Here is a 52,603-nt window from a genome sequence, read left to right on the forward strand (position 1 = left end):
CTGGCAAGTGCTTGCCAGCGGGTCTGCCGAGCCAGACTGCCATGCTGAGCTAACCGATGGGAGCTCGGCTTATTCCCCTGACCCGCCACACGGCAACAGCATCTCCACCACCCCCTCTTCCAGCTGCATATCGATGTGAAAACCGAGCTGATTGGCTAATAAATACTCGCCAGACCCGCTATCTCTCACTCCATGATGCTGTTCTCTGTTGCTGAATGCCTGTCTTGATCCGAATGAGGGGGCCGAAGTCTGCCGTTGCCGCAGGCTGGCTGCCTCAACACCATCAAGGTCTGCATCAAGATCTGCGCCTAAATTAATCACTCACTCACCCTGGTGTCGATCTCGGCTGGTCAGGGGATTTCTTTGCGTTAGAATGCGCCCCCTCAGCGGCAGATGATGCGCTACACTTCAGGTTAAACGCTATATATTGTGTTTTAAATTAAAGTTAACACAATGGGTAGTATGTTGACCGCTGTTCTTGGCTGCATGACAGAAGGTTGATTCTTGATGACAAAATCCAATTCAGTACGCGAGCCCGCACGGCTCAGCCCTCTTATTCCCCTGCAGGAGACGTCCCTGGAGATCTGGGACAGCAAGTATCGCCTCAAGCGCAAGGAGGGGGATCCAGTCGATGGCTCCATTGATGAGACCTATCAGCGGGTGGCTCGTGCCCTGGCGGCTCAAGAGCAGGATGGCGATGCCTGGTATGAGCGTTTCTTGTGGGCACTGCGCCAGGGCGCCATTCCGGCCGGTCGTATTATCTCCAATGCTAGCGCCTTCGAGCACAAGCCTGCCACCTCAACCATCAACTGCACCGTGTCCGGCACCATAGAAGATTCGATGGATGACATACTGGCCAAGGTACATGAGGCTGGGCTGACCCTGAAGGCGGGTTGCGGCATCGGTTATGACTTCTCGACCCTGAGGCCGCGTGGAGCCTTCGTCTCCGGTGCGGGTGCCTATACCTCGGGGCCGCTTTCCTTCATGGATATCTACGACAAGATGTGTTTCACCGTCTCGTCAGCCGGCGGTCGCCGTGGTGCCCAGATGGGCACCATGGATATTCGTCACCCCGACGTGACCGATTTCATTCAGGCCAAGCGTGAAGATGGCCGCCTGCGCCAGTTCAACCTCTCCTTGCTCATCACCGAAGAGTTCGTGGCGGCGGTGAAGGCTGATGCGCCCTGGCAGTTTATCTTCCCCTACACCCGGCAGGAGATCAGCCAGGATGGCATCGCGCTGGATGATCCCAAGCTGGTCGTGTGGGCCGACTGGCCAAACCGGCAGGGAGTGCAGCTCAACGAGCTGGGTCAGGTGGCCTGCAAGGTCTACAAGAACATGCCGGCCCGCAAGCTGTGGAATCTCATCATGGCCTCCACCTATGACTATGCCGAACCTGGCTTCATCTTGATCGACAAGGTCAACGAGATGAACAACAACTGGTTCTGCGAGGAGATCCGCGCCACCAACCCCTGTGGCGAGCAGCCGCTGCCTCCCTATGGCGCCTGTCTGCTCGGCTCGGTCAACCTGACCAGGTTTGTGCGCGATCCCTTCACGGCCAGTGCCCAGTTTGACTGGCAGGCCTTCCGTGAAGTGGTGGCCATCTTCACGCGCATGCTGGACAACGTGGTGGAGATCAATCAGTTGCCGCTCGCCAAACAGCGGGAAGAGATCATCAACAAGCGCCGCCACGGCATGGGCTTTCTCGGGTTGGGATCGGCACTGACCATGCTGCAACTGCGCTACGGCTCGGCGGCATCGGTCGCCTTCACCGAGCAGGTCGCCCAGGAGCTGGCCATGACCGGCTGGCGGGAATCCCTGGCGCTGGCCAGGGAGAAGGGTCCGGCGCCCATCATGGCGCAGGAGTTTGAGGTGACGGGCAAGATGCTGCGGCTGCGCCCCGAAATGGCGGCAGATGGCATCAAGCTGGGTGACAAGGTGAAGGGCCGGGTGCTGCATGCTCGCTACAGCCGTTACATGCAGCAGGTGGCCGAGGTAGATCCTGCTCTGGTGGCCGAGCTGGCTGAGCTGGGTGGTCGCTTCACCCACCACAGCTCCATAGCGCCCACTGGTACTATCTCGCTGTCCCTTGCCAACAATGCCAGCAATGGCATAGAGCCGAGTTTTGCTCATCACTACAGCCGCAACGTCATCAAAGCGGGCAAGAAGAGCAAGGAGAGCGTCGATGTCTACTCCTTCGAATTGCTGGCCTACAGGGCGCTGATCAATGCCGATGCCATGCCCCATGGCACCGATGAGGGAAGCCATTTGCCGGACTACTTCATCACGGCCGATGACATCACGCCGACTCAGCATGTCGATATCCAGGCCGCCGCCCAGCGCTGGATAGACTCCTCCATCTCCAAGACCGCCAATGTGCCGACCGATTTCCCGTTCGAGCAGTTCAAGGATATCTACATGCATGCCTCGGATGCGGGTCTCAAGGGCTGCACCACCTTCCGCTTCAACCCCGAGGTGTTCCAGGGGGTGCTGGTGAAGGAGCAGGATCTCGCGAACACTTGCTATGAATTCACCCTGGAAGATGGCTCTGTGGTCAGCGTACAGGGCAACGAAGAGATCGAGTACGACGGCGAGCTGCACACCGCGGCCAACCTCTATGACGCCTTGAAAGAAGGCTATTACGGTAAATTCTGAGACGATGACCATGGTTAAGAAGATCGACAAGAAAATCACCGCCTACAAGGTGCGTACCCGCGATGAACCTCAGGAGCCTGCCCCTGAGTCTGAGGTGGTCCAGATGCACGAGACAGTGCTGCGCCCTGAACGGCTGATGGGCACGACTTACAAGCTCAAGACGCCGGAACATGTCTCGGAGCATTCGTTGTTCATCACCATCAACGACATCATTCTCAACGAGGGCACGGTTCATGAGACGCGCCGTCCGTTCGAGATCTTCATCAACTCCAAGAGTCTGGAGCACTACCAGTGGATAGTGGCGCTGACCCGGATCATCTCGGCGGTGTTCCGCAAAGGGGGGGATGTGACCTTTCTGGTCGAGGAGCTGCGATCCGTGTTCGATCCCAAGGGGGGTTACTGGAACAAGGGTAAGTATGTTCCGTCGCTTATCGCCGAGATTGGCAACGTGATCGAGGCTCATCTCACCGAGATAGGCATGATCAAACCCGTGGGGCTGGATGAGCACCAGCAGCAGTTTCTGGCGAAAAAGCAGGCCGAGTTGCAGGGCGCTGCCAAACCCGAGGTGCAAGAGAGTCATGAGCAAGGGGCGAGCGGTTTCCCGGCCAGTGCAGGGCTCTGCTACAAGTGCCACACCAAGGCGCTTGTTCAAAAGGATGGTTGCCTGACCTGTCTCAACTGTGGCGACTCCAAGTGCGGTTGAGCCCCTGAGAGATAAGTGTGAGGGTAGAAGAGCCGGCCACTGTGCCGGCTCTTTTGTTGATTATTTTGTGTTCAACTGATTGAGCGCGTTAAGGGATTTGTTGCGCGTCGGTAAATTCGGGCGTAGCGTTGGAAGTAATAAAACTGTCACGGCCGTGTGGTTTCAATGACATCTGAGATTCACACACGTGGCACCCCCAGTGCCAAGGAGGATGCTTATGGACAATACGGACCGGAAGCTGTTTATCCTGGATACCAACGTTCTGTTACACGAACCCCTCGCGATTTACTCCTTCAAAGAACACGACGTATTGATCCCCATGACGGTGCTCGAAGAGCTGGATAACATCAAGGATCGTCAGAAGGATGTGAGTCGGGATGCACGCGTCGCGATCCGCGCCCTGGAAGATGTGTTCCGCGATGCGACCCCGGAGCAGATCACCAGCGGGGTGCCCCTGGCGGGTGAGGCATCGGGCCGCATCTCCATCTTCAGCGACCACCATCTGCCTCAGGATGCCGAGATCTTCACCGACAAGGAGGCGGACAACCGCATCATCAACGCCGCCCTCTACCTGCAAAAGCACGAGTCAAAACGCCAGGTGGTGCTGGTCACCAAAGATATCAACATGCGCCTCAAGGCCAAAGGGGCCGGTCTGTCCCGGGTGGAGGACTATCGTTCCGATCAGCTTATCGACGATATTCGCTTGCTGGCCAAGGGCTTCCAGCAGGTGCCCGGCAGCTTCTGGGAGCGGGTCGGCGAGTGCGAGAGCGAGACCCATGGCCGGGAGACGGTGCATGTGGTCGAGACCAAGCTGCTCGATCACGTACACGTCAACCAGTACCTGATTGACGAGGAGAACTTCTTCGCAGCCCGGGTGCTTGCCCATGATGAGCAGCACATCCGGTTGCGGGATCTGGGCCGCGAGCGGCTGATGTCACGCAAGGCCTGGGGAATACATCCCAAGAACATCTATCAGGGCATGGCCCTGGACGCCCTGCTCGATCCCCATATCGATCTGGTGATCCTGACCGGCCCGGCTGGTTGCGGCAAGACGCTGCTCGCCATGGCGGCGGCCCTGGAGCTGGTGATCGAGAAGGGGATCTACGAGAAGGTGATCGTCACCCGCAACACCCCTGAAATAGCCGAAAGCATCGGTTTCCTGCCGGGGACGGAAGAGGAGAAGATGATGCCCTGGCTGGCGGCGGTCACCGACACCCTGGAGGTGCTGCACAAACAGGATGAGAACATGAGTGGCTCGCTCAGCTACATCATGGAGAAGGCCAACATCCAGTTCAAATCGGTCAACTTCATGCGTGGACGCAGCATACAGAATACCTTCGTGCTGCTGGACGAGTGCCAGAACCTGACCGCCTCCCAGCTCAAGACCATCATCACCCGTTGCGGTGAAGGGACCAAGATAGTCTGCTCCGGCAACCTGGCCCAGATAGACTCCAATTACCTGAGTCCTGTGACCTCGGGGTTGACCTACATAGTCGAGCGCTTCAAGGATTTCGAGGGCAGTGCCAACATCTACCTCAACGGCGTGGTGCGCAGTCGACTCGCCTCCTTTGCCGAAGAGAATCTCTGACGTTCATCCTCAAGATGACAAAGAGGGGAGCCTGTGGCTCCCCTCTTTCATGGCTGGCATTCGATGCCAGTCAGGCCCCTTGGGAGAGGCCGAGGTAACGGCGCAAGCCCGGGTGGTCCGAGTCGCGCAGCAGACTGGGCAGCCCCTGCAGGGCGATACGTCCCTCATCGACGAACAGCAACTGATCGGCGATAAGCTCGGCATCTTCCGGGTTGTGAGAGACCATGAGCACAGTGATGTTCTGCTCGCGGGCGAGGCCCGCAACCTCCGCCAGCATCTCCCTGCGCAGGGCGGGGTCCAGGGCAGAGAAAGGCTCATCGAGCAGCAGCAGCGGCTTGCCGCGCACCAGGGCGCGAGCCAGGCCGACTCGCTGCTGCTGACCGCCGGAGAGCTGCTCGGGCAATCGGGTCAGCATCTCACCGAGTCCTACCCGCCGGGCGGCGTCTGTGACTTGCTGGCGCTGGGCAGGATTGAGACGCAGGCCAGGGTGCAGGCCGATGGCGATGTTGTCGAACACCGACAGATGCAAGAAGAGGTTGTGATCCTGAAATAGGGTGGTGACCGGGCGGGCTGCGGGTCCCAGCGGCAGCAGATCCTCATCGCAGAAGGTGAGTGCGCCGGATTCGACCGGTACGAAGCCGGCGATCATGCCGAGCAGGGTCGATTTTCCCGCGCCGCTTGGCCCTATCAGGGCGGTGATCTGGCCCGGCGCGAGTCGGGCACTGAAGCTCACGCGCCAGTCCGGGTAGCTGGTGACCAGCTCATCGATGATCAGCATGTTTTCCCCTCAAAGGTGTCGTTCGACCAGTCATTGATGCCAAGGGCTGGCCAGACAAGCGGCAGCAGATGGTCAGCGTCTTAATGTGCTGCATTTTTCCCTCCAAGCCCCCGCTCTACCAGCCAGAACAGCGAGAGACACAAGAGTAACAACAGCAGGGCGGTGGCGGCCGCCTCGGTCAGCCGGTAGCTGCCGAGCTGCTGGTAGAGCAGCCAGGGCAGGGTGGTGAGGCTCTGACTGCCAAACATGGCGATGGCACCGAGATCCCCCAGAGACAAGATCATCGACAGCGCCATGGCCAGGGCGAGAGGGCGGCGCAGCAGCGGCAACTCCACCAGACGCAGGCGGTTCAGGCCGCTCACGCCCAGGCTGTCGGCCAATCGGTCATATTGACGCACCACCAGTTGCATGGGGGCCGAGAGGGTGCGCAGCACATAGGGCAGCGCCATCAGGGCATTGACCAGCACGACCAGCCAGGGGGCGAGGGCGAACACATCGGTGAAGGGCATGAACAGGATGAAGAGGCCGGTGCTGAGCACCACGGCCGGTATCATCAGGATCATGGCGCCGCTGGCCTCCCAGAGCGCGGCGGCGCGGCGCCTGCGCTTGCGGACCTTGAGATGACGGCTGGTGAGCAACAGGGCGCAGCCGAGCAGGGTGGCGAACAGGCCGGCGCCGATGGCAATGAGCAGTGAGTGGCCCGCCGCTTGCCACAAGGCGGCGGAGCCGAGTGCCGTGAGCAAGGCGGGATTGAGCCCGGCCACCAGTATGGCCAGCAGGGGGGGCAGGAAAATGCCAATCCCAAGCAGCAGCACCAGACTGTCCACCCATCGCGTACCGGGCTGCAGGCGGTCCGGGCGCAGGCAGGTGCGCCCCCGGCTGACCCGGCTGGCGGGACTGGTCTGCAGCTTGTGTTGTAGCACCAGGAGCGCGGCGGTCAGCAGCAGTTGCATCAGGGCCAGGCCCCCGGCGGTGGCGAGATCAAAGTCGAAGCGCAGTGCCTGATAGATGGCAACTTCCAGGGTGGTGGACTTGGGGCCGCCCCCCAGGGCCAGCACAGTGGTGAAGCTGGTGAAACAGAGCATGAAGATGAGGCTGGCGAGCCCCGGCAGGGCGGCGCGAATGAGCGGCCACTCCAGCAAGCGGAAGATGTGTGAGGAGCGCATGCCCAGCTGACTGGCCAGTCGCCAGCTCGATTCGGGGATGGTCTCCAGGCTCTGCAGCAGCAGGCGGGCCGCCAGGGGCATGTTGAAGAAGACATGGGCCAGCAAGATGCCAAACAGGCCATACAGATAGTTGCCAGGATCCAGGCCGAGGGCTCGCAGCAGCTGCGGCAGCCAGCCCTGGCGGCCATGGACCGCCACTATGCCGAAGATGGCGATGATGACCGGCAGCACCAGGGAGAGACCGAACAGTTTGAGCAGCAGGCGACGGCCGGGGAAGCGACGCCGGGCCAGGGCGCGGGCCACCGGAATGGCGAGACCCAGGCTAAGCAGGGTGGAGAGCAGGGCCTGCCCCAGACTGAAACCCAGTACATGGCGCAGATAGGGGTCTGCGAGCAGGCCTGACAGGGAGAGGGTCCCCGCCTGCCACAACAGGGCCAGCAGGGGCCCCAGGGCTAGCAACAAGATGAGACTGGTGGCGCCGAGACCCGGCAGCCACCAGCAGGGGCGGGTCTGATTCACTGAGTGACGGCTTGCAGCCACTCGCGGATCCAGCCCTTGCGGTTGCTCGCCACCTCATCAGAGGAGAAGCTCAGGGTCTTGGCCGGGGTGATCATCTGTTCGAAGCCTTTGGGCAATTCGGTATTGATCACCGGATACATCCAGTTGCCGGTCGGGATCACCTGCTGGAAGGCGGGACTTATCATGAACTGAAGAAACTGATCCGCCAGCTTCTCCTGCTTGCTGCCCGCCAGCTTGGCGGCCACTTCCACCTGACGATAGTGGCCTTCGCTAAAGGTGGCAGCCTGATACTGGCTCTTCTGCTCGGCAATCAGATGATACGCGGGGGAGCTGGTGTAGGAGAGCACCATGTCAGCCTCGCCATCCATGAACATGCCATAGGCCTCGGACCAGCCCTTGGTGACGGTGACCGTCTTCTTGGCAAGCTGAGCCCAGGCTGCAGGCGCCTCATCCCCGTAGACCGACTTCATCCACAGCATCAGCCCCTGACCCGGGGTGGAGGTGCGCGGATCCTGATAGATCACCTTGAGATCCGGGCGCTCGACCAGCTCTTTCAGGCTAGTGGGGGGCTGCTTGAGTTTGTCCTTGTTGTAGACGAAGGCGAAGTAGCCGTAGTCGTAGGGGACGAAGGTGTCGTCTTGCCAGCCACCCGGCACCTTGAGGGCGCTCAAATCGGTATGATGCTTGGCAAAGAGGTCGCTCTTCTTGGCCTCTGCCACCAGCGCATCATCCAGTCCCAATACCAGATCCGCCTTGCCATGGCCCCCTTCGAGGCGCAACCGGTTGAGGATGGCGACCCCATCTTCGAGGGGAACAAGATTGAGGGTGCAAGCACACTGCTGCTCGAAGGCTTGCTTGATCTTGGGACCGGGTCCCCACTCGGAGGCGAAAGAGTCATAGGTATAGACGGTGAGAATCTGGGGCGAGGCTGCGTTGGCGGCGACGGAGATCAACAGGCCAGCGGCGGCAGTGAGCATGGTTTTCATCTATGGCACTCCTGTGAGGTGCCGACGGATGAGGAGGCGCTGTGCGCCTCTAGCCTCAAATTCCTCCGCCAGCATTATCTGGATCAGGTTCACGGGTATCATCTCAGCGCCTGGGCGCACCCCGTTTGAGCAAGGAGTCGCATTGTATTAACCTTCTGGAGGGCAGGCCAGCACAATCTGGTGTTGGGCCAGGCCCCAGTCGAGAGAGGAGTTCTGCGTGATCATCAGTACCAAGGAAAGGCGCGCCTTCCAGCGCATGATTATCAATGCCCCTATCACCCTCTATCAGGGCGATACCGTGCTGATGGGGATCTGCCGGGATCTCAGCGCCACGGGCATGGGCATATTGGTCAATGAGCACAATCTGGAGCTCGGTCTGCCGATCCGGGTCAGCCTGGCCACCCACAGCAACCTGTTGCCACCGTTCGAGGCTCAGGCGCGCATCATCCGGGAGCTGGATGCGCAAGAGGGGGCCTTGCTGGCGGTGGAGTTCCTGCCCATCAGTTGATAGGGCGCTCGCGGGGCGTTGCATCATCCATCTCCGGTCTGCTTGCGGCGCGAAAGTGGGCTCGACATGCAGTGGCTCCCATCGACCCTGTTATTCCCCCGCCGCCTCGGCGCGCACCGCCTGAATACTCAACTGGCCACTGTCTACCAGCGTCTTGCTGCTCGCGGCCAGCTGGCCTGGGGGTAACTCGGCGGGGCCGGTTGGTTCCATCAACAGGTAGCGTTGACCTTCCCACATCAGGCTCTCCTGGCTGCTCTGGACGGGCAGTGCGATCCCGAGCAGGGCATGGCCCGGTACGAATACCATGATCTGGGGGAGTTCTGGGAAGAGCTGCGCCAGCAGCGCTGCCATCAGGGTCACCTTGCTGTCGCAATCCCCACTATTCTGCTCCAGCACCTGACGGGGGGTAAGCAGACCTCGTCCCCCCCGGCCGCTGGGTTCATCGAGCAGCAAGTAGGGAATGTTCTGCACAAAATCGAGCACCCGGGCCGTGGTGTTCTGATAGGCCTCAAACTCGGTGGCCCCCCCCTGTTTGAGCAGGTCGGCAAGGGGCGCCAGTTCGTTGCGGCTCTCCAGGGCAATGCGCACATGATCCTGCTTGATGGCTCTGCTGCCATCGGGCGGGATGAAGTACTGGAAGTAGTATTGCCGCAGCCACCCCTGCTCCAGTTCGGCGCGGCGACTCTTCACCCAGGCGATGGCCGCTTGCGCCTTATCCTGGTTACGACTCTTGAGGCTCAGCTCGAAGGCGGGCCTTGCCAGGGAAAACTGCACCTCGGGAAACTTGTCATTCGCCTCGCGCAGCAGGCTCTGCCAGACATCTTCTTGCATCCGTGCCGGGCGATAGGCGATAAGCGGCGGCAAGGAACCGGTCGCCAACTGATAGCTGAGTTGCTGGGTCTCCCCTTTGTTGTCCTGCCAGCCCACATTGAGCAGACCTGCGCTGTTGATAAAGTGGCTCTGGGCGGCAAGCGCCTGATTTATCCCGCCCAGGCTCAGCAGCAAAGAGAGGCGCCATGTCATGACTAAGAGGGTTCTGCTCATCGGGGGTCAACATCTCCTGTGGGGTCGGCACAGCCATGAAAACGGGGAGCCAAGGCTCCCCGTTCATACTACAGCGTTCAGCGTCAGCTGACCTGCCTGACGTCGATGGCATCCCGATCCCGGGTGGCGATGTGGTGACGTCGTCCGTCAGGCATCGATGATGTTCAGACTCAGATCCAGCTCGGTTGCCGAGCTTCGAAAGCATCGATGGCGGCCTCGTGCTGCAGGGTCAGGCCTATGGCATCCAGGCCGTTGAGCAGGCAGTAGCGGCGGAATTCATCGATCTCGAAGCTAAAGCAGAGCGCACCGGCGCGCACCTGGTTGGCCTCCAGATCCACCTCGATCTGCAGACCTGGGGTGGCGGCGACCAGCTGGAACAGGGCCTCGACTTCCTCTTCCTTCAGACGCACCGGCACCATGCCGTTGTTGATGGCGTTGCCGTAGAAGATGTCGGCGAAGCTCGGGGCAATGATGGTCTTGAAGCCATAATCCGCCAGCGCCCAGGGGGCGTGCTCGCGACTCGAACCACAACCGAAATTCTCCCGGGCCAGCAAGATGCTGGCCCCTGCGTAGCGCGGCTGGTTCAGCACGAACTCGGGGTTGGGTTGCTGGCCCGCATCATCCAGGAAGCGCCAGTCGTGGAACAGGTGCTTGCCAAAGCCGGTGCGGTTCACTTTTTGCAAAAACTGTTTGGGAATGATGGCGTCGGTGTCGACGTTGGCGCTGTCGAGGGGGACGACGATCCCTTTATGCTGTTTGAATCCTGTCATCGTTATGTCCTCTTACAGTGCGCGAATATCGGCGAAACGACCGGTGACGGCGGCGGCGGCGGCCATGGCCGGGCTCACCAGATGGGTGCGGCCGGCGCGGCCCTGGCGCCCTTCGAAGTTGCGGTTGCTGGTGGAGGCGCAGCGCTCCCCCGGTTGCAGCCGGTCATTGTTCATGGCCAGACACATGGAGCAGCCGGGCAGGCGCCACTCAAAGCCTGCCTCGATGAAGATCTTGTCGAGCCCCTCGGCCTCGGCCTGGGCTTTTACCTGCTCGGAACCCGGTACCACCAGCGCCTGCACCCCGGCGGCAACCTTGCGACCTTGTGCAATGGCGGCGGCGGCGCGCAGATCCTCGATGCGGCTGTTGGTGCAAGAGCCGATGAACACCTTGTCGATGCTGACATCGCTGAGTTTCTGACCCGGTTGCAAGTCCATGTAGGCGAGTGCCTTGCGGGCGGATTGTTGCTCCATCAGATCGCTGAAGGATTCTGGTGCCGGAATGGGTTCATTGACGGCGATCACCTGGCCCGGGTTGGTGCCCCAGGTTACCTGTGGCGCAATGTCGGCGCCATTGAGCACCACCTCGGCATCGAATATTGCGCCTTCATCGCTCTTGAGGGTCTGCCAGTAGGCGATGGCCTGTGCCAGCGACTCGCCGGTGGGGGCGAATACCTTGCCCTGGATGTAGTCGATGGTGGTCTGATCCGGGGCTATCATCCCCGCCTTGGCGCCGAGTTCGATGGCCATGTTGCACACCGTCATGCGCCCTTCCATGGAGAGACCCCTGATGGCATCGCCAGCGAACTCCACCACGTAACCGGTACCGCCGGCAGCGCCGACCTTGCCTATGATGGCCAGTACCACGTCCTTGGCGCTGATCCCCTCGGCCAGCTTGCCTTGTACCTCGATGCGCATGGTCTTGGCCCGGCCCTGTTTCAGGGTCTGGGTCGCCATCACGTGTTCCACCTCGGAGGTGCCGATGCCGAAGGCCAGGGAGCCGAAGGCGCCGTGGGTGGCGGTATGGGAGTCGCCGCAGACGATGGTGGTGCCGGGCAATGTGATGCCAAGCTCAGGCCCCATCACGTGGACTATGCCCTGGTATTTGTGGTTCAGATCGTAGAGACGGACCCCGAACTCCTTGCAGTTGGCTGCCAGGGTTTCCATCTGGATGCGGGCCATCTCGCCGGAGGCGGCGATGTCCTTGGTGGTGGTGGAGACGTTGTGATCCATGGTGGCCCAGGTCAAGTCCGGGCGGCGCAGGGGGCGATTCATGGCGCGCAGGCCGTCAAAGGCCTGCGGGCTGGTCACTTCATGGACCAGGTGGCGGTCGATGTAGATGAGCGGCGTCTCGCCTGCCACTTCACGGACCACATGGGCGTCGAATACTTTTTGATAGAGGGTCTTTGCCATCTTGCTCACTCCTTCCTGATGTTTAGATGCGCGCGGCGATCTGGGCGCCCATGGCGGCCGTGCTCTGCACCGGATGACGGGCATCGGCCTGATGCAGATCGGCGGTGAAGTAGCCTTCGGACAGGGCCTCTGCCACGGCTTTCTCGATGGCCAGGGCGGCATCTTCCTGCTTGAGGCTGTAACGCAGCATCAGAGCGGCAGAGAGAATTTGGGCGATGGGGTTGGCGATCCCTTTACCGGCGATGTCCGGCGCAGATCCGCCTGCTGGTTCGAACAGGCCGAAACCGGCGTCGTTCAGGCTGGCGGAGGGGAGCAATCCCATGGAGCCGGTGATCATGGCGCACTCGTCGGAGAGAATGTCGCCAAACAGGTTGGAGCAAAGCAGTACATCAAACTGGGACGGATCCTTGATGAGCTGCATGGTGGCGTTGTCGATATACATGTGGCTCAGGGCCACATCCGGGTAAGAGTTGGCCACTTCAGTCACCACCTCGCGCCACAGGATGGAGGAGGCGAGCACGTTGGCCTTGTCGATGGAGGTGACCTTGCTGCGACGAACCCGGGCGGCCTGGAAGGCGAGGTGAGCGATACGCTCTATCTCGAAGCGGTGGTAGACCTCGGTGTCGAATGCCTTCTCATGGGCGCCTTCGCCCTCGCGCCCCTTGGGATGGCCGAAGTAGATGCCGCCAGTCAGCTCACGCACGCAGACGATGTCGAAGCCGCGATCCGAGATATCGGCACGCAGGGGGGAGAACTGCTCCAGACCGGTGTAGATGCGGGCCGGACGCAGGTTGCAGAACAGTTTGAAGTGGGCGCGCAGGGGCAGCAGGGCACCGCGCTCAGGCTGACTCTGTGGCGGCAAATGCTCCCACTTGGGACCGCCCACCGAGCCAAACAGCACGGCGTCGGCGGCTTCACACCCTTCGAGGGTGCTCTGGGGCAGGGGGGAACCATGGTTGTCGATGGCGATGCCGCCCACGTCATGGCGGTCATAGGCGAGGGAGAAGCCGAACTTGGCCTGCACCTTGTCCAGCACCTTGATAGCTTCGGCCATCACTTCCGGGCCAATGCCGTCACCCGGCAATACTGCGATCCGATAACTGCTCATACTGTCTCCGTCCTGATGTTGTCATTCCGTTCCATCTGTCTGGGGAGCGGACTCTGTAGGTCCGATCGCGGCTCAGATGGCTGCTGATTCGATGTTGTTATTCCATTCCGTCTGCTCAGGGACTGGGCATTGTCGCTCCGATCGCTGTTCAGACGGTTTCCGATTCGATGTTGTTATTCCATTCCGTCTGTTCAGGGACTGGGCATTGTCGCTCCGATCACGGCTCAGACGGTTTCCGATTCGATGTTGTTATTCGATTCCGTCTGCTCAGGGACTGGGCATTGTCGCTCCGATCGCTGTTCAGACGGTTTCCGATTCGATGTTGTTATTCCATTCCATCTGCTCAGGGACTGGGTATTGTCGGTCCGATCCCGGCTCAGACGGTTTCCGATTTGATGTTGTTATTGCGTTCCATCTGCTCGGCGACCTGATCGGCGCGCCAGATGCTGTTGATCACGTGGATCAGCGCCTGGGCAGAGGACTCGATGATATCGGTGGCAAGGCCCATGCCGTGGAACTTGCGTCCCTTGTATTCGGCGACGATGTCGACCTGGCCGAGGGCGTTCTTGCCCTCCCCCTTGCCCTTGAGTTCGTATTTGTCGATGCGAATTTCATAGCCGGTGATGCGATTGATGCACTGGTAGACGGCATCGACAGGGCCATTGCCGGTCGCGGCCTCACTGATGGTCTCCTGACCCACTTTCAGCTTGACCGAGGCGGTGGCGAGCACCGAGCTGCCGCTCTGCACGCCCAGGTACTCCAGCTTGAAGTGCTCGGGTTCTTCGTGGATCTGACTGAAGAAGGCGAGGGCTTCGAGATCGTAATCGAACACCTGGCCCTTCTTGTCGGCCAGGGTGAGGAACTTGTCGTAGAGATGGTCGAGGTCATAGCTGCTCTCGGCGTAGCCCATGGTCTCCATGCGGTGCTTGATGACGTGGCGACCGGAGCGGGAGGTCATGTTCAGGCTGTTCTGAGTCAGACCGATGCTCTCGGGGGTGATGATCTCGTAGGTGTTTTTGGCCTTGAGCACGCCGTCCTGATGGATGCCGGAGCTGTGGGAGAAGGCGTTGGCGCCGACGATGGCCTTGTTTGGTTGCACCGGCATGTTGCACAGCTGGCTGACCAGGCTGCTGGTGCGGTGGATCTCGTTGTGACGGATGTTGGTGTGAACCCCGAGCAGGTCGGCGCGGGTTTTGAGGATCATCGCCACCTCTTCCAGGGAGCAGTTGCCCGCTCGCTCACCGATACCGTTGATGGTGCACTCTATCTGGCGGGCGCCCATCTGGATGGCGCCGATGGAGTTCGCCACCGAGAGACCGAGATCGTCGTGGCAATGGACGGAGATGATGGCCTGATCGATGTTGGGCACCCGGTTGAACAGGATCTGGATGATGCCGGAGAACTCGGTCGGGACAGTGTAACCCACAGTGTCCGGGATATTGATGGTGCGGGCGCCGGCCTTGATGGCGGCCTCGACCATGCGGCACAGGTTGTCGATGGGGGTGCGGCCCGCATCCTCGCAGGAGAACTCCACGTCGTCCGTGTAGCGGCGGGCATGTCTGACCGCGCTGATGCCCATCTCCAGCACATCTTCGAAGCTCTTCTTCAGCTTGCTCTCCACATGGATGGAGGAGGTGGAGATGAAGGTGTGAATGCGAAATGCCTCGGCAACCTTCAAGGCTTCGGCGGCGGCATCGATGTCTTTGGGCAGGGCGCGGGCCAGGGCGCAGACCCGGCTGTCTTTGATGTGGCGGGCTATGGTCTGCACCGAGTTGAAGTCGCCGGGGGAGGATACGGGGAAACCCACTTCCATGACGTCGACACCGAGCCGCTCCAGGGCCAGGGCAATCTGCAGCTTCTCCTTGACCGTCAGACTGGCCGCCAATGCCTGCTCACCATCACGCAAGGTGGTATCGAATATGATCACTCGATTTGACATCTGTTTTCCCTCTTCCTAAGTGCTTTGGTGTGCATCCTGCTATTGGCATAAAAAAACCCGTGCAGGTTGCACGGGTTTTTGTAATGACCGGCTTTGCCTGAGCCCGGCTACAAGGTTCCCGCGCGAGAAGTCGCGATTAGGGAGCTTAGTAGTTGTTGAGCGGCAATATCCATGAGGTGAACAATCCTTCCAGTCAGTCATGCTTTACCAATATCGAGTTTTTTATCCTGTGTCAACCGGACTTTACCCATGGGATCCCCTGCGTTATTTAATCGAATTGTAAAGGAGTGCAAATTTCCTTGTCCCATGTTCGGTGCTTGCTCGATTATCCGGTCATTCCTGCTGCACTCGATCACCTGCACAAACGTATCGACTTATCAGCCTTTCGCGCATTCATTCGAGGTATTTCATGGAAAAACGTAGACCCGGTCGTCCGGTTGGACGTTCTGACATTCGTGACAAGTTGCTCGCCGCTGCTCGAGAGCGCTTTTTGAGCACCCCTTACAGCAAGGTCACCACCCGTGAGATTGCCGAGCGAGCTGGCTCCAACCTGGCGATGATCCACTACTACTTCGGTAGCAAAGAGGGTCTCTATCAAGCGGTGCTGGGGGATGTCGCCGAGCCGCTGGAGCAAGCCTGGCAGGATGAGGGCAGCCACCGCAGCCTCAACGATCTGCTCAGCACCTACTACCAGGTGATGGCGCCAAACAGCGAACTGACCTCTGCCATCTCCAGTGCCTTATCCAGTGAGAAGAGCCCGGGCCGGGATTTTGTCCTGAACCGCCTCCTCGAGCGGCAGATGCCTCAATTCGATGCCCTGCTGGCCGCCATGAAGGATAACGGCGAGCTCAATGCCGATGCGGATCCCGAGATGCTGAAGGTCTCCTTCCTCAGCATGATGTGGCAGCCCTTCGTGATGAAGGAGCTTTATGAGCAGGTGTTCGGCCTCAAGGTCGATGAGCAGTTCATGGCGCGATTGGCGAACCACAACTGTCGCTTGATGGAGTCCGGCTTGCGTCCCAGTCTGAACTGACGCATTCGAGATCCGCACGATGAGAAAAGGGCCATGAGGCCCTTTTTCATTAATCTGTTATCCCCTCTTCACCTTTTTGTCATACCACCGCCTCAATCTGGCATTCAGGATGACGAGGAGGCGAGGGTGATGAATAAAATCCAGCAATGGGATCTGCGAGTGTGCCAGCTCTGCTTGCTCCATCCCTATAACCGAACATTGGCCCGGATAAGTCGCCTCATCTCCCACAGTGGCGATGGCCCCCTCTATCTGTTGCTGGCCCTGCTGCTCTGGCAGCAAGGTGCGCGCGGCCAGGGGGCGGTGGAGGCGGCGCTGTTCGCCTTCGTGTTGGAACTGCCGCTCTATCTGCTGCTCAAGAACAGTCTGAGACGGGCTCGTCCCAGTGGATTACCGGTCTTCATCACCCCCTCAGATCGCTACAGTCTGCCCTCTGGTCATACCGCGGCCGCTTTCCTGATGGCGACAGTGCTGGCCGCCAGCTACCCAGAGTGGGCCGGTTCACTCTTTGCCTGGGCGAGCCTGGTGGCGGCCTCGCGGCTGCTGCTGGGGGTGCACTATGGCAGCGATCTGCTGGCCGGTGCCCTGCTGGGGGTGAGCTGTGCCACTCTGGCGCTGAGCTGGAGCCAGGGATGAGGGTACTGTTCGGGGTTCAAGGCACGGGCAATGGCCATATCAGTCGCAGCCGCACCCTGGCGCAAGCCTTGGCCGCGCAAGGGATAGAGGTGGATTATCTGTTCAGTGGCCGTGCTCGTGACGGTTACTTCGAGATGGAGGCCTTCGGTGACTATCGCAGCTTCGGGGGGCTCAGCTTCGTCACCCGTGAGGGGCAGGTCAGCCCCTGGCACACGGCGCGTCAGTTGGCGCCACTGCGTTTCTGGCAGGATCTCAAGGGCCTGGATTGTGGCCGCTATGACCTTGTCATCAGCGATTTCGAGCCCCTGAGCGCTCATGCGGCCCGTCGGCAGGGGGTGCCGAGCCTCAGCATCAGTCATCAGGCCAGCTTCCACTGGCCCGTTCCTCGCTGGGGCGAAAACCGGCTCAGCCAGCAGTTGATGCGCCACTACGCCCCTGTCCAGCAATCTCTGGGACTGCACTGGTTCCACTTTGGTTTCCCTTTATTACCCCCCATCGTCGATGCCATGCGCCCGGCCCCCGACAATCACAGCATCCTGGTCTATCTGCCCTTCGAGCAGCAAGATGCCATCGCGGCCCTGCTGTCGCGCTTTAGCCAGCATCAGTTTGTCTGTTTCCATCCAGGGGTGACCACGACCACCCAGTGGCGCAATATCCGCTTCGAGCCACCGGCCAGGGATGGTTTCAAGGCCCAGCTCTGCGGTTGTCGCGGAGTCATCTCCAATGCCGGTTTCGAGCTCGCCTCGGAGGCGCTGACCCTGGGCAAGAAGTTGCTGGTCAAGCCGCTGGGTGGCCAGTTCGAGCAGTTGACTAACGGCAAGACCCTGGAACTGATGGGATTGGCGCAGCTGATGGACAGTCTGGATGCCAATGCCGTGCGTAACTGGCTCGATGCGCCGTCGCCTGGGCAGATTGTCTATCCGGATGTGGCGACGGCCCTGGCACTCTGGCTGGCAGAGGGCGCCGAGGAGACGCTGGCCAACTTGTCACGGCGACTCTGGGCCAAGGCGTTGTTTCCCGAAGAGGTGGGCGATCGGCTGAGCGAGTTGGAAGGAGGGGAGTCCATTGGCACGGCCTGGCTATCCCAGCTCGGTAGTTTCGAATAGCTCATCAACGGCCGATGGCTGGCTGCGGTGGCATGGCGTTCAGTGCCCGGACCGTGCCCAATGGACTAGACTGATGAGTGCCCCCTAGCTGAGGATAAGCAAGATGCGTTTTACCAATGAGCATGGTGAAGTGATGAACTTGGCAGATGGTCTGACTCTCCATGAGTTGCTCGATATGGGCGTCAGTATCTCCGTCTGTGAGGAGACTGACCCGGATCAGCAGATCTGGTTGGCCGAGCCGGAAGACAATCCCTAGATTACCCCCTCTAATGCCCATCCCCGCGGGATGGGCATTCCCCTGCCAACAATTTCCTCTTCAGCAGGATCCACTGCTCCCTTCCGAAGCATCCAGGCAATCATGCCATTTTTCTCGACCCCCTCACTAAATGTTAATATCTGTTTGAAATTTATGACTGTTATTGTCAGATAAAGCCGTGGACAAGCCGGGGGAAGCGGGTTAACTTGGTTTTTCACCCCCTTTTGTGGGGGTATGATGGACAAACCCTATTTTTCAACTATCGCGCTCCGTACTCACTCCGTCTGACCCATAAGAAATAGCAGGCAGACCGGGTGGTGCCGGGAAGCAGCGGAGCCGTCGATAGAATTGCTAAACGGAGCAAAGCCTGGAGGGCTTTATCATGGAGATGTTATCAGGCGCTCAGATGGTGGTACGTGCGCTGGAGGATCAGGGGGTTGAACATGTGTTCGGCTACCCGGGTGGCTCAGTGCTCGACATCTATGACGCCCTCTTCGAAAACGGCAAGATGGAACATGTGTTGGTACGCCACGAGCAGGCGGCGGTACACATGGCAGATGGTTACGCCCGTTCCACCGGCAAGGTGGGGACTGTGCTGGTGACCTCGGGCCCGGGGGCGACCAACTGCATTACCGGTATCGCCACCGCCTACATGGACTCCATTCCCCTGGTGATCCTGTCCGGCCAGGTGCCGACCAGCATGATCGGAGAGGATGCGTTCCAGGAGACCGACATGATCGGTATCTCCCGTCCTGTGGTGAAGCACAGCTTCCTGTGCAAGACGGCGAGCGAGATCCCCGACGCCATCAAGAAGGCTTACTACATAGCTGCGACTGGCCGCCCGGGGCCCGTGGTGGTGGATCTGCCCAAAGATGTGCAGAATCCGAAAGAAAAGTTCCCCTACCAGTATCCCGACACTGTCTCCCTGCGCTCCTACAACCCGACCAAGGCCGGGCACAAGGGCCAGATCAAGCGGGCGGCCAAGCTGCTGACCGAGGCCCAGCGCCCGGTCATGTATGTGGGTGGCGGTGCCATCAATGCCAACGCGGATCAGCTGGTGACCAAGCTGGCCGAGCTGCTCAACCTGCCGGTGACCACCACGCTCATGGGGCTGGGGGCGTTCTCCGGCATCCACAAGCAGTTCGTGGGCATGCTGGGCATGCACGGTACCTTCGAAGCGAACAAGACCATGCACAACGCGGATCTGATCTTCGCCGTGGGTGCCCGCTTCGATGACCGCGTCACCAACAACGTGGCCAAGTTCTGTCCCAATGCGACCATAGTGCACATCGACATCGATCCCACCTCCATCTCCAAGACGGTGCAGGCCCATGTGCCCATCGTCGGCTCGGTAGAAACCGTGTTGCAGCAGATGCTGGATGTGATCGGCGAGTGTGGCTTCGACAGTGACAAGCAGGCGATGGCAGATTGGTGGAGCCAGATCGATCAGTGGCGCTCCCGCAACTGCCTGGCCTACGAGACTCACCCCACCCTGATCAAGCCACAGCAGGTTATCGAGACCCTCTACAAGGTGACCAAGGGGGAGGCCTTCGTCTCCTCCGACGTCGGCCAACACCAGATGTTCGCCGCCCTCTACTACCCCTTTGCCAAGCCGCGCCAGTGGATCAACTCAGGGGGCCTCGGCACCATGGGCTTCGGTATCCCGGCCGCCATGGGCGTCCAGTTTGCCAACCCCGATGCCGTGGTGTGCTGCGTCACCGGCGATGGTTCGGTACAGATGAACATCCAGGAGCTCTCTACCTGCATGCAGTACGGGGTGCCCATCAAGATCATCTCCATCAACAACCGTGCGCTGGGCATGGTCAAGCAGTGGCAGAAGATGTTCTACGGCGGCCGTCACAGTCACTCCTACATGGAGTCACTGCCGGACTTCGTCAAGTTGGCGGAGGCCTATGGCCATGTCGGCATGGCAGTGAGCGATCCGGCGGAGCTTGAGAGCGCCATGGAGAAGGCCTTCGCCATGAAGGATCGGCTGGTGTTCATGGATATCTCGGTCGACCCCGATGAGCACGTCTATCCGATGCAGATCAAGTTCGGCGCCATGGATGAGATGTGGCTGAGCAAGACGGAGAGAACCTGATGAGACATATTATTTCCGTTCTGTTGGAAAACGAGTCCGGCGCGTTGAGCCGTGTGGTGGGTCTCTTCTCCCAGCGCGGCTACAACATCGAGACCCTGACGGTGGCCCCCACCGAGGATCCCACCCTGTCGCGCATGACCATAGTGACCATGGGTGATGAGCGGGTACTTGAGCAGATCCAGAAGCAACTCCACAAGCTGGTGGACGTGCTCAAGGTGTGTGACTTGAGCGAAGGGGAGCACATAGAGCGGGAGATAGCCCTGGTCAAGGCCCGTGCCATTGGCGGTACTCGCGACGAGTTGAAGCGGCTGGCGGATATCTTCCGTGGTCAGATAGTCGATGTGACCCCGGATCAGTACACTGTCCAACTGGTGGGTACCAGCGAGAAGCTGGATGCCTTCATCAAGACGGCGGCCCAGACCAACGAGATCATCGAGGTGGTGCGTTCCGGGGTTTGTGGTATCTCCCGGGCAGAGAAATCCCTGCGAGCCTGAGTCCCTCTCACTCTCGTCCCAAAAGAGCCCTTCGGGGCTCTTTTTTTCGTTAGGATGATGGCTGCGCATAGGGGAACACAATCGTGATCTCTGGCTTGCCGGGTGGGAGGTGGCACATTATTGATTCAATTATTTATATCTGCCACTGGCCAATTGCCGGGTTACAAGGCAGATTCAAACCAGTATCATCGATGCCTTTTTCGCCATCACCCCGGGGTCCACAATGCCTTTTCGCCGCTTCAAATTGCGTCAACAGATCATGCGAGGAGTCCAGTCTGGTCTCGTTTTCCTGGTGATCCTGCTGCTTGGTGCCACCATCATCGGCTGGCAGACAGTGAGTGACATGAATGCAGATAACCAGACCAGATTGCAGCATGCTCGCGACATGTTCGATCGTACCCTGGATAACGCCTATCAGGCGGCCATGACGGTCAAACCCTTGCTGGGTCAACCCTGTGCCAACGTCAAGCAGATACTGCGTCACCAAGTGGCGACGGTGCCGGATGTGCGCACCGTCAACCTGACCCGAGGCAATCGCATCTACTGCACTTCCCTCTATGGCGAATACGACCAGGATTATGACCCCAGCGGCTATGTGCAGGGACAGCTGGATCTGGCGCCGGGGAACTCGCTCACCCCGGATCGCGCCCTCATCGTTTACCGCGCCCAAGGGGAGGAGGGCAGTGTGCTGGTGGGGGTGGATGGTTATTACCTGGCCAACACGCTGCAACTAATGAGTCGCGAGGTCCCCATGATGCTGCTGGTGGGCCAACGCTGGATGGGTCCTAATGGTCGCGTCCTGGATGGGGAGCCTCATCTCGATGGGGGCAAGTTCAGTCTCGCCTCCCAGCGTTATGCCTATCGATTGGGCTCGAGTATCACGCCGCAACAATATTGGCAGCGAGCCAGGGATTACAGCAATGGCAGCATGGTGCTCTTCCTGATCTTGGCGTTGTTGGGGGCTGGGGTGGCGTTCTGGGTGTTGGGGCGTCCGGTGTCGCCAGAGGAGGAGCTGGCACGGGGGCTCGCCAAGGGGGAATTCATCCCCTATCTCCAGCCGGTGATGGATGGCGTCCATGAGGCGTGTACCGGTTGTGAAGTACTGATGCGTTGGCAACACCCGCAACAGGGCATGATATCGCCGGATCGTTTCATCCCCATGGCGGAGGCCAGTGGCCTGATCATTCCCATGACCAGCGACTTGATGCGCCAGGTGCGCGAGCGCTTCGCCCCCAAGGCCCGGGAGTTACCCGTCGGTTTTCACTTCGCGTTCAATATCTGCGCCCGCCATTGTCAGGATCTCAGCCTGGTGGAGGATTGCCGGGCTTTCCTCAAGGCATTCGAGGCCAACCCCATCAAGTTGGTGCTGGAGCTGACCGAACGTGAACTGATTGAACCCAATGCCATGACAGATAGCCTGTTTGCCGAGCTGCATAATCTCGGCGTGTTTATCGCCATCGACGACTTCGGTACCGGCCACTCCAGCCTGACGTATCTGCAGAAGTTTCAGGTCGATTTCCTCAAGATCGACCAGAGTTTTGTCGCCATGATAGGTTCCGATGCCCTCTCCAGCCACATAGTGGACAACGTCATCGACCTGGCGACCCGGCTCGGTCTCATGCTGGTGGCCGAGGGGGTCGAAACCCGGATACAGGCGGACTATCTCAAGGCTCACGGCGTCGATTTTCTGCAGGGCTACCTGTTTAGCCGCCCCTTGCCTATGGTCGGCTTTGAACAGATCATGACCACCTTTGGCAAAGATGGAGGGCAGACATCGTCGATGTGACGCTAATCACCAATAAAAAAGCGGCCCTTGGCCGCTTTTTTATTGGTAAAGAGGAGCTTAGAGCATGCGCCTCATGGCGTTGCACAGTCGTTTGATGCCTTCCTCTGTGGTGGCTTCGTCCACGCAGGAGAAGCTCAGGCGCAGGGTGTTCTGGATCTCGGGGCGCACATAGAAGGGGGCGCCGGGCACGAAGGCGACCTTCTCCTTGATCGCCTCATCGAACAGCGCCATGGCCGAGATGCTGGCGGGCAGGGTCAGCCAGAGGAACATGCCCCCTTCCGGACGGGTATAGCTCACCCCCGGCGGGCAGTGACGAGCCAGGGCGGCTTCCATGGCGGCGCGCTGGCGACCATAGACCTCCTTGATCTTCTCCAGATGGGCATCCAGCGAGTGGTCGGTCAGGAAGCGGTGCAGCACCTGCTGGCTGAAGGCGTTGCTGTGCAGATCCGTGGCCTGCTTGGCGATGGTGACCTTCTTGCGCAGCCAGTCCGGTACCAGCATCCAGCCGAGACGAAACGCGGGCACCACCGTCTTCGAGAAGGAGCCGAGCAGCACGGTATTGTTTGGCGCCAGCTTGGCGATGGGGGGCAGGTGCTCACCCTCGAAGCGCAGCTCGCCATAGGGGTCATCTTCCACCATCAGCAGTTCATGACGCACCAGCCGTTCGGCCAACGCCTCGCGGTTGGCACGGCTATAAGAGACACCGCTCGGGTTCTGGAAGTTGGGCACGCCATAGAGCAGCTTGGCCGTGGAGCCCTCGGCCAGCAGCGCATCCAGCGCAGCCAGATCCAGTCCCTCTTCTCCCAGAGTGATGGGGCGGAAGTTCGGTTGATAGACGGAGAAGGCCTGAATGGCGCCGAGATAACCCGGCTCCTCGATGATGAGATCCTGCCCTTCGTTGACCAGCACCTTGCCCAGCAGATCCAGCGCCTGCTGGGAGCCGCTGGTGATCAGGATATTGTCCGGGTTGACGGTCATGCCATGGCGCGCCAGGTAGCGGTCGGCAATATATTGGCGCAGTGGGGCGAAGCCCTCGGTGGCGGCATATTGCAGCGCAGCGGCACCCTGCTCGCGCAGCACGTCCTGGCAGGCCTGGTCGATGGCCTTGACCGGGAACAGATGAGGATTGGGCAGGCCGCCGGCGAAGGAGATGATCTCCGGATTGGCGGCAACTTTGAGGATCTCGCGGATGAAGGAGGGTTCAACCTTCTCGAAACGCTGGGCAAAAAACGGCTGCATAGTACTCTCTCTGACTGGTGGGCGGTCGCTCCATTCAACCGCCAAGTTATCCGTTTGTATCAGATTTAAAAATTGAGGCAATGGCTGGTGGAAAAATCGATAAAAAAGGGCAGCTTTGGCACCTGCCCACATTTTATCGTCCCGGCTTGGCATCCCCTCGCCAAAACGGCTGGGGGGCCTGTTACAAGCCAGGATCGCGCAGGAAGCGGATCATGATGTCGGTATTGGCGCCGAGCTGCTGCTCGACCCGGCCCGGGAAGAGCTCGGCCATCTTGTCGAGGCGGTCGTGCTCTGTGTGCCAGATCTTGCCCCACTGGGTCTCGCTGTCCCGATCGCAGGCGCTCTTGCTCCCCTCGTCGTAGCAATCCCACAGCGCCGGGTGGGTGCTCTGGGAGTAACCATCAAAGCCATCAGCACCATTGATGGTGAAGTTGGTCGCCTCGACATAGGCGATGGGCACCCCGAGGCAGGCGAAGGGGGCATGATCCGACCAACTGCCGGTTTCCCCTTCCGGGTAGCCGGCATAGCTGGGATGGATGGCGAACGGGGTCTGGCTCAGCTCCGAGATGGCGAGCAGACGATCCCGTACCTTGGGATCATGGCTGTAACGGGCCGGTTCGGCGCAGCCATACTCGGCTTCATCCGAGTGGGCGGAGTGGACGTAGACGATGTCGCCCCCGGCGATGGTGTCGTAGTTGACCATGGCGAGCAGTCGGGCGATGGCGGCCTCATCTTGGCTGGCAACATAGGCCTTGGCGCCGTTGAGGCCGTTCTCCTCGGCGCCGAAGAAGGCGAAACGTACCGTATAAGGCAGGGTCTGGCCCTTGAGTGCCTCGGCGACTGCCAGCAGGGCGGCCACGCCAGCACCATTGTCGGTGGCCCCCTCCGACCCCAGATCTTCCCCTGTACTGTCGTAATGGGCTCCGATGAGAATGACGTTATCGCTCTCACCCTTGAGTTCGGCGATCAGATTCTGGGATGATTTTTCCTCCCCGCGGCGCTGATAGCTGAACGGCTGGCGTTCGACCTCATAGCCCCAGCCGGCCAGGTTATCCTGGATCCAGTCGGCGGCGCGGGTCTCGGCGGCGCTGCCGGTCGGACGGGCACCAATGCCCTCGGCACTCGAGCTGAGTTGGGTCAGGTATTCGAAGGCCTGTTCGGCTGGCGTCGGGGCAGCCGGGGCCTCTGACTCATTGCTGGAGGTGTTGCAACCGGCCAACAGGGCGGCGAGGCTGAGGGCGACAAGGGTCTTGTTCATACTGCAATCCTTTGTTGTATATGGTTTTATTATCGCGGCACAGCATGCCCTTATGAAGCCTTTGATACTGTGAGCCAGCTGGCAATTGTCCATTGAGCAGCACAGGATGGGCGCGGCTCGGTCATTAGTTGTCGGAAAGACTTGCGCCTTGGGCCCATCTTGGGATAATTCGCTACCCAGTTTCTGCCGATAGATGAAATAACGAGCAACCCATGTCGGCTGTGACCCAGATTGATGAAATAACGAGTGATCCAATATGCCAGTGACCCAAGACGAATTTAATGAAGACGGCAAATTCATGCGCAAGATCCGCAGCTTTGTCCGTCGTGAAGGCCGCCTGACCAAGGGTCAGGAGAAGGCTCTGGCCGAACAGTGGCCAGTCATGGGGATCGATTTCGACACTGCCCCGCTGGACTTCGTCGCCCTGTTTGGTCGCGATGCCCCCGTGGTGCTGGAGATTGGCTTTGGTATGGGGACCTCCCTGGTCGAGATGGCCAAGCAAGCTCCCGAGAAGAACTTTATCGGTATCGAGGTGCACAGCCCCGGCGTCGGCGCCTGCCTCGGCAGCGCTCAGGAGGCCGGTGTCACCAACCTGCGCGTCATCTGCCACGATGCGGTCGAAGTGCTGGAACACATGATCCCGAATGGCTCGCTCGCTTGTCTGCAGCTGTTCTTCCCGGATCCCTGGCACAAGAGCCGTCATCACAAGCGTCGTATCGTGCAGCCTGCCTTTGCCCAGGATATTCGCCAGAAGCTTGCTATAGGTGGCGTCTTCCACATGGCCACCGACTGGGAAAACTATGCCGAGCACATGCTGGAAGTGATGAGCGCTGCCGAAGGCTATGAGAACACCTCGCCCGCGGGCAACTGGGTGGAGCGTCCCGAGTGGCGTCCGCTGACCAAATTTGAACAACGGGGCCATCGTCTTGGTCACGGGGTTTGGGATCTGATTTTTAAACGCGTTAACTGAACCTGAGGAGCTGTCATGGCAAACCGTAGTCGCCGTCTGCGTAAGAAATTGCGCGTCGAAGAGTTCCAGGAAATGGGATTCGATCTGAGCTTTAACTTCCCGGTCAACACCGCCGAAGCGACCATAGATGCCGTCATCGATGCCCTGATCGATGAGGTGATTGAGCCGCGTAAATTGGCATTCGCCGGTTCCGGCCACCTGGCATGGGAAGGCATGATCTGCACCCAGGCGCTGGGCAAATGCACCGATGAGGACAGAGCCGTTCTCAAGGGCTGGCTGGAAGCCAAAGGCATGGAGGCCGTCGAGGTCACCGAACTGTTCGACCTCTGGTATGGCGAACCGGCCTGATTGGCCGAATGAAAAATCCCGCCGCTGGCGGGATTTTTGTCTGTGGGGTAGATCGCCCCGTTTGAGTCGTGGAACCTCTCAATGCAGTTGTCATCGCAATTATTGGAAAGCATCCTTGATGAAGTGCGTCCCCTGCTGGGGCAAGGCAAGGTGGCAGATTATATTCCGGCGCTGGCCCAGGTGCCGGCCGACAGGCTTGGCATGGCGGTCTACACGGTGGGGGGCGAACTGTTTACCGCCGGTGATGCTTTCGAACCCTTCTCCATCCAGAGTATCTCCAAGGCGCTGAGCCTGACTCTGGCCCTCACCCTCTACCGGGAAGAGGAGATCTGGGCCCGGGTTGGCAAGGAGCCCTCGGGTCAGCCGTTCAACTCGCTGGTTCAGCTTGAGTTTGAGCAAGGCATACCCCGTAATCCCTTCATCAATGCCGGTGCCCTGGTGGTGAGCGATCTGCTGGAAACCCGGCTCACGGCGCCCCGTCAACGCACCCTGGAGCTGGTGCGCCGCCTGGCGGCCAATCCAGCCATCGTCGCGGATGCCGTGGTGGCGAAGTCCGAATACCAACACTCGGCCCGCAATGCCGCCATCGCCTACCTGATGAAGTCCCACGGCAACTTTGAAAATGAAGTCGACAAGGTGCTGCAGAGTTACTTCAACGCCTGCGCCATTCGCATGAGCTGCGTCGACTTGGCGCGCGCCTTCGTCTATCTGGCGAATCGTGGCCTGCCACTCGGAGCGAGCGAGCCGCTGCTGGGGGCGCGCACCACCAAACAGGTCAATGCCTTGCTCGCCACCTGCGGCCTCTATGACGAAGCGGGGGATTTTGCCTACCGCGTCGGCATGCCGGGTAAATCCGGGGTCGGCGGTGGTATCATGGCGCTGATCCCGGGTGAGCTCTGTGTCTGTGTCTGGTCACCCGAACTGAACAAGGCCGGTAATTCTCTGGCAGGCACGGCGGCGCTCGAGCGACTGTCCGAGCGCCTCGGCCGCTCCATCTTTTAACTGCCATTCATCATAAGTGAGCAAGTCAATGAAACACGCGATTCGGCAGCTGTTGGCGGCCTCGGCCAGCCTGCTGCTCTGGTGCAGCTTCTCCGCGCAAGCGGGCGAGCTGGCCCCCCTCTCCATGCAGGAGGCCAAGGCTCAGGGCGCCATCATAGTCGACACCCGTCCCAGCCACTTCTATCAGGGATGGCCCATGGAAGGGGAGAGTCAGGGCGGCCATGTATCGGGGGCGGTCAGCCTGTCTGCGGACTGGAAATATGATGACGAGCAGTGGCCCCAGGCACTGCGTGACAAAGGGCTGGATGCCAGAAAGCCGGTCGCCCTCTATGGCAGCGAGCGTGGCCTGGCCGAGGTGGCGCGGATGCTGCGTATGCGCGGCTTCCATCAGCTGTACGAGCTCAAAGGCTGGCAAGAGGCCAAGCGAGAGCGCCTGGTGCGCTGGCAGCAACTGGTCTATCCCCAGTGGCTGGCGGATTTGCAGGCGGGCAAACCCGTCGTGGCCGCTCCCAAGGGCGACTGGAAACTGTTCGAAGTGGATTGGGGGGCGCCCAAGGCGTTTCTGATCAGCCATATTCCGGGGGCCGATTACATCGATACCAATCGCCTGGAGCAGGAGCCGCTGTGGAACAAGGTGTCCGATGCCGATCTTGAGAAGCTGCTGCTGGAGAATGGGATCCGTCATGACACCACTGTGGTGCTCTATGGTCGCAACACCATGGCTGCTGCCCGCGCCGCTCATCTGATGATGTACGCCGGCGTCAAGGACGTTCGTCTGCTCGATGGTGGCATCGAAGCCTGGTTTATCGCCCATCTGCGCACCAAGACCGGCCTGCCGCACCAGTACGAGGCTGCCGAGTCGTTCGGTGCCAAGATCCCGGTGCACCCTGAGTACCTCACCTCGACCGAACAGGCCAAGGCCTTGCTCAAGCAGTCCGATGGCGAGCTGGTCAGCATCCGTACCTGGGACGAGTTCATCGGCGAGACCTCGGGTTACAGCTATATCGAACCCAAGGGTGACATTCCTGGCGCCAAGTGGGGTCATGGCGGTGTTGACTCGCAAAGCATGAGCGATTTCCACAATCCGGATGGCACCATGAAGCCATCGAGTGAAATTCTGGCCATGTGGCAGCAGTGGCAGATAGCGCCACAGGATCAGACCGCCTTCTATTGCGGCACCGGCTGGCGCGCCTCCGAGGCCTTCTTCTACGCCTGGTTGATGGACTGGAAGCGGATCAGCGTCTACGACGGCGGCTGGTACGAATGGAGTTCTGATCCCAAGAATCCGACCATCACCGGTGAGCGCAAGCCAAAGGGCTGACCGCAGAGACTCGTGCGCCAGAAATAAAAAAGCACCTTCATGGAAGGTGCTTTTTTTATCTGCGACGGATTGTCATTTCATGTCAGAAGGAGGCGACACTGCTCTGGCTGTAGAGCCCGTACTTTCTGGCCAGCATCTGACCCCCGTCCCGGGTCAGGGGGACCCAGCTGATGGTGCCGCTGTCTATGGTGGACTTGAACATCATGAGGTCGAACGGGATGGTGATGTAGAGCCCCTTGGTGAAGCTCCCTTCACCGTACTCTTCTGCCGACACATTGGTGAAGGTCGCAAAGAAACCGGCACTGATGCCCGAATCAAACTGCTTGGCGAAGTTGAGGGTGGCACCATAATCCCCTGCCAGGTAACGACCCACCGAGATCTGGGCCGTCACCTTGTCGAGAAACTCCGGCTGCCAGTAGGTGGTGACATGGCCGGTCGCCACCTGATAGTCAGCAAGCTGGAGGGTGTTTTCCCAGTCCCGCTGTTTCACCAGATTGAGATCTGCCCCTATGGCCCAGGATTGGTTGAAGGGGCGATACAAGGCTTCACCGCCGACCCCGGCGTACATCATCTCCAGATAGCCGCCATATGTCTGGGCGTACCAATCTTTACCATATTTATCCATATGGGTGAGCTGAAGGTTATTCAGCAGCACATCTGAGGAGGTGACATATTCCCGGATCCAGGTTCTGACCCGGGGCAAGGCCTCACCATCGGGCGGGGGAGCCGTGTAATTGAACTTGTCATAGTTGTTGAACAGATTGAAGAAGAGCGTGCTGCTCAGCCAGTTGTGATCTGTCATGTACCAGTCGGTATTGGCATTCAACCCGACCTGATACATGTAAAAGCTCTCTGAGCCCCCGATGGATTGGTTCAGTTTGGGCACAATTTTGAAACTCCATGAGCGGGGCTCCGCCTCATGGCGCCGTGCTCCCTGAACCTGGGTCGGTGATTGCCGGCTGACCTTGATCTCCTGTTTCTGGCCGAGAGGAAGATCGCTGTTGGCGCGGCGCACCGAGTCCAGATCGACGCGGGTCTCCTGCAGTGGCATCCCTTGTTTTTGCTCGATCATCCGCAACTGCTTCACCGACGCAGGCAGTTCATTGACGGCGAGCATGGTAGCCCTGTGCTCGCCCTGAGCCTGCTCCCGGAAGCGGGTCTGCTCACCCACCAGGGTTAGGGTGTCGTCATCACCGTAGAGGGAGACCTCTTGCCAGCCAGCATTGGCGGCCAGCTGGGAGGACAAATCTTGCCAGTCCACCTCATCCAGAGAGGCCGTTTCGCTGGTCTGATAGGCCGGAACCGGGGGATCCATGAGCTTTGGCAGCGACAAGGAGGGATCGTTGAAATTGGTATGCAGTGTCATCCCCCACATCAGCGTGTTGCCGCGCTGATAACTGAGGTGCATGTCGAGAGCATCATAGGGCTGGTAGACTATGCCCACATTGATGGGGGTGCTTTGTGTGATGACGCCCGCCGACTCGTGACTGTAGTCATTGCCATCGTATTCAAGCTTCAACCTCAATGGTTGCCAGGGCGTCTGGTACTCTATTCCGCCAAAGAGAGCGGCAGGCCCATGGAACAGGCTGCCAAATTCAAATTTGCCACCACTGCCCGAGAACCCGTCGTCCCGTTGGCACCAGCCATCGCGGAGTTCACAGAAGGGGTTCTTGATGTTGCCACTCTGCCCCATGTTTCCCCATGCCATGCCCAGGGTGAAATCAAGGTTCTCATAGCGCTTGCTGGCAACGATGTACTCGCTATCAAAGAGTCCGGTCCCCATTACATCGCGAAGCCCGACAGAGACATGAGGGCGCCAGGTGGATTCATTCCAGAGCCTGGCTTTGACATCCAGCCCCTTGTCTTTATAGGTTTGATCGCCACTGAAGCTCTCATCATTGCTATACAGGCGGGTGCGAATGTCGGTGTATCTCAGGGTGGCTTCCAGCCAGTCGAATGGTTGCATGGAGATAGACCATCGTCGATATTCCTGGTTATCCATGTAGTTGAAAGAGAACTCACCTTCTGGGGCCATGCGCGCCGTTGGCATCTGGAGCAGACCTACACCACCAAAGTCACTCTGGGTCGGAAAGGCAGGGGAGAAACTATCAGTATTGGCGCAAGCGATAGGAGAGACAAGAATAGAGAGAGTGGCGATTCTGGTTAGCATTACTCGGGTATCCGATTAGCAATCATTTCGGCAATACGGAGATTGATGTTTTTAAATTTGGCTGGCAGCAATTCGGGATCGAACCCGGCAAACAGTGTTGCACCGGGCATGGGTTCTATATGGTATTCATTCCATACGGCCACAGGTGATAACTGGGTGCTGCCATCTGGCTGGATGAGATATACCTCACCCGGGTTGGCTCCGGCCAACAAGCTATGGCCCTGCCAATATTCAGCCAAACCTTTGCCATGCTCATGAGGCAATGACTTGCGGCTATTGATTAAACCCATCAAATATAAACGGGATGGCCGAGGAGAGACATACAATGAGTAGTTGCCGCTCAAGCGGGGGTTGTTATCAGGTTCAATTCTGCTGAGATCGGGATCCAGCTTTATATCAATTCGGCCGGTGACATCAAGCTGATCCAGCTCTCGCAACAGTTGCTGGGTTGTTTGAACCAGACCGCCTTGATGCTCTCTCATCCATATCACCTGGAGCGATTTCACATCGCTGAGCAATAATTCCTTGGCTTGCTGGACCACACGCTCTTCTGCGGGGGATGAGATAATGGCGGCAGGCCAATAGATATGGTCAGGTAGCTGGCTGTTATTCAGTAGCTGTTCAAGGCGCTGACTATCCGAAAGGGAGATGGTGGTGCCATTGACATTACCTAAGACTACTTTGGTAACACTGTCAGCGTGAAGAATGGGCGTATAGCCTATCAATAACGAGAGTATTATTTTTTTCATGATGCGTAAGGCTTGGTAAAGACCATCTCTATGGTGCTGTTGTCAGGGCCTAGCTTTTGAACGGTCTTTCGGATCAGACCAGACTTTTTGTCCAACCAGTAATAATTATTCCATATTTGATCATCTTTTATCGACTGCACGGTTTCCTCATAGAGGGAGGTCGCAATGATGGTGCCATTGATATCCAGATTTTCATCCGCGAGCTGGCGGAATACACTGCGCATGCTTCTCCCACTGCGACGATCCTTTGCCCATTCGGCGCTGTAACTGAACTGTGCACCCGAGGCGATGGATGCTTGAATCAAGGGGTCCTTCATCGTACTGGAATAATAATGAAGATCATTTTCCAGTTTCAATGTTTTGGTAATTCTACCATGCTCGGTCACTATCATGCCCCTGTCGCTGCTAACCCAGGACAACCTATTTTCATCTGCAAACGCAAGCACGACGAATATTTTTGGTCTGTCATCTACGGTGACATATGCACTGGCATAAGGGAGTTTATTGATGGCTTCTGGGGTGATAGTTATTTCTTCATTTCCGGAGAGAAGAAATTTAAGTTGCTGATAGCTATCAACGTTGTTGTCTGCACAGCCAAACAACAACATTGATAACACTACAATAATGCGCTTAGTTAGCATAAAAACATCGCTGAATGAATCGGTATAAAAATAAAGACTGCCCTCAGGCAGTCTTTAAATCGTAATATCAACGAGCTGTGCTGGTCACAGTCGAGGTGGAGCTGTTGTCGTCTTTGTCGTTGCTGGCAACGGCGATGGCGACGCCGATGGCAGCCGCAGCGGCGACACCAACAGCGATGGCGCCAACGGTCAGGCCACCAGCGGCAGCGCTGCCTGCAGCACCTGCACCGGCAGCAGCACCACCAGTCTCGGCAGCCATGGTCTGGCCGGACAGGGCCAGCAGGGCAGTCATAATCAAAACGCTCTTCTTCATATATTTCCCTTATAAAATCAGAATAGTCGAGGTTCGTTCTACTCTATTATGATGGCAAGCCATCGTTTTTGGTTAATTTGCATCCATTATTTTTTATCATGACGGAATGCAAACCGAACCAAAACTATCATCACTCCCAACATGCCGCCCAATAGTGCACCCAATACAACAATCAGTGCCCGTTTTGGTTTTATTTTCTCTTCGGCGATGACGGCAGGATCAAGTACCTTAAATACGTATTCCTGATTGACCTCGGCGAGCATCAAGGTCTTGGTCTGCTCTTCGATCAGTTGATAAAAAACCTTCTGCATATCGGCGACGGAGGTTTTGGATAATTGCTCGGTCAGATAGGAAATATTGCGCTTTGCCTCCTCTTGATCCCGTTGTTTCATGGTGTGGTTGAGATCATTGATCAACCAGTCCACCCACTGTTTGGCCAGTTGTGGTGAATAAAAGTCAACGTTGACTGTCAACAATCCGGTCTTGGGATCGCTATTGAGGGAGACCAGCCCCCTGAAAGCCTTGATCAGTTCCCAGTCCGTGGGCTCGGGTGACTTGCCAGCAGGTAATTCGCGCACCCACTTCTGGGTCACCGTATCGTAGATCTGAGGGTCGATGATCAACTCGCCGGTGGTTTTATCCATACCGGTAGCGGCGAGCAGAGGGACAGCCAGCTGGTGGTGGCGGATGAAATCTCCAAGAAACAGCCGTGATTTGCCCACTTCGATGGCTATCGAGGCCTTATCTCCGCCTTTGTTGCCAAGATCGACACCAGCCAGGCTGGCTAGCCCACCGAAGCGGGATGCCAGCGCGGAGAGTCCACCACCTTGCTGCTCAAGAGAGGGAGTCAGCAAGGCCTCGGCGCGATAGATATTGGGGCTCCAGAGTGCGAAGGCGACGGCGAGACCGGTGGCAATGAAAGTGGTGGAAAAAATCCACCACTTGCCATGCCACAAGGCAACCACTAACTCCCGCAGGTCAATTTCATCACTTACCGGAGACATATCTCTCGGTAAGGGAATGACATTCACTTTTTGTGCTTCCATTATGATGTAATGAGTCCTATGGAATATGAACTGATGCGTTCAATAGCATTATTTTATTGCGGACCAGGCCACACCCAATTGATACATGATCTGAGTTGCTGAGGACATAATGCTCAGGTTGTCCAGATAATCAGAGTCCACCGGGACTATGATGGTATCGCCAGGCTCAAGACTCTTTCGTCCACCAAACCAACTGTCATTAGGCAACATCACACTGCCGTTGGCTTTTATCACATAGACGCGATCGGTATCGGCCTGCTTCTTTGTTCCGCCAGCAAGACTGATATATTCATTGATGTTGGTATCCCCTTTGTATATGTGAGCTGATGGGAACTGCACCATCCCTGCGATGGAGACCACATTCTGCATGGTCGGGATATATAATTTATCGCCATCCTCCAGCAATATATCGGATTGCTTTTCTCCGGAGAGCAGTGCTGGCATATCTATGGTCATCCGCCCAATGGCCTTGCTGTTCTCCAGTTGATTCACAACCGTCATGGCTTCGGCAGGAGAGCTGCTGTAGTTGGCAATGGTGCTCTGTCTGCGCAAGGTCATGGTCGATATTTCTTGGCGAAGCTCATCCCGCAGCATCACCAACCGTTGTTCTTCCTGCTGGCGCAAGGCCTTACGAGCAAATATCGCCCCATTGGGATTGGCGTAGGCAGTAATGCCACCCACCCGCTCGATCAGATCGTGCAGGCTTTCTCCGCGTCGGACGGTATATGTGCCGGGGAATTTCACTTCACCGAAGACCTGGACGGTCGCTTCTTCCCGCCACTGTGGGTGGGGCAGGACGTTGATATTGTCTTTGGATTGCAGGAGGGGCGAACTGTACGGGCTATTGGCTGTGTCCAGGGGGAACCGCTCATTCTGGACCAGGATGCTGTCACCACGCTCATTGACGCGGGACAGTTCGACAATGTTGGCCTGCTCATTGAACCCACCGGCGGCGAGAATGGCATCGGACATGCGACTGCTCTCGGTCAGTGGGTAGAGGCCCGGGTATTTCACTTCCCCCCTGACTTCCATGATTTTGACCGGCTGGCCCTGAGTCGACTGCGCTTTCAGGCGCTCGATGACTGGCGCCAACAAGGCTTGTCTGGAGTCCGCCACAACGGCATCTGTTGCGGTTTTATCGGAAAGTGAAGAGAGCTTGATCTGGCTATCGGTATTCAATTCATCGTTTGTGACATTGGCGCCGGTGGATGCATCTGTGCGCATCATGGCAGCGTTGTCCAGTTCTCGAGACTTCGCCTTGAGATCCTTCACCTTGGTTGAGGTTGTGGCTGTCTCTCTGAGGCGGTCAGTAGCATCATTTCGGAACACCAGCACCTGATCCCGGGCCTGAAGCAGGACATCATCCTTGCCACCAGGGTGTTGCAGGGCATTGCCCAAGTTGAATTGAATCACGTTGATATTACGTTGGGAATCAATCTCTCTGACCACGAGTGCGTAACTCAAATCGGTAGCCGAAATGAGGTCTCGCTCAACACTCTGCAAGATGGTGCTGACCCGAGTACCGGGAGAGAAGCTATAGACGCCGTCACGAACCACAGCGCCTTTGACCACAATGGCCTGGCTATATTCGGTGCTGCTCGGTTTGACCGATATCTTGTCCCCGTCCCGAATACTGAACAGGCGATCATGGGCGTTGGCCAGTGTCAGGTTGAATACCCTGAGACCGCTGTCGGTGTGACGTTCTACGGAAACTTCTTGCAACGCGGCGGCTTTGACGCCGCCAGCCAGTGCGAGCACATCCGCCAGTGGTGCCGAATTCCTCAGCTCGTAAATGGCGGGGCGCTTGACCAGCCCGTTGATGGCGACCTCACTGCCCTTGGCAGGCACAAACACGGTATCTCCGGCCTGTAAACGGATGTCTTGGCTGGTATCACCCCAGACAAGCATCTTGTAGAGATCCACATCGATGATTTTTTGCCCTGCGCGTTTTACCTGGATTTTTCGCAAGGAACCGACTGTGTCTATGCCACCAGCGGCCTGCAATACCTGAGTCACGGTCGCCATGCCACTGACATTGTAAGCACCTGGGCGGTAGGCGTCTCCCATGACAAACACCTGCATGGAACGCATTGAACCAAAGCTGATGAAGGAATTTACACCAATCATCTGCTCCTTGATCCTGGATTCAAGGTCACTTCTGAATTGCTGGAAGGTTAAGCCACTGGCGGAGATAGGGCCGAGACTGGGAAAATCAATAAAGCCTTCCCGGCCGACACTCAAATCGTAAACCGCATTTTCTTTACCGTAGAGTTGAACATGAATTTCATCTCCAGGGCCAATAACATAGTCATCTGCAACTGGCATGTCGGTAATAGGGGCATCCAGGATGGGCTCACCGGCAAATACATTATACCCAAATGGCTGTAAGTCTCCGGGTTGCGCCACACCAGCAATGAGCGGACGTTGGGATACCTGGGTGTAATCGAGTTCACGTGGGGCTGCAACAGGGACTGATGGCGTGACAGGGGTAATGGCGCTTGTGCTTTTCAGTTGCTCTGTTGATATACCATATTGTTTTGCCAATGATTGCTGTTCTACAGGCGATAGACGCTTGAACTGTTCCATCATCTGTGGGCTTATTTGCGGTGCGGCGAACGCATTTAAGCTAACCGCAGCAAGTATCCATGGCGCTGTTATGAATTTCATTTTTGGTAAAGCCTTGAAATGTGTTTGTTCTAACTATTAGAAATGGTTGCCAGAACGTATCTGACATTCCATGTTGACTATATTAACTATTGCTGTGCATCACACCCTGAAAGGAACTGGGCCTATTAAATATATTTTTATTTTCTGTGGTGAAATTATTTTAAGTATTTACGAGTCACATGAAATAAACGTATTAAAATTGTAAATTACGAAAAATTGACATTTATAGCGGATGACATGACATGGAGCTCACAGAAAATCAGTATTGACTTATGGCACAAATCACTATCTTGCCAACTGTGCGACCAAATTACTCAATAAAGAGTCTCATCCCATCGACAAGATGTAGGGAAAAATGGGCATAGCTACCGCATCCGAATGACATCCCGGCATGCTTTGTGAATTATTTGTTGCCGAACCTGTTCGCCAGACAACCTGTGTCGCACTTAGGTGGGCGAAAAAGATTTATTATTGATGGTTTTAGTAATTAGGTTGCCATTTGAATTCAGTGGCGGAATCTATCAAAAATGTATTTTTTTGCAACAAATATCAGACAATTCTCAATAAATGGGTGCCATTAGAGCCATTCATGGTTTTTTGTGCTGAGATGAAGGAGTGTTTGTATAAATGCTGTTGTGTTTTTGTGCTTGATTGTTGGTTTTTAGGTTTCTTTCTGGTGGTTGACTTTCTTGTTTTTATTATTGATTTAAATTCGCTTCAGCTAGGCTGTTGGAGTGTTCCCCTCATGGTGAGGGGCGGGCAAGGAAAGCAGGCGATGAGATTTTCCATGGTGTTACTCTGCTGCGCGTTGGGTGTCACGGCATGCAGCTCCCAATACATAATGAGCACTCGGGATGGCAAGCTGATCACCACTGATAGCAGACCCAAGCTGGATGAGAGCACTGGCATGTATCGGTATTACGATGAGGAGGGGAGGGAGATGCTGATCAGGAAGGACGATGTGACTCAGATAATGGAGCGTTGATCCAACTTGTTCTCTTGGTAAGAGGGCTGCCCATGGGCAGCCCTCTGTCGTGTGTGGTCAGGCTATCTGATCGATCTGCCGATTGACTTGGCGGGCAAACAGCTGATGGAAGCGCGAACCGGGGTTGGCCAGCAGGCCGACCGGCGAGCCCTGCTCCACCACAGTACCGGCTTCCATGACCACTACCTTGTCGAGGGAGAGCAGCGGCTCCAGATGGTGGGCTATTACCAGGTAGCTGGCATCGGGTCTATAGCGATAGAGCAACTCGGCCATCTCGCGCATGCCGCTGTGGCTGAGATCCGAGGTCGCCTCATCCAGCACGATCAGCGGGCGTTGCGACAACAGGATGCGGGCGATCACCAGCAACTGGGTCTCCCCTGCGGAGAGCTGAAGCCTGTCGAGATCCTCATCCAGCCGGCCGGCGCAGCGTTCACCCAGTCCCACCCGTTGCAGGGCCTCTGTCAGCCTAGCGTCGCTGTGTTCGGCGCTGAGATTGTCAGGTTGCAGCTCGGTGCTGCCGGAGGGCACATCATGTTGCTGTTCAAGGGGGGCCAGGTTGGCGCGCAGGGTGCCGAAGAAGGTGAGTGGCGTCTGGGATACGGTGTCATAGAGGGCGCGCACGGCCTCGGGGGCCAGGGTCGACAGCGGTTGCTCCCCATAATAGATCTCCCCCTGCGCATAAGGGTACATGGCCTGCAAGGCACCGAGCAGCGAGCTTTTCCCCGCCCCGGTGCGCCCGCACACGCCAACTTTCTCACCGGGAGCCAGCTCGAAGTTGACCTTGTGCAGGGCCCACTGGCTCGCCTCGGGATAGCGCAGACCAAGGTTGACGAAGCGCACTGGGGGATGAGGAGTGCGCAGCGGCTCTCCCTCCTGGCGTTCACTGGCAATCTCGCTGTATTCGCGCACCCGCTCGACGGCATTCATCATCTGCTCGACTTCGGCAAAGGTGCGGATCAGGGCATTGAGCATGGCCGAGGTGGTGAAGGCATAGGTGATGGCCACGGCCCCGAATAGCGTGCTGTCGCTCAGGGCAACCATGAGTGCCACGGCGCCGACCAGGGCGGCGGAGAGCAGGGTCTGGTGCAGGCCGAGCCAGCGGTTGATGGAGGTGGTGGTGTACCAGCTGCGCAGGTTGTTGTCATAGTGAACCAGCACCTGATCCAGGGCGTAACGCTCGGCCCCGGCCAGACGCAGGGCGGGTGCGCCACGAATGGTCTCGCTGATGCTGATATAGAGAGGCGAGCGCAGCACGGATGCCTGGCGTCTGAGCTTGAGCTGCACCGCGCGGTAACGGCGCTGCAGCAGGTAGAGCACGCCACCGACCAGGGGCGTCACCAGCAGCAACAGCGGCAGATTGATGCCGATGACCAACACTTGCAGCAGCACCGAGATCAGCATGCCAAACAGACCGCTCATCATGGGCAACAAGGTCTCCTGGGTTTCGGCGAGATCCCTGTCGAAGCGATTGAGGATCCTGCCCTGGGGTACCTTGTCAAAAAAAGCCATGGGGGCACGGCTGATGCGGCCGAGCATGCCCTCGAACAGACTCCAGGCAAGCTTGAGGCCCAGCTTGTAGTTGAGCACCCGTACCAGGGTGATGCAGAGCAGGGAGCCGAGCCCCAGGGCTATGTAGGTGCCGAGCAGGGGCGCCAGTTCAGTGTTGGCAGCCTTGCCGCCCAGCCAGAGATCCGAGGCGATACGCAGCCCCTCCTGACCCAGGGCCAGCAGCAGGGTCAACAGGATAAGGCCGGGAGCCTGGAGCCGCTGCCACAGAAAGCCAAACAGTCCCCAATCCACCTTGCCTTCGACCATTTTCTCCTCATTGAACAGCTCGGCTTCCTGGGGGACGAGGAGAGTTTGTTCGGATACCGGCACGGGCAAGTCGGCGAGCTGGCGGGGGGCCAGCTCGGTCAAGGATCCTTGCTCAATGGAGAATACCCGGTCGCAGTGTGCCAGCACCTCGGGGTCATGGCTCACCAGCAGCCGGGTCGGACCGGGCCGGAACGTTAGCCCCAGGCGCAACACCTGAGCCGAGACCATGGGATCCAGTGCCGAGAGCGGATTATCGAGCAGCAGTATGTCGGCCTGGGTGTAGAGCGCCCGCGCCAGGGCCACCCTCTGCTGCTGTCCCCCGGAGAGCCGGGTGCCGAGTTCGCCGACTAGCGTCTGATCCCCGTGGCCGAGCAGGGCGAGATCCCCGGTCAGGGTGCAAGCCTCCAGCACCCAGAGGTAGCGTGCCTCATCCCAAGGCTGCCCGAACAGTATGTTGTTGCGGATGCTGTCATTCATCAGCCAGGGCTTGTGACCCAGGTGGGCGACCCTGCCGTGACGGCGGATCTCCCCTTCGAAGTCATCATCGAAGCCGGCAATCAGGTGCAGCAGACAGCTCTTGCCCGCTCCCGTCTTGCCGGTGATGCCGATTAACTCGCCCGGGTTGATGGTCAGGTTGACGTCGCTCAGCACCGGGTGCTGTTGGTGATGGGCGCTCACCTTATGGAGGACCACTGTGCCCCTGGTCAGGCTGTCATCATCGAGCTGGCGATGCTGCTCCGGGCTGTTGAGCAGTTCGCACAGCCGTTGGAAGCCGGTATTGAAGTTGATCAGGGTACGGATGAGGTAGGGCAGGCGCTGCATGGGAATACGCAGCACGGCGAACAGTGCGATGGTGGTGAACACCTGGGGCAGGGTCAGGCTCTGGCCTGACACCAGGTAGGTGGTGAAGGTGGCCAGGGTGACCAGCAGCGGTGTCCCCAGCATGAGGGCATCATTGATGGCATCGAGTCTGAGCACTCGGCCAAGCACCCTGAGCTCCTGCTGACGTTTCTGCTCCGCGGCCCGGGTGAAGAAGGGGCCCAGCCCGTTCTGGCGTACCAGTCGCAGCTTCTTGATGTACTCGGCCAAGATGCCGTTGCGCTCATCCTGGCTGTGTTTGAGGTGCTGTTCCTGCTGGTTCATGCGGCGGATCAACCGGGTCGAGAGCAGCAGCAACAGGGTCAGCACGGCGCAGCCTACCAGGCCGGCGCTGCCCACCTGCCACACCAGCAGGGCTATGGTACCCGCCAGCTGCAACAGCATGGTGATTGGCATGGCGGGGTCGGCAAGAATCCAGGTGATGTCCCAGACATCGCGATTGATCAGGTTCTGCACCCGGCCGCCGGCTCTGTCATCGAAGCTCTTGCCACCGAGCTTCATCACCTTGGCGAGCAGGGCCTCGGCCAGCAGTCGGCGGATAGGGACGTGCATCTTGAGCGCCAGTTGCAGGGCATGTTCTGCCAGCATGCCCGCGGCGAGTACAGAGCCAAACAGCGCGAAGGCCAGCAGCAGTTTGTGCTCGGTCGCGGCGCCAGTACCGAGCTGCGTCATGACATGGTTGAGCAGCCAGGGACTGGCCAGAGTGGCCAGCATGGCCAGCAGTTGCAGCAAGGTAAGCAGGGCGATGCGGCTGCCATAGTGGCGCCAGATGTAGGTCGTGATGGCCCAGGGGCCCACCGGCAGGCGGGCGGTCAGGGCCAGGAAGGCGTCGGCTCGCGCATCTCTGTTGTCTTGGGGCAGCAGGGGGTAGAGATCGTCCAGACTGACGCTGGGTTCCTGCAATCCCTTGCGCTGCAAGGGGCCGGTCCAGTGATAGAAGAGACGACTCAGCCAGCCGGCCGAGAGTTCCGGATGATCCAAGTTCACTTTCCTTATTGTTATTGTTTGCTTCCACATTCGGGCGAACTTGCCGCCCTCTCCCCACTCAGGGGGCGGTGCTAGCGATCCCGGTTCAACCTGATGAGCCTGTCCAGAATATATTCGCCATCGGCGCGCAGGCCGTTGTGCTCGTATTCGTTGGTTATCCAGGCGCGGCTGTTGCCAAGGCCCTTGAGGGTTTCACGACTGAAATCAAACTCCACATACATGTCATCGGCATAGACGGCGCAGGCCACGGGCACCTGGTTTTGTTGCAGCTGGCTGGGGTCGTAGAGCGGGCCCCAGTCCGCTTTCTTTGCCAGCAGCTGAGCCGCCTCCTTGAGAGGAAGTAGCTCGCGGAACTGCTCGAACATCCAGGGGTAGATCATCTCGCCGGTGAAGGCGAGGTCCTGGCCCGGCGCCCAGGCCAGCTCGGGATACTCGCGCCGAACCCTCTCGGCCGCCCAGTCGCTCGCCCGCCCCTCGGCATAGATGGCCTCGTGCAAGATGGCGAAGATGGGGTGGGCGTTGAAGGGCTGCATGGCCTGGATCTGGTAGAGGAAGGCGGGATTGATCCGCTCGCCGATGAAGGCATCCTCCAGCAGGAAATAGAGGCCCTCGAAGGCGCCAGTGGCCCCCAGATCCAACCCTTGTTGTTGCAACTGCTTTACCGTCAGACGCTGCCCATTGGGCAACCTGACCTCATGCTGATGCAGATGTTTGGCGAGGCGATTGACCAGTGCCTGCGCATGGGGGAAACGGTCGAAGAAGGCGCGGTTCTTGTCGGCCACCCGCAGGTAGGTGGCGCGATAGACCTCCTCGGCACTGCGGCCCATTGGCGGGACGCCGCCGGTGATATAGACCTCGTGCAGGGCCTTGGGAAAGAGCGACAGATAGCTGAGGCAGCAGAAGCCGCCAAAGCTCTGACCGAGCAGGCTCCAGGGACGGTGTGGGGAGAGCTGGGCGCGGATCAGTTCGGCATCGCGCACTATGCTGTCGGCGCGAAAATGGCTTAGGTAGCTGGCCTGTTCAGTGGGGCTCAGGTGCGCCAGCGCCTCGGCGCTGACCGGGGTAGAGTGGCCGGTGCCCCGTTGATCGAGCAGCACGACGCGAAATTCTTGCAAGGCGCGCTTGAGCCAGCCGCTCTGATTGGTAGGGCGGGGCGCGCCAAAGCCGGGTCCCCCTTGCAGGTAGAGCAGCCAGGGCAAGTCGGCATCCAGCTTGTCCTTGCGACAGAGAGTGCGGGCAAACAGAGTGAGCTCAGGGCCGTCCTCATGCTGATGGTCGAGTGGCACTGTGAACAGGCGAGGCTCACACTGGATGCCATCCAGCACATAACTCAAGGGGCGATTCATCTGGTGTACTCCCGAAACGAGGCAACTGGGGGACCCACATCATAACCATGGCCCAGGAGCCGGTCACGCCGGTTTTGGCTGCATCCGCAAGTTTGGTGATTTGTCCCGTCCCGCTCGGGATCCAGAGCGAGAAGTCGGGTTGACGACGTCTCCCTTACCCGCCCTGTGGTGGCCGCGCGCCAAGCTGGGCGTGCCGCCACGCAGATGCAAAAAGCCCGCTCATTGAGCGGGCTTTTTGCAAAAATTTGGCTCCTCCTGCTGGACTTGAACCAGCGACATACGGATTAACAGTCCGCCGTTCTACCGACTGAACTAAGGAGGAATTGTTGGTGCCCAGAGACGGAATCGAACCGCCGACACGGGGATTTTCAATCCCCTGCTCTACCGACTGAGCTATCTGGGCAACGGCGCGCATTAAACCCTTTTGAGATGGCACTGTCAACCTGAGGGCCGGATAAATTCGCCGTTCGCTCGACATCTGTGCAATCCGCTGTTTTCCTGGCCAGTGACTGGCCGGTCCATCGGGAGGCGCTGGCCGAACGCGGGACTGGGGGCAGCAAAAAGGCCCCCGCAGGGGCCTCGACTGACATCAATGTTACTGCTTGCTGACGATGATCCTGCCGGTGCTCATGTCCCTGGCCTGACCGGTGACCGCTATCTTGAGGCCAAGCTGGGGCAGGCGCTTGCCGGCATCCGGGATGGCATCCTGCTGATAGCTGTTGCCATCCTTGAAGATGCGTTTGGGCGCTATCCACAGATCCTGCAGGAAGGAGCCGCTCGGGTGGTTGAGGATGAGCGGTTTGGCTATCCCCAGGCTGAAGGTCGCATCATGGATCTGGTAGCGGGTGCTGGCCACGGCGCCATCGCTCCATGTGAGCGGGCGCTGATCCGCATCCACCACGCCGAGGAAACCCTCCCCCGGGTGTTGTCCGACCCAGTTGTTGCTCTGGCTGTTATCCACGTACCAGAGCAGCAGGCCCGGCTCGTAGCGCATCAGCTGGTCGCTCACGTTGATGTGGGCCAACCCCTTGTCGACGCCCGCGTGGTTGCGCCACTCGGCCAGGTAGTAGTGATCCTTGGCCTCGTTGCCATTGCTCTTCACGAAGCCGGCCAGGCTGAAGGCTGAGGCAGCCTCGGCACCGTCGCTGACCAGAGTCTCGCCGTCGGCGACTATCTGGATCTCGTCCACGAACAGACCCTGCTCGGCCACGCCACCATCGCTCAGGTACTGCAGGCTGAGCTGGATCTGCTGACCGGCCCAGGGGCTCAAGTCAAAGTCGGCATCGACCCAGCCCCCCGAATGGCCCGTGATGCCGATACCAAAACCGATGCCGTTCGGATCGTCCGAGGTGGTCAGGTTGCCCGCAATGGGCTGGCCGTTGACCAGCACCCGCGCATAGTCGAAGCCATCTTCTATCTGGTACCAGGCCTTGAAGCCAAAGGTCGCACTCTGTTTGCCGGTCAAGTCCAGGTTGAGGACCATGCGGTTGTCCAGATCATTGCCGTTACCACCATGGTATTCAAACTGGCCGGCGTAGGGGGGATTGAGGGGCACCTGTTTCGGGGGCAGATTGATGCGCACCACATCATCGTTGCGTCCCTTGTCGTTGGCCTGATCCAGCATATAGACGTTGCCGCGTCGGCTAAGATCGTCGACATGCACATTGCTGCCGTGCAGCCAGTTGCCGCCGAGGGAGGCTTGCAGGAACTCCTTGGCCCAGGCGGAGAAGCCGGTCGGCTCGGTGCCGCCAATCACCCCCGCCCAGGAGCCGGAAGACATCACGGACCAGGTGGCGACGGGTTCGCCCTTGCCGGTGTACTTGGTGTCGTATTCATCCGGCAGGCCGAGATCGTGGCCATATTCATGGGCGCAGACCCCGGCCGCCGCATCGATGGGCTGTATGGTGTAGTCGTAGGCGGCATACTGGCCGTTGAAGTTACCGGCCGGGCTGCTGGTGCCGGGAATGGGGTAGGGGTTGCCCAGGTTCCAGCGATGGGCCCAGATGGCATCTTCACCCAGATCGCCGCCACCGGCCTCTTCCCCCACGCTGGCGTGGAAGATCATCAGGTGGTCGATCAGGCCATCGGGTTCGTTGCGATTGCCGTTGCCGTTCAAGTCGTAGCGATCCTCCTGATCAAACTCGGCGAGATCGATGCTGGGGTCATTGGCAACCTGGATCAGCGCCTCCTTCACCAGCTCCCGCACCGCCGTTTCGTTCTGGTTATTGCCATAGTCGGCGGCAGGCTTGCTGGCCGTGTACCAGCCAGCCACCTGACCGCCCACGCTGTAACTCTGGCCGGATTGCTGCTCGTAGAACTGGCGCATCGAGATGAAGGTCTCGCCATTGGGGCCCTGGTAACCCTTAGGGGAGAACAGCAGGTCGTTGTAGTGCGCCGGGGTGTAGTCCGGGTAATACATCTTGGTCAGCTCGGGGCGGACACTGTTTTTCGGGTAGTCGGGGAAGTCGACCAGAATGGCGAGGATCTTGTCCTGCCGCTTGGCGCCCCGATAGTGCTCTTTCTCGATAGACTTGAGCAGCAGGGTGGGGATGCGATCGCCGGGACGGGCCGTGCCGTTCAAGCGGATCTTCTTGAGGATGCGCTCGCGCACCTTGCCCTCCTGCACCGCCAGGGCACCATGGCCCTGGTGGGCACGCGCCTTCTGGCGGTAGAAGCTGGCCAGGGCGGCCTGCTCCATCTCGGGCGAGGCCAAGGTGGCAATCTTGCCACTCTTCTTGAGCATCTCCAGCACCTTGGCCTCATCGGCCAGGGGGGCATCGAAGGGGCCATGCACCGGGGCGGCGCTGACCTGGTTTCCAATCATAAGGGTCGAGCCAATCAGCAGGCTCAGTATGGTTTTTTTAGTCATTATTAACGTGCTCCATCACGTGAAAAAAAGGAGCCAGCAGGGGCTCCTCTCTCGTCGGCAAGCTCGGCTTGCAGACCCTTGATAACCCGATGCGTACCCTTTGTCATCGCGGCTTCATTGCATTCTTGTTCTGGAGAAGAGGCTATTGGTGACTCATTTGTTCTGGTTTGGATGCGCTTGTCTGCTGGATGTGCGGCCCATCAGGTGATGTATGGCAGATAGTGCGGATTGGCCCCCAAAATGGGCATGTCCCCATTTGGGGGAGAGGGAGCGCGCCTGAACAAAGGGCAGATGGACACCGACACTCGTTGAGCGGGGCGCGCCGGACAGGTATGCTTTGCGCAACCATACCGCCTGGGAGGCAACATGAGTCTGGATATGCAAGAGTGGCGCGACGAAACGACCGCCATAGTGACCGAACTGCTGGCCGACGGCAGCAACCCTGAGCTCGACTACGAGATAGAGCACCACTTCGCCTGCCAGGATTTCGATCTGCTGGAGAAGGCGGCGGTGGACTTGTTCAAGGCGGGCTTCGAAGTGACCGATGCCGAAGAGATGGAGCTGGATGACGGCGCCACTATCTTCTGTTTCGATGCCACTGCCGAATGCGCCTTGAATGTGGAGCGCATTCTCGCCGACATCGAGAAGATGCGTCCCATCCTCGAGAAATACGGGGTGGATTACGATGGCTGGGGCACTTACTTCCAGGAGTAATATCCAGGGGTGAGGCCGTATCTCCCGGGCCCGGCGCCGCCAGATGGGTGGTGAGGGAAGGCCAAACCGCCGCCATGGAGGGCGCCGGGAGTACAGCAGCTAAAAAAGCGGTCACCCCAGGGTGACCGCTTTTTTAGCTGTGACACCGCAGGCGGGCGATGAGATGCGGGATGGAGCCCCAGGGCTCAGGTATCGCTCAGGCCGTAACTGCGACCGAACTCCTGAGGGGGCAGGGGGCGGCTGAACAGGTAGCCCTGCAGCCTGTCACAGCCTGCCTCGGTCAACCAGCGGCGCTGCTCCTGGGTCTCGACCCCTTCGGCGGTGATCTGGATACCGAGTTCATGGCCCAGGCCGATGACGGAACGCACTATGGCCGTGGTGGCGGCATTGCTCACCAGATCCCGGGTGAAGCTGCGATCCAGCTTGAGGGTGGCGACTTCGAGGCGCGGCAGATAGGCGAGGGAGCAGTAGCCGGTGCCAAAGTCATCGATGGCAAGCTGGAAGCCAGCCTGGATCAGGCTGGAGAGGTTCTGCTCTATCTCGTCGGCATTCTCCATCAATACCCCTTCGGTAATTTCCAGCTCCAGGGTCGCGGGGGCTATGCCATGGCGCAGGGCGCAGGCCTGGATGCGCTGGCCCAGCTCGGGGTCGCGGAACTGCAGTGGCGAGAGGTTGACCGACAGCATGAGAGCTGGCCACACCTGTTGCCAGCGCGCGAGCTGGGCACAGCCTTGCTCGAGCATCAGTTCGCCGAGTCGCCCGATGAGCCCCAGCTCTTCGGCCAGGGGGATAAACTCGTCCGGCGCCACCATGCCAAGGGTTGGGTGGGGCCATCGGCAGAGCAGTTCGGCGCCATGCAGCTTGTCTTGCCTGGCGCAGATGATGGGCTGGTAGACGGCGGTGAGCTCGGCCGAGCGGATCGCCTGGGGCAAGTCGGCGCTGAGCTGCTTGCGGCGTTGCAACTGCTGGTAGAGCTCGGGATCGAACAGGGTGCAGTGCTGCTGCAGGCGCTTGCCTTCGGCCAGGGCGGCCTCGGCATGGCCCAGCAGGCGCTCGGCGTCATTGGCTCGTCCCTGGGCGATGCCAAGGAAGCAGGTGATCTGGATGCGATGCTCTTCGACCTGATAGGGTGCCATCAGCTCCCCTTGCAGGCGCTGGCTCCATTCGGCCAGGGGTTTGTCCAGCTCGGGCAGTAACAGGGCGAAGTCATCGGCGGCGACCCGGCACAGCAAGGCATTGGCCGGAGCCAGGCGTTGCAGGCGCTGAGCGACCTGGTTGAGCAGGCGATCGGCGATGCGGATGCCGAACCTGTCGTTGATCTCGCGAAAATGTTGCAGATCGATGAGCAGCAGACTGGCTGGGCGCCCGCCGAGATGGCGGCTGGTCTGCAAGAAATGGGAGAGTTTGAGCAAGCCGGTGAGGCTGTCGTAATGCTGCTCCTGCTGCAACTGGGCCTGGGTGGTACGCAGCCCGGTGATGTCGCGACTCAGCGTGAGTATCCCGAGGGAGAGGCCGTTGTCGTCTGGCACCTCAACTCTGATGATCTCCAGATGGCGACCCTGCCCCTTGGCATCGAGCAGGCAATATTCACCACGGCCCATGGGCATCTGGGGGGGCAGGTGCTGACGGACGTTCTGGCCCAGCACCTCGCTGGCCTGCAACCCCATGAAATCGAGGAAAGCCTGGTTGCAGTCGAGCACCCGGCCGTCGTGATCCTCGAACCGGATAGGATCCGGTATGGCGTCGAGCAAGCGGCGTTGTAACAGCTGCTGCTGCTTGAAGGTCTGCTCCAGCTCCTTGTGTTGCCCTATCTCGCTCACGACGCCAAACAGCGCGAGAGGGGCTCCCTCCTCGTCGTAGATAGGAACCTTGTGGGTCTCTATCCAGAACTCGTTATCGTCACGCAGGCAGAGCTGTTGCTGGTGCAGCAAGGGCTCACCCCGTGCCAGGATCTGGCTGTCCTCCTCGTGAAATACGTCTCCCCAGGGGAGCTGCGCATCCCTCTTGCCAATGAGCTCGCCCGGATGCGTGGCGCCAGCGTGCAGGGCAAAATGGCGATTGACCAGCAGGTAGCGGCCATCTGCACCCCGGCAGAAAATGCTGATGGGGAGTTGATCTATGATGGCTTGCAACTGATCTGGGGTGAACAAGGTGTGAAGGTGGGCTCAAAGGGCAAGTTTCGAGCAAATCTATGATAGGACACTCTTTTTGTAAAGCCCGCTCGGACCTCGATCATTTCTTTATTGTCCTGCTGACAGCCGTTGACGCTGGCGCCATAATAGCCGCCGGTTGGCCTATGGCCTCATGATGAGACGAGAAGAGACAGATGAAAAAGATAATGGGGAGCGCCCTGGCGCTGCTGCTGGCAGGCTGTGCAGCGGACAACAATGGTGGTGAGCAGTACCGTTATAACCCGCCGATCGCCAAGGCGACCAATAACACCCAGGAGATGCAGATCCCGGTCGATCTGGTCTGGGCTCGCGCCGAGAAGTGGTTTGCCGACCACGGCCTCAAGATCGAGACCAGCCAGCGTGCCACCGGTCTGATGACGGCCAATGTCGAGAATGCGGCCGATGGTCTGGAGTGGCTCGATTGCGGCACCATGGGATCCAAAGTCGCACTGGGTAACCCCAACTTGCAGATCAACCTGATCGTCACCCAGAGCGGTACCAACAGCGTTGCTACCGTCAACGTCAAGGGCAATACCGAACTGTTCTTCGTCGAAGGTTCTGGTGAGCGGGTTGCCGCGCCTTCCATTACACCCGTCTGCGTCTCGCGCGGTACCCTGGAGCAGGGACTGTTCGCCACCCTGGGTAATTAAGAGAGGGTCTGAACGACCTGGCCCTTGCGTGGCTGCCTGGCCGAGTCATCAAACAGGCAGGGATGAAAAACGCAGCAATAAAAAACCGGGCCAAGGCCCGGTTTTTTTATTGTCGCCACGCTCACTCTTCGTCGCGGAAGATGGTGATGGCGGAGAAACCCAGCTCCTTGAAGTGGTTCTCCTGATAATCTTTCACGCTCTTCTTGTCACGGCGGCACACCTGAGCCAACTGGGCCTCCATGGCGTGGAATGCCTTGAGGTCGAGCCCCTCGGCGGCCGCGATGGCATCATAGATGCTGCGGAATTTGTCGTTGGAATAGCCGATTTCCTTGGCCTGACTCTTGTATGTGTAGGTAATTTTAAACGCCATGGGGGCCTTCCTTCTTTTTGGACTGCTTGCGCTGGACGTACAGATAGAGGCTCTCGACCTTCTCCCGGGCCCAGGGGGTCTTGCGCAAAAACTTCAGGCTGGACTTGATGCTGGGATCGTCGGTAAAGCAGCGGATATTGATCTGCTGCCCGAGGGCCTCCCAGCCGTAGTGCGCCACCAGTTCGGTCAGGATCGCCTCCAGGGTCAAGCCATGGAGTGGATTCCTGGGCTGGGCCTTGTCGGCCGCAACCGGGTCGGACTGGGGGTTATCGGTCGGTTCGCTCATGCATCGCTCGCCAGGGTGGCAAAGGGCTGACCCATGCGGGTAGTGACGCCGGGCGCCAGCGGCGCATCGAAGCTGGCCAGCATACCCGGGCCAAACAGACAGACCACTGTGCTGCCGAGTTTGAACAGCCCCATTTCAGCCCCTTTTTGCAGGGTGATGGCCTCATCGCCGCTGTAGTCCCAACGCACCACTTCTTTCTGTTTGGTCGGTCCTTTCTGCTTAGCTGGCGCAATGTTGCCAGCCCAGATGGTCTCGATGCTGGCGACGATAGTGGCGCCGACCAGCACCAGGGCCATGGGGCCATGGGTGGTGCGGAAGGTGGCGACCACCCGTTCATTGCGGGCAAACAGATTCGGCACGTTTTCGGCGGTCAGCGGGTTGACCGAGAAGAGGTCGCCGGGCACGAACACCATGCTCTCCAATACGCCATCCAGGGGCATGTGAATGCGGTGATAGTCCTTGGGGGCCAGATAAATGGTGGCAAAGTCACCATCCTTGAAGGGGGCAACCAGATCCTCATCACCACCCAGCAGCTCGCGGGCACTGTAGTCGTGGCCCTTGGCCTGGATGATGCGGCCTTGGTTAATGGGGCCGAGCTGGCTGACGGTACCATCTACCGGCAGGGCCAGGGTCATGGGATCGTCAACCAGGGGACGGATCCCCGGCTTGAGCTCGCGGGTAAAGAAGTGGTTGAAGCTCTTGTAGAATGCGGGGTCTTCATGGAGCGCTTCGCTCATGTCGACCTGGTACTGCTTGATAAAGGCCTCGATCACCTTGGTGGTGAGGTTGCCCGCCTCGGCGGCAGCCAGCTTGCCGAGCAAGCGAGAGAGGGCATGCTTGGGCAGACAGTATTGACCGGCAATCTTCAGGTTGTCAGTAATGCTCATGATGTTCATCTGCTCTTTTAATAGAAAGAGGGGTTTAGTGGGTCACAGCCGGGCTTGTTGCCGGCCGTGGCGGGCTTCCTGCATGGTTTCCAGGATGCGGTGATAGTTGTAGAAGCGATCCGCGCTGATGTCGCCCCGCTCGACCGCGGTGCGCAGGGCGCAACCGGGATCCTCCTTGTGGGTGCAGTCGCGAAACTTGCAGCCCCCCAGGTAGTCGCGGAACTCGACGAAGCACCAGGTGATGCGATCGGCTTCCAGGTGCCAGAGGGCGAACTCACGGATCCCCGGGGAGTCGATGAGATCGCCGCCACTCGGGAAGTGATAGAGTCGCGCCGTGGTGGTGGTGTGCTGGCCGAGCCCCGAGTTTTCGGAGATCTCGCCGGTCAAGACACCCAGGCCGGGCATCAGGGCATTGGCCAGGGAGGATTTACCCACCCCGGACTGGCCGACGAAGATGCTGATCTTGCCGTTGAACTGGGCCTTGAGCTCCTCGAGCCCCTCACCGCTCTCGCAACTGACCAGGATCACCTGATAGCCGAGTTTGCGGTAGGCACTCAGTTGGCCATCGATGCGCACGCGAGCGGCGTCATCGAGCATGTCGACCTTGTTCAGCACGATGAGCGGCTGGATCTCGACATCTTCGGCGGCTACCAGATAACGGTCGACGATGTTGGTCGAGAACTCGGGCATCACCGCCGAGACGATGATGATCTGGTCTATGTTGGCGGCGATGGGTTTGACGCCGTCATAGAAGTCGGGGCGGGTCAGCACCGAGTGGCGGGGATGTACCGCCTCTATCACGCCCGGAGTCGCCTCGTTGAGGCCCGGACGCCATACCACACGATCGCCGCATACCAGGCTGGTGATGCTGCTGCGGCGCAGGTTGCTGCGGTGGATGCTGCCATCACTCGCTTCCACGTCTGCATGCTGGCCGAAACGGCTGATCACCATGCCTTCGATAGCCGGGCCGAACAGGGTGTCATCGACCTGGTTGTTGTGCTCTTTTTGCAGCCGCTTGTCGCGGTTGACCTGGACGCGCCTTTGTTGACCCAGATTGAGTTTTGCTTTCTTTGCCACTCGATTCGCCAGTTTATGAACAGATCCAAAGCCAGTATGATACATGCAAATTGGCAAAGTTCCGCCATTCCTCCCAATAGAGAGAGAACAAGCATGAGTGTCAGCGCGCAGAACCTGGTATGGATCGACATGGAGATGACGGGGCTGGACCCGGAACTGAATGTGGTTATCGAGATAGCCACCATCATCACCGACAAGGATCTGAATGTGCTGGCCGAGGGCCCGGTGCTCGCCATTCATCAGAGCGAGGCGGAGTTGGCCAAGATGGATGAGTGGAACGTGCGCACACATACCGGCTCCGGCCTGGTGGCTCGGGTACAGGCGAGCGAGTATGACGAAGCCCGCGCCGTGAAGGAGACCCTCGACTTCATCCGGCAGTGGGTGCCGGAGCGCACCAGCCCGCTGTGCGGCAACAGCATCGGTCAGGATCGCCGCTTCATGGTCAAACACATGGGCGAGCTGGAGGCCTTCTTCCACTATCGCAACATCGATGTCAGCACCATCAAGGAGCTGGTACGCCGCTGGCAGCCCGAGTTGCTGGATCAGTTCACCAAGAGCGGTTCTCACCAGGCGCTGGACGACATTCGCGAGTCCATTGCCGAGCTGCAGTTCTACCGCGGCCACGTCTTCAAGATTTAAGGGGCCGCCAGCTGTACCAAGCGGCCAGCGTGGCCGAAGGGGAGTGACAAGGGCGCAGCTCTTGTCAGCGTCAGCGGCGGTTATCCCTCTGCGTGGGGCTGTTTCGATGGCAAGGCAGAGGGGGAGTGGCATCATTGGTTGGGAAAATCGACAGTTCGACCAGCTTTTGAGCGAACGGACTCTGCCCGACAAAAAAGCCCTTGCAATTGATCACTCTGCTCTTATAATTCGGCTCCCGTGTAGTAGCGCAAGCAACCAAATGCTGCACGATTTTTTTATTGATGATTGTGCGGGAATAGCTCAGTTGGTAGAGCACGACCTTGCCAAGGTCGGGGTCGCGAGTTCGAGTCTCGTTTCCCGCTCCAACATCGATTCAAAAAGCAATAGATATGCAGCTGCATCGGTTTCACACCGAGATGATGCGGGAATAGCTCAGTTGGTAGAGCACGACCTTGCCAAGGTCGGGGTCGCGAGTTCGAGTCTCGTTTCCCGCTCCAAGCAGTTGCAGATCGCCAGCAGTACCCGGTGCGGGAATAGCTCAGTTGGTAGAGCACGACCTTGCCAAGGTCGGGGTCGCGAGTTCGAGTCTCGTTTCCCGCTCCAATCGAAGAAAGCCGTGTT

43 protein-coding genes, 5 tRNA genes and 1 riboswitch are annotated in these 52,603 nt (G+C 58.9%); of the genes, 22 read left to right on the plus strand and 26 right to left on the minus strand.

Annotated features, from left to right (window positions below; genetic code table 11):
* Window positions 1-507: 507 nt before the first annotated feature.
* The 3 genes from M2366_RS18945 to M2366_RS18955 all read left to right on the plus strand — a co-directional run bounded on the left by M2366_RS18945 (window position 508) and on the right by M2366_RS18955 (window position 4,946).
* Window positions 508-2,655, plus strand: coding sequence for an adenosylcobalamin-dependent ribonucleoside-diphosphate reductase (locus M2366_RS18945; protein ID WP_259270407.1), 2,148 nt, complete (start codon window positions 508-510; stop codon window positions 2,653-2,655).
* 10 nt (window positions 2,656-2,665) lie between these two features.
* Window positions 2,666-3,358, plus strand: coding sequence for an NrdJb (locus M2366_RS18950; protein ID WP_259270408.1), 693 nt, complete (start codon window positions 2,666-2,668; stop codon window positions 3,356-3,358).
* A gap of 217 nt (window positions 3,359-3,575) precedes the next feature.
* A complete protein-coding gene (locus M2366_RS18955; protein ID WP_042039607.1) occupies window positions 3,576-4,946 on the plus strand; it encodes a PhoH family protein in 1,371 nt (456 codons plus the stop codon).
* Between the two features lie 70 nt (window positions 4,947-5,016).
* Here the strand turns inward: M2366_RS18955 and thiQ are convergent, their stop codons facing one another.
* The 3 genes from thiQ to thiB all read right to left on the minus strand — a co-directional run bounded on the left by thiQ (window position 5,017) and on the right by thiB (window position 8,395).
* Window positions 5,017-5,724 carry a thiamine ABC transporter ATP-binding protein gene (gene thiQ, locus M2366_RS18960; protein ID WP_259238057.1) on the minus strand — a complete coding sequence of 236 codons (708 nt, stop codon included), beginning with the start codon at window positions 5,722-5,724 and terminating at the stop codon, window positions 5,017-5,019.
* A gap of 80 nt (window positions 5,725-5,804) precedes the next feature.
* Window positions 5,805-7,430: a thiamine/thiamine pyrophosphate ABC transporter permease gene (gene thiP / locus M2366_RS18965; RefSeq protein WP_259270409.1), complete on the minus strand. Its 1,626-nt coding sequence runs from the start codon at window positions 7,428-7,430 to the stop codon at window positions 5,805-5,807.
* Complete coding sequence (gene thiB, locus M2366_RS18970) at window positions 7,406-8,395, minus strand: thiamine ABC transporter substrate binding subunit (RefSeq protein ID WP_259270410.1); 990 nt, start codon at window positions 8,393-8,395, stop codon at window positions 7,406-7,408. Before thiB ends, thiP begins: the two co-directional genes overlap by 25 nt.
* Before the next feature lie 43 nt (window positions 8,396-8,438).
* Window positions 8,439-8,529, minus strand: a riboswitch (TPP riboswitch).
* 83 nt (window positions 8,530-8,612) lie between these two features.
* On the opposite strand from thiB, the gene M2366_RS18975 reads away from it, so the two are divergent.
* Window positions 8,613-8,903 carry a PilZ domain-containing protein gene (locus tag M2366_RS18975; RefSeq protein WP_259270411.1) on the plus strand — a complete coding sequence of 97 codons (291 nt, stop codon included), beginning with the start codon at window positions 8,613-8,615 and terminating at the stop codon, window positions 8,901-8,903.
* 90 nt (window positions 8,904-8,993) lie between these two features.
* Here M2366_RS18975 and M2366_RS18980 read toward each other — a convergent pair whose 3' ends face one another.
* The 5 genes from M2366_RS18980 to leuA all read right to left on the minus strand — a co-directional run bounded on the left by M2366_RS18980 (window position 8,994) and on the right by leuA (window position 15,174).
* A complete protein-coding gene (locus M2366_RS18980) occupies window positions 8,994-9,947 on the minus strand; it encodes a transglutaminase domain-containing protein (protein ID WP_404972813.1) in 954 nt (317 codons plus the stop codon).
* A 170-nt stretch (window positions 9,948-10,117) separates the two neighbouring features.
* Entirely contained in the window at window positions 10,118-10,717 is a 600-nt protein-coding gene (gene leuD / locus M2366_RS18985) for a 3-isopropylmalate dehydratase small subunit (protein ID WP_259270412.1), read from the minus strand.
* Between the two features lie 12 nt (window positions 10,718-10,729).
* Entirely contained in the window at window positions 10,730-12,127 is a 1,398-nt protein-coding gene (gene leuC / locus M2366_RS18990) for a 3-isopropylmalate dehydratase large subunit (RefSeq protein WP_042039614.1), read from the minus strand.
* Window positions 12,128-12,149: 22 nt separating this feature from the next.
* Entirely contained in the window at window positions 12,150-13,235 is a 1,086-nt protein-coding gene (gene leuB / locus M2366_RS18995; RefSeq protein ID WP_259270413.1) for a 3-isopropylmalate dehydrogenase, read from the minus strand.
* Between the two features lie 376 nt (window positions 13,236-13,611).
* The gene (gene leuA / locus M2366_RS19000; protein ID WP_259270414.1) at window positions 13,612-15,174 is read right to left on the minus strand and encodes a 2-isopropylmalate synthase; all 1,563 of its coding nucleotides are present in this window, start codon (window positions 15,172-15,174) and stop codon (window positions 13,612-13,614) included.
* Between the two features lie 409 nt (window positions 15,175-15,583).
* Between leuA and M2366_RS19005 the strand changes: the two genes are divergently transcribed.
* The 7 genes from M2366_RS19005 (at window position 15,584) to M2366_RS19035 (ending at window position 22,583) form a co-directional block, all read left to right on the plus strand.
* Complete coding sequence (locus M2366_RS19005) at window positions 15,584-16,207, plus strand: TetR/AcrR family transcriptional regulator (RefSeq protein ID WP_042039617.1); 624 nt, start codon at window positions 15,584-15,586, stop codon at window positions 16,205-16,207.
* 129 nt (window positions 16,208-16,336) lie between these two features.
* Window positions 16,337-16,840: a phosphatase PAP2 family protein gene (locus M2366_RS19010; RefSeq protein WP_042039618.1), complete on the plus strand. Its 504-nt coding sequence runs from the start codon at window positions 16,337-16,339 to the stop codon at window positions 16,838-16,840.
* Entirely contained in the window at window positions 16,837-17,946 is a 1,110-nt protein-coding gene (locus M2366_RS19015; RefSeq protein ID WP_259270415.1) for an MJ1255/VC2487 family glycosyltransferase, read from the plus strand. Before M2366_RS19010 ends, M2366_RS19015 begins: the two co-directional genes overlap by 4 nt.
* Window positions 17,947-18,049: 103 nt before the next feature.
* Window positions 18,050-18,202: a hypothetical protein gene (locus M2366_RS19020; RefSeq protein ID WP_157013829.1), complete on the plus strand. Its 153-nt coding sequence runs from the start codon at window positions 18,050-18,052 to the stop codon at window positions 18,200-18,202.
* A 382-nt stretch (window positions 18,203-18,584) separates the two neighbouring features.
* Complete coding sequence (locus M2366_RS19025; protein WP_259270416.1) at window positions 18,585-20,303, plus strand: acetolactate synthase 3 large subunit; 1,719 nt, start codon at window positions 18,585-18,587, stop codon at window positions 20,301-20,303.
* Complete coding sequence (gene ilvN, locus M2366_RS19030) at window positions 20,303-20,797, plus strand: acetolactate synthase small subunit (protein WP_005899311.1); 495 nt, start codon at window positions 20,303-20,305, stop codon at window positions 20,795-20,797. Before M2366_RS19025 ends, ilvN begins: the two co-directional genes overlap by 1 nt.
* A 223-nt stretch (window positions 20,798-21,020) precedes the next feature.
* Window positions 21,021-22,583 (plus strand): cyclic diguanylate phosphodiesterase, encoded by a 1,563-nt coding sequence (locus tag M2366_RS19035; RefSeq protein ID WP_259238078.1) that lies wholly within the window; start codon window positions 21,021-21,023, stop codon window positions 22,581-22,583.
* A 57-nt stretch (window positions 22,584-22,640) separates the two neighbouring features.
* On the opposite strand, the gene M2366_RS19040 is transcribed toward M2366_RS19035, so the two are convergent.
* Together M2366_RS19040 and M2366_RS19045 are read right to left on the minus strand one after the other, a co-directional pair.
* Window positions 22,641-23,822: a PLP-dependent aminotransferase family protein gene (locus M2366_RS19040; RefSeq protein ID WP_224431193.1), complete on the minus strand. Its 1,182-nt coding sequence runs from the start codon at window positions 23,820-23,822 to the stop codon at window positions 22,641-22,643.
* A gap of 181 nt (window positions 23,823-24,003) precedes the next feature.
* Complete coding sequence (locus tag M2366_RS19045) at window positions 24,004-25,080, minus strand: M28 family metallopeptidase (RefSeq protein ID WP_259270417.1); 1,077 nt, start codon at window positions 25,078-25,080, stop codon at window positions 24,004-24,006.
* Window positions 25,081-25,336: 256 nt separating this feature from the next.
* Here M2366_RS19045 and trmB point away from each other — a divergent pair, with 256 nt between their 5' ends.
* The 4 genes from trmB (at window position 25,337) to M2366_RS19065 (ending at window position 28,721) form a co-directional block, all read left to right on the plus strand.
* On the plus strand, window positions 25,337-26,050 hold the full coding sequence (gene trmB, locus M2366_RS19050; protein WP_042041065.1) for a tRNA (guanosine(46)-N7)-methyltransferase TrmB: 714 nt from the start codon (window positions 25,337-25,339) through the stop codon (window positions 26,048-26,050).
* Between the two features lie 15 nt (window positions 26,051-26,065).
* The gene (locus M2366_RS19055; protein WP_042041064.1) at window positions 26,066-26,398 is read left to right on the plus strand and encodes a 50S ribosome-binding protein YggL; all 333 of its coding nucleotides are present in this window, start codon (window positions 26,066-26,068) and stop codon (window positions 26,396-26,398) included.
* Between the two features lie 81 nt (window positions 26,399-26,479).
* Window positions 26,480-27,400, plus strand: a complete 921-nt coding sequence (gene glsB / locus M2366_RS19060) for a glutaminase B (protein ID WP_224431191.1) — start codon at window positions 26,480-26,482, stop codon at window positions 27,398-27,400.
* 28 nt (window positions 27,401-27,428) lie between these two features.
* On the plus strand, window positions 27,429-28,721 hold the full coding sequence (locus M2366_RS19065) for a sulfurtransferase (protein ID WP_224431190.1): 1,293 nt from the start codon (window positions 27,429-27,431) through the stop codon (window positions 28,719-28,721).
* Window positions 28,722-28,803: 82 nt separating this feature from the next.
* Here M2366_RS19065 and M2366_RS19070 read toward each other — a convergent pair whose 3' ends face one another.
* The 6 genes from M2366_RS19070 to M2366_RS19095 all read right to left on the minus strand — a co-directional run bounded on the left by M2366_RS19070 (window position 28,804) and on the right by M2366_RS19095 (window position 36,229).
* Window positions 28,804-30,891, minus strand: a complete 2,088-nt coding sequence (locus tag M2366_RS19070; protein ID WP_259270418.1) for a YjbH domain-containing protein — start codon at window positions 30,889-30,891, stop codon at window positions 28,804-28,806.
* A complete protein-coding gene (locus M2366_RS19075; protein WP_259238093.1) occupies window positions 30,891-31,640 on the minus strand; it encodes a capsule biosynthesis GfcC family protein in 750 nt (249 codons plus the stop codon). Before M2366_RS19075 ends, M2366_RS19070 begins: the two co-directional genes overlap by 1 nt.
* Entirely contained in the window at window positions 31,637-32,281 is a 645-nt protein-coding gene (locus M2366_RS19080) for a YjbF family lipoprotein (RefSeq protein ID WP_259270419.1), read from the minus strand. The genes M2366_RS19075 and M2366_RS19080 overlap by 4 nt, the downstream gene beginning before the upstream one ends.
* 67 nt (window positions 32,282-32,348) lie before the next feature.
* Window positions 32,349-32,594 carry a hypothetical protein gene (locus M2366_RS19085; RefSeq protein WP_259270420.1) on the minus strand — a complete coding sequence of 82 codons (246 nt, stop codon included), beginning with the start codon at window positions 32,592-32,594 and terminating at the stop codon, window positions 32,349-32,351.
* Between the two features lie 86 nt (window positions 32,595-32,680).
* Window positions 32,681-33,640: a Wzz/FepE/Etk N-terminal domain-containing protein gene (locus tag M2366_RS19090; protein ID WP_224431185.1), complete on the minus strand. Its 960-nt coding sequence runs from the start codon at window positions 33,638-33,640 to the stop codon at window positions 32,681-32,683.
* Window positions 33,641-33,688: 48 nt separating this feature from the next.
* Entirely contained in the window at window positions 33,689-36,229 is a 2,541-nt protein-coding gene (locus M2366_RS19095) for an SLBB domain-containing protein (RefSeq protein WP_259270421.1), read from the minus strand.
* Between the two features lie 865 nt (window positions 36,230-37,094).
* Between M2366_RS19095 and M2366_RS19100 the strand changes: the two genes are divergently transcribed.
* Window positions 37,095-37,292, plus strand: coding sequence for a YgdI/YgdR family lipoprotein (locus tag M2366_RS19100; protein WP_310508884.1), 198 nt, complete (start codon window positions 37,095-37,097; stop codon window positions 37,290-37,292).
* 57 nt (window positions 37,293-37,349) lie between these two features.
* Here the strand turns inward: M2366_RS19100 and M2366_RS19105 are convergent, their stop codons facing one another.
* The 5 genes from M2366_RS19105 to M2366_RS19125 all read right to left on the minus strand — a co-directional run bounded on the left by M2366_RS19105 (window position 37,350) and on the right by M2366_RS19125 (window position 45,188).
* Entirely contained in the window at window positions 37,350-40,967 is a 3,618-nt protein-coding gene (locus M2366_RS19105) for an ATP-binding cassette domain-containing protein (protein ID WP_259270422.1), read from the minus strand.
* Window positions 40,968-41,044: 77 nt separating this feature from the next.
* Window positions 41,045-42,319 carry an alpha/beta hydrolase gene (locus M2366_RS19110; RefSeq protein ID WP_259270423.1) on the minus strand — a complete coding sequence of 425 codons (1,275 nt, stop codon included), beginning with the start codon at window positions 42,317-42,319 and terminating at the stop codon, window positions 41,045-41,047.
* A 246-nt stretch (window positions 42,320-42,565) separates the two neighbouring features.
* A tRNA-Asn gene (locus M2366_RS19115) sits at window positions 42,566-42,641 on the minus strand.
* A 5-nt stretch (window positions 42,642-42,646) separates the two neighbouring features.
* Window positions 42,647-42,722 (minus strand) — tRNA-Phe (locus M2366_RS19120).
* A gap of 192 nt (window positions 42,723-42,914) precedes the next feature.
* Window positions 42,915-45,188: an immune inhibitor A gene (locus M2366_RS19125; protein WP_259270424.1), complete on the minus strand. Its 2,274-nt coding sequence runs from the start codon at window positions 45,186-45,188 to the stop codon at window positions 42,915-42,917.
* A 378-nt stretch (window positions 45,189-45,566) separates the two neighbouring features.
* Between M2366_RS19125 and rraB the strand changes: the two genes are divergently transcribed.
* Window positions 45,567-45,902, plus strand: coding sequence for a ribonuclease E inhibitor RraB (gene rraB, locus M2366_RS19130; RefSeq protein ID WP_042040974.1), 336 nt, complete (start codon window positions 45,567-45,569; stop codon window positions 45,900-45,902).
* 185 nt (window positions 45,903-46,087) lie between these two features.
* Here rraB and M2366_RS19135 read toward each other — a convergent pair whose 3' ends face one another.
* Entirely contained in the window at window positions 46,088-48,052 is a 1,965-nt protein-coding gene (locus M2366_RS19135) for a bifunctional diguanylate cyclase/phosphodiesterase (protein WP_259270425.1), read from the minus strand.
* A gap of 176 nt (window positions 48,053-48,228) precedes the next feature.
* Between M2366_RS19135 and M2366_RS19140 the strand changes: the two genes are divergently transcribed.
* Window positions 48,229-48,723 (plus strand): hypothetical protein, encoded by a 495-nt coding sequence (locus M2366_RS19140; RefSeq protein ID WP_040319391.1) that lies wholly within the window; start codon window positions 48,229-48,231, stop codon window positions 48,721-48,723.
* A gap of 121 nt (window positions 48,724-48,844) precedes the next feature.
* Here the strand turns inward: M2366_RS19140 and M2366_RS19145 are convergent, their stop codons facing one another.
* The 4 genes from M2366_RS19145 to rsgA are packed head-to-tail and all read right to left on the minus strand — an operon-like array spanning window position 48,845 to window position 51,343.
* Window positions 48,845-49,093 (minus strand): DUF2960 domain-containing protein, encoded by a 249-nt coding sequence (locus tag M2366_RS19145; protein WP_042040972.1) that lies wholly within the window; start codon window positions 49,091-49,093, stop codon window positions 48,845-48,847.
* A complete protein-coding gene (locus M2366_RS19150) occupies window positions 49,083-49,379 on the minus strand; it encodes a VF530 family DNA-binding protein (protein ID WP_042040971.1) in 297 nt (98 codons plus the stop codon). Before M2366_RS19150 ends, M2366_RS19145 begins: the two co-directional genes overlap by 11 nt.
* On the minus strand, window positions 49,376-50,266 hold the full coding sequence (asd, locus tag M2366_RS19155) for an archaetidylserine decarboxylase (RefSeq protein WP_404972814.1): 891 nt from the start codon (window positions 50,264-50,266) through the stop codon (window positions 49,376-49,378). The genes M2366_RS19150 and asd overlap by 4 nt, the downstream gene beginning before the upstream one ends.
* Window positions 50,267-50,308: 42 nt before the next feature.
* Window positions 50,309-51,343, minus strand: coding sequence for a small ribosomal subunit biogenesis GTPase RsgA (rsgA, locus tag M2366_RS19160; protein WP_042040970.1), 1,035 nt, complete (start codon window positions 51,341-51,343; stop codon window positions 50,309-50,311).
* 93 nt (window positions 51,344-51,436) lie between these two features.
* Here rsgA and orn point away from each other — a divergent pair, with 93 nt between their 5' ends.
* The 4 genes from orn (at window position 51,437) to M2366_RS19180 (ending at window position 52,585) form a co-directional block, all read left to right on the plus strand.
* The gene (gene orn, locus M2366_RS19165) at window positions 51,437-51,982 is read left to right on the plus strand and encodes an oligoribonuclease (protein ID WP_042040969.1); all 546 of its coding nucleotides are present in this window, start codon (window positions 51,437-51,439) and stop codon (window positions 51,980-51,982) included.
* Between the two features lie 289 nt (window positions 51,983-52,271).
* Window positions 52,272-52,347: transfer RNA gene (locus tag M2366_RS19170), tRNA-Gly, on the plus strand.
* Between the two features lie 56 nt (window positions 52,348-52,403).
* Window positions 52,404-52,479 (plus strand) — tRNA-Gly (locus tag M2366_RS19175).
* A gap of 30 nt (window positions 52,480-52,509) precedes the next feature.
* Window positions 52,510-52,585 (plus strand) — tRNA-Gly (locus M2366_RS19180).
* Window positions 52,586-52,603: the final 18 nt, after the last annotated feature.

It is taken from the genome of Aeromonas sp. BIGb0405 (genome assembly GCF_024807335.1).
GTDB classification, from domain to species: Bacteria; Pseudomonadota; Gammaproteobacteria; order Enterobacterales; family Aeromonadaceae; genus Aeromonas; species Aeromonas rivuli.

Coding starts and splice junctions, on each gene's coding strand:
- rraB (WP_042040974.1), top strand. CDS start 45,567: ATGCAAGAGTGGCGCGACGAAACGACCGCCATAGTGACCGAACTGCTG.
- M2366_RS18955 (WP_042039607.1), top strand. CDS start 3,576: ATGGACAATACGGACCGGAAGCTGTTTATCCTGGATACCAACGTTCTG.
- thiB (WP_259270410.1), bottom strand. CDS start 8,395: ATGAAAACCATGCTCACTGCCGCCGCTGGCCTGTTGATCTCCGTCGCC.
- M2366_RS18945 (WP_259270407.1), top strand. CDS start 508: ATGACAAAATCCAATTCAGTACGCGAGCCCGCACGGCTCAGCCCTCTT.
- glsB (WP_224431191.1), top strand. CDS start 26,480: ATGCAGTTGTCATCGCAATTATTGGAAAGCATCCTTGATGAAGTGCGT.
- M2366_RS19020 (WP_157013829.1), top strand. CDS start 18,050: ATGCGTTTTACCAATGAGCATGGTGAAGTGATGAACTTGGCAGATGGT.
- M2366_RS19125 (WP_259270424.1), bottom strand. CDS start 45,188: ATGACTAAAAAAACCATACTGAGCCTGCTGATTGGCTCGACCCTTATG.
- leuA (WP_259270414.1), bottom strand. CDS start 15,174: ATGTCAAATCGAGTGATCATATTCGATACCACCTTGCGTGATGGTGAG.
- leuB (WP_259270413.1), bottom strand. CDS start 13,235: ATGAGCAGTTATCGGATCGCAGTATTGCCGGGTGACGGCATTGGCCCG.
- M2366_RS19080 (WP_259270419.1), bottom strand. CDS start 32,281: ATGCTAACTAAGCGCATTATTGTAGTGTTATCAATGTTGTTGTTTGGC.
- M2366_RS19110 (WP_259270423.1), bottom strand. CDS start 42,319: ATGAATCGCCCCTTGAGTTATGTGCTGGATGGCATCCAGTGTGAGCCT.
- M2366_RS19055 (WP_042041064.1), top strand. CDS start 26,066: ATGGCAAACCGTAGTCGCCGTCTGCGTAAGAAATTGCGCGTCGAAGAG.
- M2366_RS19140 (WP_040319391.1), top strand. CDS start 48,229: ATGAAAAAGATAATGGGGAGCGCCCTGGCGCTGCTGCTGGCAGGCTGT.
- M2366_RS19040 (WP_224431193.1), bottom strand. CDS start 23,822: ATGCAGCCGTTTTTTGCCCAGCGTTTCGAGAAGGTTGAACCCTCCTTC.
- M2366_RS19070 (WP_259270418.1), bottom strand. CDS start 30,891: ATGCTAACCAGAATCGCCACTCTCTCTATTCTTGTCTCTCCTATCGCT.
- M2366_RS18950 (WP_259270408.1), top strand. CDS start 2,666: ATGGTTAAGAAGATCGACAAGAAAATCACCGCCTACAAGGTGCGTACC.
- M2366_RS19035 (WP_259238078.1), top strand. CDS start 21,021: ATGCCTTTTCGCCGCTTCAAATTGCGTCAACAGATCATGCGAGGAGTC.
- asd (WP_404972814.1), bottom strand. CDS start 50,266: ATGAGCATTACTGACAACCTGAAGATTGCCGGTCAATACTGTCTGCCC.
- trmB (WP_042041065.1), top strand. CDS start 25,337: ATGCCAGTGACCCAAGACGAATTTAATGAAGACGGCAAATTCATGCGC.
- ilvN (WP_005899311.1), top strand. CDS start 20,303: ATGAGACATATTATTTCCGTTCTGTTGGAAAACGAGTCCGGCGCGTTG.
- leuD (WP_259270412.1), bottom strand. CDS start 10,717: ATGACAGGATTCAAACAGCATAAAGGGATCGTCGTCCCCCTCGACAGC.
- M2366_RS18980 (WP_404972813.1), bottom strand. CDS start 9,947: ATGAGCAGAACCCTCTTAGTCATGACATGGCGCCTCTCTTTGCTGCTG.
- M2366_RS19005 (WP_042039617.1), top strand. CDS start 15,584: ATGGAAAAACGTAGACCCGGTCGTCCGGTTGGACGTTCTGACATTCGT.
- thiQ (WP_259238057.1), bottom strand. CDS start 5,724: ATGCTGATCATCGATGAGCTGGTCACCAGCTACCCGGACTGGCGCGTG.
- M2366_RS19015 (WP_259270415.1), top strand. CDS start 16,837: ATGAGGGTACTGTTCGGGGTTCAAGGCACGGGCAATGGCCATATCAGT.
- M2366_RS19065 (WP_224431190.1), top strand. CDS start 27,429: ATGAAACACGCGATTCGGCAGCTGTTGGCGGCCTCGGCCAGCCTGCTG.
- M2366_RS19090 (WP_224431185.1), bottom strand. CDS start 33,640: ATGGAAGCACAAAAAGTGAATGTCATTCCCTTACCGAGAGATATGTCT.
- M2366_RS19010 (WP_042039618.1), top strand. CDS start 16,337: ATGAATAAAATCCAGCAATGGGATCTGCGAGTGTGCCAGCTCTGCTTG.
- M2366_RS19075 (WP_259238093.1), bottom strand. CDS start 31,640: ATGAAAAAAATAATACTCTCGTTATTGATAGGCTATACGCCCATTCTT.
- M2366_RS19045 (WP_259270417.1), bottom strand. CDS start 25,080: ATGAACAAGACCCTTGTCGCCCTCAGCCTCGCCGCCCTGTTGGCCGGT.
- M2366_RS19025 (WP_259270416.1), top strand. CDS start 18,585: ATGGAGATGTTATCAGGCGCTCAGATGGTGGTACGTGCGCTGGAGGAT.
- M2366_RS19145 (WP_042040972.1), bottom strand. CDS start 49,093: ATGGCGTTTAAAATTACCTACACATACAAGAGTCAGGCCAAGGAAATC.
- M2366_RS19150 (WP_042040971.1), bottom strand. CDS start 49,379: ATGAGCGAACCGACCGATAACCCCCAGTCCGACCCGGTTGCGGCCGAC.
- M2366_RS19100 (WP_310508884.1), top strand. CDS start 37,095: ATGGTGTTACTCTGCTGCGCGTTGGGTGTCACGGCATGCAGCTCCCAA.
- leuC (WP_042039614.1), bottom strand. CDS start 12,127: ATGGCAAAGACCCTCTATCAAAAAGTATTCGACGCCCATGTGGTCCGT.
- M2366_RS19095 (WP_259270421.1), bottom strand. CDS start 36,229: ATGATGGAACAGTTCAAGCGTCTATCGCCTGTAGAACAGCAATCATTG.
- orn (WP_042040969.1), top strand. CDS start 51,437: ATGAGTGTCAGCGCGCAGAACCTGGTATGGATCGACATGGAGATGACG.
- M2366_RS19085 (WP_259270420.1), bottom strand. CDS start 32,594: ATGAAGAAGAGCGTTTTGATTATGACTGCCCTGCTGGCCCTGTCCGGC.